This window comes from Polaromonas aquatica, from assembly GCF_042659145.1.
GTDB lineage: Bacteria > Pseudomonadota > Gammaproteobacteria > Burkholderiales > Burkholderiaceae_C > Polaromonas > Polaromonas aquatica.
Genome location: NZ_JBHSRS010000079.1, coordinates 113649 through 160612 on the forward strand (window position 1 = coordinate 113649; position 46964 = coordinate 160612).

Annotated in this window: 42 protein-coding genes (1 of these 42 only partly in view); 19 read left to right on the top strand and 23 right to left on the bottom strand. The window is 60.7% G+C overall.

The genetic code is table 11. From position 1 onward, the window contains the following. The 4 genes in view from ACFQND_RS15685 to ACFQND_RS15700 are tightly spaced (at most 28 nt apart) and all read right to left on the bottom strand, a layout consistent with a single transcriptional unit that may run on beyond the window. Positions 1–413: the 5' portion of a sulfatase gene (locus ACFQND_RS15685; RefSeq protein WP_371434828.1), read on the bottom strand. Its footprint begins 1252 nt before the window's first position; 413 of the gene's 1665 nt are visible here — the first part of the coding sequence; its start codon is at positions 411–413; the stop codon falls past the left edge of the window. A gap of 23 nt (positions 414–436) precedes the next feature. Then, positions 437–1261, bottom strand: coding sequence for a type 1 glutamine amidotransferase domain-containing protein (locus ACFQND_RS15690; protein ID WP_371434827.1), 825 nt, complete (start codon positions 1259–1261; stop codon positions 437–439). Between the two features lie 28 nt (positions 1262–1289). After that, a complete protein-coding gene (locus tag ACFQND_RS15695) occupies positions 1290–2114 on the bottom strand; it encodes a metal-dependent hydrolase (protein ID WP_371434826.1) in 825 nt (274 codons plus the stop codon). Between the two features lie 11 nt (positions 2115–2125). After that, positions 2126–3796: an AMP-binding protein gene (locus ACFQND_RS15700; RefSeq protein ID WP_371434825.1), complete on the bottom strand. Its 1671-nt coding sequence runs from the start codon at positions 3794–3796 to the stop codon at positions 2126–2128. A gap of 317 nt (positions 3797–4113) precedes the next feature. Here ACFQND_RS15700 and ACFQND_RS15705 point away from each other — a divergent pair, with 317 nt between their 5' ends. Beyond that, positions 4114–4965: a sterol desaturase family protein gene (locus tag ACFQND_RS15705; RefSeq protein WP_371434824.1), complete on the top strand. Its 852-nt coding sequence runs from the start codon at positions 4114–4116 to the stop codon at positions 4963–4965. Positions 4966–4987: 22 nt separating this feature from the next. Then, complete coding sequence (locus ACFQND_RS15710; protein ID WP_371434823.1) at positions 4988–5854, top strand: SDR family NAD(P)-dependent oxidoreductase; 867 nt, start codon at positions 4988–4990, stop codon at positions 5852–5854. A 236-nt stretch (positions 5855–6090) separates the two neighbouring features. Here the strand turns inward: ACFQND_RS15710 and ACFQND_RS15715 are convergent, their stop codons facing one another. After that, positions 6091–6771 carry a TetR/AcrR family transcriptional regulator gene (locus tag ACFQND_RS15715; protein ID WP_371434822.1) on the bottom strand — a complete coding sequence of 227 codons (681 nt, stop codon included), beginning with the start codon at positions 6769–6771 and terminating at the stop codon, positions 6091–6093. Between the two features lie 171 nt (positions 6772–6942). Here ACFQND_RS15715 and ACFQND_RS15720 point away from each other — a divergent pair, with 171 nt between their 5' ends. The 6 genes from ACFQND_RS15720 to ACFQND_RS15745 are packed head-to-tail and all read left to right on the top strand — an operon-like array spanning position 6943 to position 13840. Next, complete coding sequence (locus ACFQND_RS15720) at positions 6943–8265, top strand: DsbA family protein (RefSeq protein ID WP_371434821.1); 1323 nt, start codon at positions 6943–6945, stop codon at positions 8263–8265. Then, positions 8250–8522 carry a hypothetical protein gene (locus tag ACFQND_RS15725; RefSeq protein ID WP_371434820.1) on the top strand — a complete coding sequence of 91 codons (273 nt, stop codon included), beginning with the start codon at positions 8250–8252 and terminating at the stop codon, positions 8520–8522. Before ACFQND_RS15720 ends, ACFQND_RS15725 begins: the two co-directional genes overlap by 16 nt. A 4-nt stretch (positions 8523–8526) precedes the next feature. Continuing rightward, positions 8527–10329, top strand: coding sequence for an arylsulfatase (locus tag ACFQND_RS15730; protein ID WP_371434819.1), 1803 nt, complete (start codon positions 8527–8529; stop codon positions 10327–10329). Between the two features lie 17 nt (positions 10330–10346). Further along, positions 10347–11807: a flavin-containing monooxygenase gene (locus tag ACFQND_RS15735; RefSeq protein ID WP_371434818.1), complete on the top strand. Its 1461-nt coding sequence runs from the start codon at positions 10347–10349 to the stop codon at positions 11805–11807. 1 nt (position 11808) lies between these two features. Beyond that, positions 11809–12879, top strand: coding sequence for an MBL fold metallo-hydrolase (locus tag ACFQND_RS15740; protein WP_371434817.1), 1071 nt, complete (start codon positions 11809–11811; stop codon positions 12877–12879). Between the two features lies 1 nt (position 12880). Then, a complete protein-coding gene (locus ACFQND_RS15745) occupies positions 12881–13840 on the top strand; it encodes a haloalkane dehalogenase (protein ID WP_371434816.1) in 960 nt (319 codons plus the stop codon). Here the strand turns inward: ACFQND_RS15745 and ACFQND_RS15750 are convergent. After that, on the bottom strand, positions 13801–14877 hold the full coding sequence (locus ACFQND_RS15750) for an amidohydrolase family protein (protein ID WP_371434815.1): 1077 nt from the start codon (positions 14875–14877) through the stop codon (positions 13801–13803). The genes ACFQND_RS15745 and ACFQND_RS15750 overlap by 40 nt on opposite strands. 201 nt (positions 14878–15078) lie before the next feature. Between ACFQND_RS15750 and ACFQND_RS15755 the strand changes: the two genes are divergently transcribed. From ACFQND_RS15755 to ACFQND_RS15800, 10 genes are all read left to right on the top strand, one after another. Next, positions 15079–16326, top strand: a complete 1248-nt coding sequence (locus ACFQND_RS15755) for an acyl-CoA dehydrogenase family protein (RefSeq protein ID WP_371434814.1) — start codon at positions 15079–15081, stop codon at positions 16324–16326. Positions 16327–16611: 285 nt separating this feature from the next. Then, complete coding sequence (locus ACFQND_RS15760) at positions 16612–17385, top strand: enoyl-CoA hydratase/isomerase family protein (RefSeq protein WP_371434813.1); 774 nt, start codon at positions 16612–16614, stop codon at positions 17383–17385. A gap of 107 nt (positions 17386–17492) precedes the next feature. Then, positions 17493–18134 (top strand): TetR/AcrR family transcriptional regulator, encoded by a 642-nt coding sequence (locus tag ACFQND_RS15765; RefSeq protein WP_371434812.1) that lies wholly within the window; start codon positions 17493–17495, stop codon positions 18132–18134. A 370-nt stretch (positions 18135–18504) separates the two neighbouring features. After that, positions 18505–19479 (top strand): Bug family tripartite tricarboxylate transporter substrate binding protein, encoded by a 975-nt coding sequence (locus tag ACFQND_RS15770; protein ID WP_371434811.1) that lies wholly within the window; start codon positions 18505–18507, stop codon positions 19477–19479. A gap of 66 nt (positions 19480–19545) precedes the next feature. Then, positions 19546–20316 (top strand): SDR family NAD(P)-dependent oxidoreductase, encoded by a 771-nt coding sequence (locus ACFQND_RS15775; RefSeq protein ID WP_371434810.1) that lies wholly within the window; start codon positions 19546–19548, stop codon positions 20314–20316. Between the two features lie 19 nt (positions 20317–20335). After that, a complete protein-coding gene (locus tag ACFQND_RS15780) occupies positions 20336–21565 on the top strand; it encodes an acyl-CoA dehydrogenase family protein (protein WP_371434809.1) in 1230 nt (409 codons plus the stop codon). A 5-nt stretch (positions 21566–21570) separates the two neighbouring features. Further along, the gene (locus tag ACFQND_RS15785) at positions 21571–22692 is read left to right on the top strand and encodes an acyl-CoA dehydrogenase family protein (protein ID WP_371434808.1); all 1122 of its coding nucleotides are present in this window, start codon (positions 21571–21573) and stop codon (positions 22690–22692) included. Positions 22693–22715: 23 nt separating this feature from the next. After that, a complete protein-coding gene (locus ACFQND_RS15790) occupies positions 22716–24794 on the top strand; it encodes an acetate--CoA ligase family protein (RefSeq protein ID WP_371434807.1) in 2079 nt (692 codons plus the stop codon). 32 nt (positions 24795–24826) lie between these two features. Beyond that, entirely contained in the window at positions 24827–25372 is a 546-nt protein-coding gene (locus ACFQND_RS15795; RefSeq protein ID WP_371434806.1) for a nuclear transport factor 2 family protein, read from the top strand. A 94-nt stretch (positions 25373–25466) separates the two neighbouring features. After that, positions 25467–26009 (top strand): nuclear transport factor 2 family protein, encoded by a 543-nt coding sequence (locus ACFQND_RS15800; RefSeq protein WP_371434805.1) that lies wholly within the window; start codon positions 25467–25469, stop codon positions 26007–26009. Positions 26010–26074: 65 nt separating this feature from the next. Here the strand turns inward: ACFQND_RS15800 and ACFQND_RS15805 are convergent, their stop codons facing one another. The 17 genes from ACFQND_RS15805 to ACFQND_RS15885 all read right to left on the bottom strand — a co-directional run bounded on the left by ACFQND_RS15805 (position 26075) and on the right by ACFQND_RS15885 (position 45809). Further along, the gene (locus ACFQND_RS15805; RefSeq protein ID WP_371434804.1) at positions 26075–26854 is read right to left on the bottom strand and encodes an SDR family NAD(P)-dependent oxidoreductase; all 780 of its coding nucleotides are present in this window, start codon (positions 26852–26854) and stop codon (positions 26075–26077) included. Positions 26855–26947: 93 nt separating this feature from the next. Next, entirely contained in the window at positions 26948–28600 is a 1653-nt protein-coding gene (locus ACFQND_RS15810) for a flavin-containing monooxygenase (RefSeq protein WP_371434803.1), read from the bottom strand. Between the two features lie 31 nt (positions 28601–28631). Next, positions 28632–29429 (bottom strand): SDR family NAD(P)-dependent oxidoreductase, encoded by a 798-nt coding sequence (locus tag ACFQND_RS15815; RefSeq protein ID WP_371434802.1) that lies wholly within the window; start codon positions 29427–29429, stop codon positions 28632–28634. A 3-nt stretch (positions 29430–29432) separates the two neighbouring features. After that, on the bottom strand, positions 29433–30410 hold the full coding sequence (locus ACFQND_RS15820) for a branched-chain amino acid ABC transporter permease (protein ID WP_371434801.1): 978 nt from the start codon (positions 30408–30410) through the stop codon (positions 29433–29435). After that, positions 30407–31291, bottom strand: a complete 885-nt coding sequence (locus ACFQND_RS15825; protein ID WP_371434800.1) for a branched-chain amino acid ABC transporter permease — start codon at positions 31289–31291, stop codon at positions 30407–30409. Before ACFQND_RS15825 ends, ACFQND_RS15820 begins: the two co-directional genes overlap by 4 nt. 57 nt (positions 31292–31348) lie before the next feature. Next, positions 31349–32062: an ABC transporter ATP-binding protein gene (locus ACFQND_RS15830; RefSeq protein ID WP_377414108.1), complete on the bottom strand. Its 714-nt coding sequence runs from the start codon at positions 32060–32062 to the stop codon at positions 31349–31351. Between the two features lie 10 nt (positions 32063–32072). Next, on the bottom strand, positions 32073–32828 hold the full coding sequence (locus tag ACFQND_RS15835; RefSeq protein ID WP_371434798.1) for an ABC transporter ATP-binding protein: 756 nt from the start codon (positions 32826–32828) through the stop codon (positions 32073–32075). Between the two features lie 91 nt (positions 32829–32919). After that, positions 32920–33681 (bottom strand): SDR family NAD(P)-dependent oxidoreductase, encoded by a 762-nt coding sequence (locus ACFQND_RS15840; RefSeq protein ID WP_371434797.1) that lies wholly within the window; start codon positions 33679–33681, stop codon positions 32920–32922. A gap of 27 nt (positions 33682–33708) precedes the next feature. Beyond that, a complete protein-coding gene (locus tag ACFQND_RS15845; protein WP_371434796.1) occupies positions 33709–34587 on the bottom strand; it encodes an SMP-30/gluconolactonase/LRE family protein in 879 nt (292 codons plus the stop codon). After that, on the bottom strand, positions 34584–35816 hold the full coding sequence (locus tag ACFQND_RS15850; protein ID WP_371434795.1) for an NADH:flavin oxidoreductase/NADH oxidase: 1233 nt from the start codon (positions 35814–35816) through the stop codon (positions 34584–34586). The genes ACFQND_RS15845 and ACFQND_RS15850 overlap by 4 nt, the downstream gene beginning before the upstream one ends. Before the next feature lie 10 nt (positions 35817–35826). Beyond that, complete coding sequence (locus ACFQND_RS15855) at positions 35827–37065, bottom strand: ABC transporter substrate-binding protein (protein ID WP_371434794.1); 1239 nt, start codon at positions 37063–37065, stop codon at positions 35827–35829. Between the two features lie 103 nt (positions 37066–37168). Further along, positions 37169–38821 (bottom strand): long-chain-fatty-acid--CoA ligase, encoded by a 1653-nt coding sequence (locus ACFQND_RS15860; RefSeq protein WP_371434793.1) that lies wholly within the window; start codon positions 38819–38821, stop codon positions 37169–37171. A 359-nt stretch (positions 38822–39180) separates the two neighbouring features. Continuing rightward, positions 39181–40316, bottom strand: a protein-coding gene (locus tag ACFQND_RS15865) for an IS3 family transposase (protein ID WP_371434792.1) whose coding sequence is annotated in 2 segments (ribosomal slippage) — positions 39181–40073 and positions 40073–40316 — 1137 coding nt in all. Because the reading frame shifts where the segments join, the coding sequence is not laid out codon by codon here. Positions 40317–40475: 159 nt separating this feature from the next. Further along, the gene (locus tag ACFQND_RS15870; RefSeq protein ID WP_371434791.1) at positions 40476–43040 is read right to left on the bottom strand and encodes a beta strand repeat-containing protein; all 2565 of its coding nucleotides are present in this window, start codon (positions 43038–43040) and stop codon (positions 40476–40478) included. Further along, the gene (locus ACFQND_RS15875; RefSeq protein WP_371434790.1) at positions 43037–43720 is read right to left on the bottom strand and encodes a 4-hydroxythreonine-4-phosphate dehydrogenase; all 684 of its coding nucleotides are present in this window, start codon (positions 43718–43720) and stop codon (positions 43037–43039) included. Before ACFQND_RS15875 ends, ACFQND_RS15870 begins: the two co-directional genes overlap by 4 nt. Positions 43721–43742: 22 nt before the next feature. Next, positions 43743–44729 carry a 4-hydroxythreonine-4-phosphate dehydrogenase PdxA gene (pdxA, locus tag ACFQND_RS15880; RefSeq protein ID WP_371434789.1) on the bottom strand — a complete coding sequence of 329 codons (987 nt, stop codon included), beginning with the start codon at positions 44727–44729 and terminating at the stop codon, positions 43743–43745. 18 nt (positions 44730–44747) lie between these two features. Next, positions 44748–45809 carry a four-carbon acid sugar kinase family protein gene (locus ACFQND_RS15885; protein ID WP_371434788.1) on the bottom strand — a complete coding sequence of 354 codons (1062 nt, stop codon included), beginning with the start codon at positions 45807–45809 and terminating at the stop codon, positions 44748–44750. A 75-nt stretch (positions 45810–45884) separates the two neighbouring features. On the opposite strand from ACFQND_RS15885, the gene ACFQND_RS15890 reads away from it, so the two are divergent. Beyond that, positions 45885–46772, top strand: a complete 888-nt coding sequence (locus tag ACFQND_RS15890; protein ID WP_371434787.1) for a LysR family transcriptional regulator — start codon at positions 45885–45887, stop codon at positions 46770–46772. The last annotated feature ends 192 nt before the right edge of the window (positions 46773–46964 follow it).

Here is a 46964-nt window from a genome sequence, read left to right on the forward strand (position 1 = left end):
TCCACACCGAAACGCCATGGATAACGCCCGGTCATCAGCGCTGCGCGCGACACAGTGCACACAGCGGCGCCCGCGTAGCCCTGGTCGAAGCGCACACCGTCGCGGGCAATGGAGTCTATGTTCGGTGTGGGCACGCCCTGCTGGGCATAACCGCCGCCGTAGGTCGTGACATCGTTAAAACCCATGTCATCGGCGAGGATCACGATGATGTTGGGCGGGCGCTGTGCCACGGGCTTGTCCGCTGTTGCAGGCCCCGTCGCCCAGGGCACCGGATGGTTGGCATCACGCGGATGCATGATGTCGGTGTACCAGCCCAGTGAATATTGCAGGAGGTAGATCCGGTTGGCATAGGCCAGGGCTGTCAGGCCCGCGACAACCACTGCAGTGGTGATCAGGGCGGTGCGAATTTTCATTGATTTTTCTCACGTCTATGGATTCAGGGCCTGGGCTTGCCACCTGCGGCACGCAGCATCTTCTGGGCGGTTTCAACGCCGGCATTCTGGTTCTGCCCCGTCACAAGACGGCCATCCACAACGGTGAGGTTGGCAAAAGGCTCCAGGGCGGCACTGGCGCTTTCGAACAGGGCGCCCGCTGCCCTGAGCTCACGCTCGGGGTGCTGCGGCGTGATGGTGATGCCCAGCTGCTTGACCTGCCGATTGGTGACCGCCGTCAGGCGCTTGCCCTTGACCAGGGGTTCACCATTCGTTTCCGTGGCCAGCAGCAGGCCCAGCGGCCCGTGACAAACGCCACCAATCACCTTGCCTGCGGCCCAGGCCTGCGTGATCTTCTGGCCCAACACAGAGGAAGTGCCGAGGTCATAGGCGGCGCCCCAACCGCCCGCCAGGAAGATGATGTCGTACTGGCTGAAGTCCAGCGCGTCTATCCTGCTGGAAGCCTTGACCTTGGCCTGGAAGGTTTCATCCTTGAGGTAGCGCTTGTCGGAAGGCGCCGCGAGAAACCAGCGGAAAGAGTCCGGCTCGATCGGTATTTCCCCGCCACGGATGCTGGCCAGGTCCACCTGCATGCCGGCATCCAGGAAGGCGTAATAAGGCGCCGTCATTTCCGAGCCAAAAACGCCGGTGGCCTTGCCGCCCTCCCCCAGCGTCGCATGGCTGGTCGTGATGACCAATGCGCGGCCGCCCGGCAAGGTGTAGAGCTGGCCAGGGTATGCCGGATGAAGCCCGAACGCCCGGAGCAAGGCCGGCAAGCCAAGCCAGAGAAACAGCACAAGCACTACCGCGATGGTCAAAACCACGTACATAAAACGTCCCTGAGAAAAAAAGTTGCGTTCAGCCCGCCTGCCCAAGCACGGTGTATTGCGCCGCGTTGTCGCGCAGCCACTGCCCCGACAGGCCCGCATCATGCTGGCGCGGATGAAAGTCGGGCGAGAAGTAATCGCGCCACAGGCCGTAATTGCCGCGCACCATGCCGTCCCTGGCAAACAGCAGCCTGGCACCACTGCGCCAGGTGCCCCAGCTGAACAGGCTGCCGTCGTGCCAAAGGTTGCGCACCGTCTGGCGCAGCACATCGGTCAGGAACACGACGGTGATGTAGCGGAAGATACGGATGCGCCACTCGTGGTTGCCGCTCATCGCCTGGTAGATGTCAAAGGCAGTGCTGCGGTGCTCGGACTCTTCGGCGCTGTGCCAGAGCCACAAGGTCTGCAGGCGCGGCTCAGCACCTTCAAGTGCCTCGGGGTGGCGCAGCATCCAGTCGGCAAAGATGGCCGTGAAATGTTCGGTCGCGGCCGTGGCGGCAACATGCATGCGGGGGTCGCGATGGGCATTGGCTTCCAGACGCTTGCGGGCCCGGCGTTCTATTTCATTGCGGTAGCCAAGTTTTTCCAGGTGGCCGTTGAACAAAAAATGAATACGCCTGTGCGTGGCTTCCTGGCCGACAAAACCCTGTACCTCGGTGGCGTACTTTTCCTGCACGGATTCAGGCAGGGTTTTCAGGCCGTCGCGCACCGAGTCGATAAAGTACTGCTCGCCCACCGGGAAACTCATGGACAAGGCGCTGAAAAAAGCGGAGCGAAACGCATCGCCGCCGTTCCAGCGCCCCGGAATGGGCGTCGTCAGGTCGATCAGGAGGCGTCTTACAACAAGGTCTGTCATGTTTTCTCCTGTCAGGCGCGCTCGCGCAGTTCGCGCCGCAAGATCTTGCCGACATTGCTTTTCGGCAGCTCCGCCAAAAAGTCAATCTCGCGCGGCATCTTGTAGGCCGTAAGGTTCTCACGGCAGTGTTTGAGAATAATTTCTTCTGTCAACGTTGGCGTCTTCTTGACCACATACAGCTTGACCAGCTCACCGCTGCCCTGGCTGGGCTTGCCGACGGCCGCAACCTCAAGCACATCGGGATGCATCATCACCACCTCCTCGATTTCGTTCGGGTAGACGTTAAAGCCCGAGACCAGGATCATGTCCTTCAGGCGGTCCACCAGCTTGAAGAAGCCATTGTGATCCATCACTGCCACATCGCCAGTGCGCAGAAAGCCGTCTTCGGTCATCACGGCAGCGGTTTCGCCGGGCCGGTTCCAGTAGCCCTGCATCACTTGCGGGCCGCGCACACACAATTCGCCGGCTTCGCCAGGGGCAAGCTCACGGCCTTCGGCATCACGAATGGAAACCTCCGTCGACGGCAGCGGCAGGCCAATGCTGCCGTTGAACGCCTTGACATCAAGGGGGTTGACGGTCACGGTGGGCGAGCACTCTGTGAGGCCATAACCCTCCACAAGCGGCGCACCGGTAATCTGCTGCCAGCGTTCCGCAACCGGGCGCTGCACGGCTGCACCGCCGCCAATGGCAAAACGCAGTTTGCTGAAATCAATCTTTGCGAAATCCGGGTCGTTAACCAGCCCGTTGAAAAGCGTGTTCACTGCGGGCAGGGAAACAAAGCGGTGCTGGCTTAACACCTTTACAAAGGCCGGGATATTGCGCGGGTCGGCCACCAGCACATTGGTGCCGCCCATCCCCACAAAACCCAGGCACGAACCAAGCGCGAAGACGTGGTACAGCGGAATGGCTGTGATGCTGACCAGCGTTTCGCTTTTGTCCAGGAAAGGATCGCTCCAGGCCTGCCCCTGCCTGGCATTGGCAAGGACGTTGAGATGCGTCAGCATCGCCCCCTTGGAAACCCCCGTCGTGCCGCCGGTGTACTGTAAAAAGGCCAGGTCCTGCGGCTTGATGTCGACGGGTGTGAAAACGGCGCAAGCGCCGCGCGACAGCATGTCGGAATAGCTGACGCTGCCGGGCAGTTCGTAGGGAGGCACCAGCCTTTTCACCTTGCGGACAAGGAAGTTGCCCAGCACCCGTTTGGGCCAGGGCATCATGTCCGCCAGGCCGGTGACGACAACATGCCGGACCGCCGTCCTGTCAATGACTTTGGCCAGCGTGTGCGCAAACATGTCAACGATGACCATGGCCTCGGCACCCGAATCCCTGAGCTGATGCTCCAGCTCGCGCGGGGTGTACATGGGATTGACGTTAACCACCACATAACCCGCACGCAGCAGGCCGAACAGGCAGACCGGGTATTGCAGCAGGTTGGGCATCATCAGCGCGACCCGGGTGCCCTTGGGCAGGCGCAGGACAGACTGAAAGTAGGCCGCCACCCGCCGGCTCAGGCCGTCGAGCTCGGCATAGGTGATGGCCACACCGGTGGACCCGCTGACAAACGCGTCACGATCAGCGTACAGCGCTACCGCTTCGTCCAGATACGAGGCAATGGATCGCAGCGCACTGACATCAATTTCGGCAGGCACGCCGGCTGAATAGCTTTTAAGCCAGATTTTTTCCATGGTCTTGCGGGTAGGGATATGGCTTGCTGTCCGGCCTGTTCACGGCATCCATCGGCAGCAGCGAAAAGCATCAATACACAAGTGTACTGTATTGATGTAACGGCCGGCTGTCAAATGCCGCAGGCTGCAGAGCCGATGACAGCCATGTGGCCGCCTGGCCGCTGTTCTTGACAGTGGATTACGCACTCAATACACTTATGTATTGAAAATTTCCAAACAGGACTGCCAGGCAAAAGAAGCTCCTTTCTGCGAGGCGATGAGCCGGGACACGCCACTTTCAATACGCCGGGCTGAGCCCAATGAACAAGGTCGAACTTATGCAACCCCAAACCGTGCAGGCGCTGGCCATCGTTGCCGTCCTGTGCGCCTTCGGCCTGGCCGAGCTGGCGCAGCGCCGCTTTTTCCCCAGCGAAGCAACACGGGAAGACAACCGGCTCGACATTGCCGTCACACTGCTGTTCCCGCTGATATCCGGCGCGGTGCTTGCTGCCTCCACGGCCCTGTGCGCCTGGTTGATCCCGGCGCAACGCGACGCGCTGGCCCACTGGCCGGTGTGGCAAATGCTGCTGGTGTTGTTGCTGGCCGATGACCTGACACAGTATTTCTGGCACCGCCTGAGCCACACCTCCGTCATGTGGCCGCTGCACCGCGCGCACCATTCGGCTGCCTACATGAGCGTGCGCATCGTCTACCGCAACAACGCTTTTTATTACGCGCTGATGCCCGGGCTGTGGCTGTCGGGCGTGCTGCTTTACATGGGTTTCGGCTGGGTTTATGTCGGCTACACCATCGTCAAGCTGACGGTCATCATTGGCGCACATTCCGCCGTACGCTGGGACCAGTGGCTTTACCGCTACCGCGTGCTGCGCCCCGTCGCCTGGGTGGTTGAGCGCCTGATCTCGACGCCGGCCACACATTTCGCCCACCACGCCCTGGTACAGGATGACGGCGTTGGACACTACACCGGCAACTACGGCAACCTGCTGTTCCTGTGGGATGTGCTTTTTGGCACCGCCCACATCACGCGGCGCTACCCGCCGGCTTACGGCCTGACCGACGATCGTGCACACGGGCCGGAGCCCTGGCTGGCGCAGTTTGTGTACCCGCTCAAGCGCTCACGCCGCGCGGAGACGGTGCTGGGCAGCAGCTCGCACGCGCCGCCCAAATAGTCCCCCTTTCCAGGACATCCACATGACATCGCTGACGGGCAAGACGGTGGTGATCACCGGCGCCGCTTCGGGCATAGGGGAGGCGCTTGCCCATGCCATGGCCGCCCAGGGCGCGCGCCTGTTATTGGCCGATGTGGATGCCGCACGGCTGGCATCGCTTGCAGAAGTCTTGCAACAGCAAGGGATCACCTGCCTCGCACAAGCCTGCGACGTGTCACAGGCATCGGCATTGGATGCACTGGCCGAACGCGCATTGCGCGAACTGGGCGGGGCCGACATCCTCATCAACAACGCCGGCGTGGCACTGGTCGCGCCGGCGCAAAGCCTTGCCTTGCATGACGCGCACTGGCTGATGAACATCAACTTCTGGGGCGTGGTGTACGGCTGCCGCGCCTTCACACCGCAGTTGCAGGCCCGCCCCGGCAGCGTGATCGTCAACCTCTCCAGCGTTTTTGCGATGGTGTCGCTACCCACACAATCGATTTACAACGCCAGCAAGGCGGCGGTGCGCGCCTTCTCGGATGCGCTGCGCGAGGAACTGCGCGAAGAAAACGGCAAAGCCGGCGTGCGGGTGCTGTGTGTGCACCCGGGCGGGATACGCACGCGCCTTGTCGAGCAGGCGCGCCTGGGAGACATCACGGCCATCGCCGACAGCCCACAGGCCCTGCATACGCAATTCCGGCAGCTGGCGCGCACCAGCCCGGACGAGGCCGCAACCGCCATCGTGCGGGCCATACGCGGCAGGCAAACGCGGCTGCTGATAGGTGCAGATGCCCGGCTGGGGGACTGGCTGTTCCGGATGACACCGGCATACGCCTCGGCCTGGTTTTCCGCGCTGGCCCGCTGGGGGCAGCAACGCATTGCTCGCCCTGGCGCCGGTGAAGGCTGATTGGCGCTACGGTTTTAATAGCTGGCCGCGCGCATAAACAGGCGGCCGTGAGCATAAATGATGCTTAAAAATGGGGTATTCAGTGCCTGAAAGGCCTGCTCAGGCTGTTTTTTTGCCAAAACCCGGCCTTGTAGCTGCCGTTTATGCCATTTTAACGATGTTTTATGGCCGGGGCCGCCTGTTTATGCGCGCAGTAAGCTATCAAATAAATAGCACTCCCCGGGCTTTTCAGCCCATCAGGCAGCCTTGGGGCCGGAGCGCCGCCGCGCGGGTGATGCCGGTGCCGGCGCCTGCTGGTGAATCAGGTAAGTCGAAATAATGCCCATCAGGTACTCGCTCACCTGCGGCGGGTTGACAGGCCGGCTCAGCGCCTGGTTGCTGCCGACGATGGCCAGGTAAAACAGGGCGGCCAGCTCGGACGCCTTTTTCGGATCGCCTGTCAGGCGCTGGAACTTCTGTGCGAACAGGCCCATGCGCGCCTCGTCCACTTCCACCAGCATTTGCGCGACCGTCGGATCGCGCCGGCCAAGGCCGCGCAAGGCCAGCTCAAAACGTATGTTCTCCAGATCCGGGCCGCCGTGGGCAAGCGCAGCCTCCAGCAGGCGCTCCAGGTCCGCCCGGGGATCGGACGTGGCTTCGGCACGCAACTGTTTGTCCAGCGCAAGCTCCCGCGCCACCCATCGAGCGAGCAGCGCGGAAATCAGCTCGGCGTGGTCGGTGAAGTGCCAGTAAAAACTCCCGCGCGTGACACCCAGCGCATCCGCAATCATCAGTACACGCGCCTTGTCAAAGCCGCCCTCGACCACCGCCCGGAAAGCCGCATCCAGCCAGTCATCCCGCGTCAGCCTGGAGGCCTCGACCGGCCCGGCCCGCTTGCCCGGCTTCCCCGACTTGGCTGCTTGTTTTTTTGCATTCATGATGTTCCCGATTATCGATTGGATGCAGCTCCAGTTTCTGTCCGGCGGTACCCACAAGCCCCTTGATTCGTGACAAATTCAGCTCGACCCACACAATACACATATGTATTGAAATGGTATATTAGAGAAATCAATACACAAGTGTACTGAAGCATAGGAAGAAACCGTGTCATGTCGCTCAAAAGCCTGTTAATGCCTGCGATCAGCCAGAGGGTTCTCGCCAGGGACCGCCTGCTGGAGCGGCGCGCGCGTGCAGAACGCGCACGGGCCGCGCGGGGCGAGCCACACCGGGTTCATTACTTTCACCAGGCGGACGACCCCTACAGCGCCCTGGCCGCAGCCTGCCTGCCGCAGCTGCTTGCGCGTTATGACATCACGATTGCAGCGCATGTGGTCGGGCCGCCGCCGGACAACGCCGCGCCAGAACGCGAAAGGCTGGTGGCCTACAGCCGCAGGGACGCACAGTTGCTGGCCAGCCACTACCGCCTGAATGGCCTGGAGTTTCACGATGGCGGGGCGCAGCCGGCAAGTCAGGATGTGGAGCTGGCCACCCGCTTGCTCGTCACGGCCATACGGGACGGCAGGTTCGTTGAGGCGGCGGGGGGAATCACGTCCAGCCTCTGGCAAAACCCGCAGGCACTTGCAGATAGCACCCAACAACAGGCGACGGTCACGCCTGCCGAGGCCTGCGCGCACCTGACGGCATCCAGTGCACTGCGGCGAAAGCTGGGCCACTACCTGGGCGCGACCTTCTTTTATGGCGGCGAATGGTATTGGGGCGTCGACCGCCTGCACCACCTTGAGCAACGCCTGCAGGCGCTTGGAGTCCAGCGCTTCGACGGCAAGGACCTGCTGTTTCCGCCCGCCGACGACCTGCAGACCACCGTGCGCACCACAGCACCTGCTGCGATCGATTTTTTTGTTTCATTGCGCAGCCCCTATTCGGCCATCGTTGCGCCGCGCGTATTTGAACTGGGCCGGCGCACGGGTGCGCAGGTCCGACTGCGTTTCGTACTGCCCATGGTCATGCGTGGCCTGCCGGTGCCGCGCGAAAAGCGCAACTACATCAGCCAGGACGCGGCAAGGGAAGCCTTTGTGCGGGGCATTCCCTTTGGCCGGCTGAACGATCCCGTGGGCCGCCCCACGGAACGCGGGCTGGCCCTGATGCCACTTGCAGAGCGTGCGGGTAAAGGCGAAAGCTACCTCTTGTCCTTCATGCACGGCGTATGGGCCGAAGGTCTGGACGCAGGAAGCGATCGCGGCTTGCGGCAGATCGCTGAACGCGCAGGTCTGGACTGGGACGAGGCCCGCCTCGCCCTGAAGGACGAGGGCTGGCGCAAGACGGCAGAACAAAACCGCGCAGAATTGTTCAGCCTGGGCCTGTGGGGCGTGCCTTCGTTTCGCGTGGGCGACACTGCGGTGTGGGGCCAGGACCGGTTGTGGGCCGTGGAAGACGAATTACTGAAAGGAATGCAGTCATGTTCTTTATCCTGAAAGCGGTCTGCCTGGCCATTTATGCCCTGGCGCTCGCTGGCCTGGCGGGCTTGCTGCCGGACGGTGTTGCGCACACCATGCGCAACATCGCAGCCGTGATGCTGCTGGTCCATGCACTGGAGCTTCTTGTCATGTTCAAACATGTGCGTCTTTATCGCGGCCCATTGGCCACAAGCGTGTTGCTGACTATGCTGTTTGGCCTGCTGCACTGGAAACCCCTGGCGGATGGACACGCCAGGATGCAAAAAGGGAACTGAGGCCATGACCAGACTGCTGAAAACAAAACTTCTTGTAGCTGCGCTCGGCCTGGGTATCTGCGCCGCCGCCATGGCCGCCGACAAGGCACGGCCCAACATCGTCCTGTTGCTGGCCGACGACTGGGGGTTCAGTGATGTCGGCTCCTTTGGCAGCGAGATCGCCACACCCAACCTGGATGAGCTGGCGCAGCGCGGCATGCGTTTTTCCAATTTTCACGTCAGCGCATCGTGCTCGCCTACACGCGCCATGCTGCTGACCGGCGTGGACAACCACCGCAACGGCGTAGGCAATATGCGCGAGACCATTCCACAGTCGCATGTGGGCAAGCCGGGCTACCTGAGCGTGCTCGACACCAATGTGGTCACCGTCGCCAGCCTGCTCAGGGACAGCGGCTACCGTACCTATGTCGCGGGCAAGTGGCATATCGGCAAGGAGCCGCACAACCTGCCGCCTGCGCGCGGTTTTGACCGCTCCATCGTGCAGGGCGACAGCGGCTCGGACAACTGGGAAACCGCCAAACGTTACCTGGACCTGGCCGACAAGGTCAGTTGGTTCGAAGACGGCAAGGAAGCCGTCATGCCCGCGGACTACTACTCGTCCCAGTATTTTGTGGACAGGACCATCGATTACCTCAAGTCCGGTGCAAAAGACAGCAAGCCCTTCTTTGCCTATGTCGCCTTCCAGGCCAACCACATCCCGGTTCAGGCGCCTAGGGAATTCATAGACAAGTACAAAGGCAAATACGACAAGGGCTGGACCGCGCTGCGCCAGGCGCGGCGCGACAAGGCCATCGCGCTGGGGATCATCCCCAAGGACACGCCCATGGTCACCATGAGCACCACCGCCGACTGGGACGCCTTGAGCGAGCAAGACAAGAAATACCAGGCCAGGCGCATGGAGGTTTATGCGGCCATGGCCGATGCGATGGACTACCACGTGGGCCGCCTGGTGTCCTACCTGAAGGAAACCGGCCAGTACGACAACACCGTGTTTGTCTTCATGTCGGACAACGGCGCCGAAGCGTCTGACCCTTACACCGTCCTGAGCGGGCGCCTGTGGCTGGACTGGAAATACAACAAGGGCATAGACCAGCTGGGCGCCAAGGGCGCTTACAGCATCATCGGGCCAAGCTGGGCCAGCGCAGCGGCATCGCCGCTCAGCACCTACAAGTTTTATTCCGGCGAAGGAGGCATACGCGTGCCCCTGATCATCTCGGGGGCCACCGGCATACAGCACAACCAGACCTTTAACGGCCTGGCGCATGTCAACGACATCGCGCCCACCCTGCTCGAACTGGCGCAGGTTCCGCGCCCGGGAAACAGCTACAAGGGCAAGGCCGTCGAGGCCATGACGGGCACCAGCCTGCTGCCCGTGCTCACGGGGCAGGCGCAGCGGGTACACGCGCCGGACGAGGCCATCGGTTATGAGTTGTCCGGCAACCAGGCGGTTTTCAAGGGCGACCTCAAGCTGATCAGGAACATACCGCCTGTGGGCGACGGGCAGTGGCACCTCTACGACATACGCAAGGACCCGGGCGAAACCAAAGATCTGCAAAGCCAGATGCCCGACGTGTTCACGGCCATGCAGGCCGACTATGCGGCTTATGCAAAAGCCAATGGCGTGTTGCCCATGCCAGAGGGCTACGACCCGATACGGCAGGTGCAGACCAATGCGCTGATCAACGTCTACATCCCAAGATTCAAACGCACCGGCCTGCCCATCCTGGCCGGCCTGGTTTTGCTGACGGTCATTTTTGTCTTTGTGCGCAGGCGCAAAAAGATGAGGATGAAGGCTCGGGCCCTCTGAAGATTCGATTGGAAAAAATGACCCCGGAACACTTTGACATCCTGATCGTGGGCGCGGGCCTGTCAGGCATAGGCGCTGCCGTGCAGCTCAAACAGAACTGTCCAGGGCGCGGCTTTGCCATCCTCGAAGGGCGCGAAGCGCTTGGCGGCACCTGGGACCTGTTCCGTTATCCGGGCATACGCTCGGATTCGGACATGTACACCCTGGGTTACGCCTTCAGGCCCTGGACAGAAAAGAAATCCATTGCCGACGGCGCGACCATCCTCAAGTACATCGCAGATACGGCCCGTGACCACGACATAGACCGCCACATCCGCTATTCGCACCGGGTAAAACAGGCATCGTGGTCAAGCGCCGATACGCGCTGGACCATAGACATCGACAAGGGTCCGCAACGCGAACCGGTCCAGATCACCTGCAATTTCCTTTACGTCTGCAGCGGTTACTACAACTACGAGCATGGCTACACACCGGACTTTCCCGGCACCGGGCGTTTTTCCGGGCGCATCGTGCACCCGCAGAAGTGGACCGCAGACGTTGATTACGCCGGCAAGCGTGTGGTGGTGATAGGCAGCGGCGCCACAGCCGTCACGCTGGTGCCATCGATGGCGGACAAGGCCGCGCATGTAACCATGCTGCAACGCTCACCCACCTACGTGGTGTCACGCCCCGCCGAGGACAAGCTCGCCGGCTGGCTGAACCGGCACCTGCCATCCGGGCTGGCCTATGGCATCACACGCTGGAAGAACGTACTCCTCGGCATGGCTTTCTTCAGGCTCTCCAAACGCCAGCCCGAGCGTGTCAGGAAGATGATTATTGAAGGCGTGAAAAAGGCCGTGGGGCCTGATTGTGATGTGGACAAACACTTCACGCCCAGCTACAAACCCTGGGACCAGCGCCTTTGCCTGGTACCCAATGCCGACCTGTTCAAGGCCATCCGGAAAGGCAAGGCCTCCGTCGTCACCGACCATATCGAAACTTTTACCGAAAAGGGCATCAGGCTGCGCTCGGGCCAGGAACTGGAGGCCGACGTGATCGTGACGGCGACCGGCCTGGACCTGCTGGCGCTGGGCGGCATTGATATCGTGGTCGATGGCAAGGCCGTCGTGATGAACAAGACCATGAGTTACAAGGGCATGATGCTGGCCGGCGTGCCGAACCTCGCTTATGTGATCGGCTACACCAACGCCTCCTGGACCCTGAAGGCTGATTTGACGGGCGACTACCTCTGCCGCCTGCTGAACAGCATGGCAAAACAGGGCTTCAGACAATGCACGCCAAGGCTCACCGACCCCAGCGTCACGGAAGAAAGCTGGATAGATTTCAGCTCCGGCTACATCCAGCGCTCGCTCGACAAATTCCCCACACAGGGCAACAAGAAACCCTGGCGACTGCATCAAAACTACGCGCTGGATCTCGTCACCCTGCGTTTTGGCCCTGTCAATGACGGCACCATGGTGTTCTCAAAAGGCTACTGAAATGAAAAGATTCCTTCTCTCCCTGCTGGCGGTCGTTGCCCTAGTCGCCTGCGCAGCCTTTTTCTTCAGGACACCGCTGAGCCTGATGCTTGCAAAAAAAGCCGCGGCCGAACGCCTCGCTTACGATGCAATGAATGAGCTGCCCGACGGCCTGCACGTGGGCCTGTGCGGCGCAGGCTCGCCTTTCCCCGATGACAAGCGCTCCGGTCCCTGCACGCTGGTGGTGGCCGGCAAGCGCCTGTTCATCATTGACACAGGCAGCGGCAGCGCGCGCAACATCGGCAAGATGGGTTTCCAGCATGGCCGTATCGAGGCCATTTTCCTGACCCACTTTCACTCCGACCACATCGACGGCATGGGTGAGTTGATGCTGCAGCGCTGGGGTACTGCAGCCAACACCTCACCCGTGCCCGTGTATGGTCCGCAGGGCGTCGACATGGTGGTGAATGGCTTTATGCAGGCCTACCGCCAGGACAGCCAATACCGGGTGGCGCACCATGGCGAAGCCGCAGTACCCTCAAGCGGCTTTGGCGGCAAGCCCATGCCCTTCACGCCCGGCGCCGACGGCCGCGTCGTGGTGCTAAAAGACGGCGGCCTGGAAATCACCGCCTTCACGGTGGACCATGGCCCGGCGCACCCAGCGGTGGGATACCGGTTTGCCTACAAGGGCCGCAGCCTGGTGATCAGCGGCGACACCAAAAAATCAGCCGCCGTGCAGCGCGAAGCTGCGGGCGTGGATGTGCTGGTGCATGAGGCACTGTCGACCCCCATGGTGGGCATTTTGAAAGACGGCGCAGTCAAGGCCGGGCGCATGAACCTCGCCAAAATATTCGACGACATACTGAACTACCATGCCTCGCCCGAAGAAGCCGCCGAGACCGCACGCGACGCAAAAGTGGGCTACCTGCTGCTCAACCACATCGTCCCGCCGCTGCCGCTGCCTGGCATGGAAAAAGCGTTTCTGGGGAAAGCACCCGAGATCTACAACGGCCCCATACGTGTCGGTATAGATGGCGACTTCCTGAGCCTGCCCGCAGGATCAACTGAAATCAAAGTTGGCAGGCGTTTCTGATATGCAAAAACTACCTGTTGTGACCCAGGCGCTGCGTACCCCGGAAGCGCGCTTCGCCGACCTGCCAGACTTTGCCTACACACCGCATTACACCGAAATCGGCGGACTGCGTGTGGCCCACATTGACGAAGGGCCGCGTGATGCGCCCATCGTGCTGCTGATGCATGGGGAGCCGACCTGGTCCTTCCTGTACCGCAAGATGATTCCGGTGCTGGTGGGGGCCGGCTACCGCGTGCTCGCGCCGGACCTGGTAGGTTTTGGGCGTTCCGACAAACCTGCCAAAAAATCGGATTACTCCTACCTGAACCATGTGCTGTGGATGAAAGAGTGGATGCAGGCCAACGACCTGCGCGGCATCACCCTGTTTTGCCAGGACTGGGGCTCGCTTGTCGGCCTGCGCATGGTGGCCGAAGCACCAGACCGCTTTGACCGCATTGTGCTGGCCAACGGCGGCCTGCCCACCGGCAGCGAAGAGGTGCCCCGTGCTTTCAAAATCTGGCGCGCCTTTGCCCGCTTCAGCCCCTGGTTTCCGATAGGGCGCATCGTCAAGACCGGTTGCGTGGGAGGCCTGAGCCCGCAGGAGGTCGCGGCTTACGACGCGCCCTTCCCGTCCGGTCGCTACGCGGTAGCGGCCCGCACCTTCCCCGGTTTTGTACCGACCAGCCCCAAAGACCCCGAACACCAGAACAACCAGCGCGCCTGGGAGTTGTTCAAACGCTGGGACAAACCCTTTCTGACCTTGTTCAGCAACCGCGACCCTGTCACGCGCGGCGGCTACAAGGCATGGCAAAAACTGGTGCCCGGCGCACAAGGCCAGCCGCATGCCATCACACGCAATGCAGGGCATTTCCTGCAGGAAGACAAGGGCGCTGAAGTGGCCCTTGCGATCGTGGCCTTCATGCGAGGTTCACCCGGGCCCCATCAGGCGCCGGCCGGGGAATCGGCAGGCAACAGCCTGTAGACCCTGGCTGCGGTACCGCTGAAAAGTGCTGTACGTTCAGTGTCTGAGTAACTCACCGTCAGTTGCTTGAATGCGTTCCAGAGTTCGCTGTAGCCGCAGGATTGTTTGTCGACAGGGAAGTTGCTTTCAAACATGCAGCGCTCCGTGCCGAAGATGTCCAGGCAGGTTTCCATATATGGGCGCCACGCCGTGGCCAGGTCTTGCGACGATGGCGGCAACTCACGCTCATGCAAGTCCATGCCCACAACAGGCATGCCCAGGCCGCCGAGCTTGACCGTGACGTTTTTGCACCCGGCCAGCTGGCGCATGTCGGCTGCCCAGCGCCTGAGCGATCCGGCCTGCTGGCCATCGTATGGGCCAACACCCAGCACGGTACCGATATGGTCAAGAACAATCTGCGTGTCTGGAAAATCATTGGCAAGCGCCAGCAAATCCGGCAATTGCGGGTGGTACAGCCACGCGTCAAAACTCAGGCCGAACTTTGCCAGCTGCGCAAAGCCTTCGCGAAACACCGGGTCCGACAGCCGGTGCGGGGGCACGGGCCTGGCCAGGAAACGCTTGAGTTCGCTGTCGTCGTCATAAGGCGCCGCATAACGGATACCGCGCAAACGCCCACCGGCAACCGCAGCTTGCGCCTCGAGCACCTCCTGCACGGCGCCGCCCAGCATCAGGTCGGCATGGCCGACGATGGCTTCGGCCACACGGCATTTGCCGTAAATGCCGCTGGCCGCCATGGCCGCATTGCCATTGGCAAACTCGACCTCGCCCACAGGCTTCATGTGCACCGGGCCAAACGCGCGGTACATGGCATGGGCTTCGACATACACCGTGGCGCAGATGTTGTGGCCCTGCGCAATGTCGGCGAGCAGGTCGTCCAGCAGGTAGCGGTTGGCCGCTGCCCTGACATCCCACAGGTGGTGGTGTGCGTCGATGATGGGCAGTTCCGGTTCCAGTGCCGGCTCGCGCGGCGTTAGTGCCAGCCAGCGTGTGATGGCCTCCGTATTGCGGACGATGTTGCCTGAAAAAGGTTTGCCCATGGCTGCTTTCAAGTAAATCAAATAGCGTGTTTTTATCGCATCCGCCATGTGATACGGTTTTTCGCTTCTTCAAACCCGCCGGCCGGGTCGTGAAACGGCTGGTCACGTCTGTGACTGCCTTTACGTGAAGTCAATGTTTGAATTGAGCCCTGCAAGACCGACAATCCGCCGATCCGACCCGACTCACACCAAGGAATAGACATGCTCTGGGAACACTCCGCCAAAACCACCGATCTGCTCAAGCGCATGAATGCCTTTTATGAAGAGCACATCTATCCCAACGAAGGCCGGCACCACGAAGAGATGAACGCCTTTCGCCGCGCAGGCGACCCGTGGCAGCCGGTGCCGCTGGTTGACGAGCTCAAGGTGATTGCCCGCAAGGCCGGCTTGTGGAACATGTTTTTACCCCACGCCCATGGTGACATTGAGGGCATCTCCAACCTCGACTACGCACCGCTGTGCGAAATCATGGGCCGGGTGTCCTGGTCCGGCGAAGTCTTCAATTGCTCGGCGCCCGATACCGGCAACATGGAGACTCTGGAACGCTACGCCACCAAGGCGCAGAAGGACCAGTGGCTGGAGCCGCTGCTGCGCGGCGAGATCCGCTCGGCCTTCCTGATGACGGAGCCTGCCGTGGCCTCGTCGGACGCGACCAACATCCAGTGCAGCATAGTCCGGGACGGCGACGAATACGTCATCAACGGCCGCAAGTGGTTCTCGTCGGGCGCGGGCAACCCGCGCTGCAAGATTTTTATCGTGATGGGCAAGACCGACGTGAACGCGCCGCGCCACGCGCAGCAGTCCATGGTGCTGGTGCCGCGCGACGCCAAAGGCGTGACAGTGTTGCGCCCGCTGACGGTGTTTGGTTATGACGATGCGCCGCATGGCCACATGGAGGTTTTGCTGGAAAACGTGCGTGTGCCTGTCAGCAGCATCCTGCTGGGTGAAGGCCGCGGCTTCGAGATCGCCCAGGGCCGCCTTGGCCCGGGACGCATTCACCATTGCATGCGCTCGATTGGCGCTGCCGAACGTGCTCTGGAGATGATGGTGGACCGCCTGCAGTCGCGCACCGCCTTTGGCAGCGCGCTGTCCACGCAGTCAGTCTGGCATGAACGCATTGCCGAGTCGCGCTGCATGATTGACCAGGCCCGCCTGCTCACCCTCAAGGCGGCGCAGATGATGGACGTGGCCGGCAACAAGGCGGCACGGGCCGAAATTGCCATGATCAAGGTGGTGGCGCCCAATATGTCATGCAAGGTAGTGGACTGGGCCATACAAGCGCATGGCGCAGCCGGTGTGAGCGGCGACTTCTCGCTGGCCGAGGCCTATGCGCACCAGCGCACGGTGCGCATCGTGGACGGCCCGGACGAAGTGCACCGCAATGCGATTGCAAAGATCGAGCTGGCCAAACGCTCCGCCATCACCGGTGTGGGCGCCAAGGCGAAGTGATTCGGCCGCGCTGACTATCAGATCAGCAGTCCCAAAATACCGATGCGGTGTCCGAAAGGGCACCGCATTTTGTTTTGTAGCGCCGATTTCCCGGCGGGCCAGGCACCCTGGGGAAAACACTTAGTACACCCGGGCCAGCCTCTGGCGAAGGTCACTTTTGTGACGCAACAGCCATGTTTTTCGCCTTGGAGAACTTGCAGACGTCCCAATGAGCGGTTAGCATTTGTCCATAACTTACCGTCCGGCAGGTAAATTAATTTGACTTAACACAAGGAGACTTTGAAAGTGGAACTCAACACCATCACCCTGACCGTTGACGCAGGCGTCGCCGTTGTCACCCTGAACCGCCCGCCCGTCAATGCGCAGAACATCGAACTGCGCGAGGAAATCACCCGCGTGTTTGACGTGCTGTCCGACCGCGCGGACGTGGCCTGCGTCATCTTGACGGGCGCGGGCAAGGCTTTTTCCGCTGGCGCCGACATTCGCGAACGCCCCAACCTGGCCGACACACCGGGCGCCTACGGCGCACACAACCGCCGCGTGCGCGAGTCCTACTACGCCGTGGTCGAGTGCTCCAAGCCCATCATTGCCGCCATCAACGGCCCTGCACTGGGCGCAGGCTTTGGCCTGGTCATGGGCTCGGACATCTGGGTCGCCTCTGAGGACGCCTATGTGTCCATGCCCGAAATCAACGTCGGCCTGGCCGGTGGCGTGACCTTTTTGCAGAAGGTGTTTGGCCGCTCACGCGCACGCCGCATGTTCTACACCGGCATGAAGGTCTCGGCACAGGAGCTGTACCGACTCGGCCTGGTGGAAGCATGCCTGCCTGCCGCCGAACTGATGCCCTACTGCATGGAGATCGCAAAAGAGATCGCCGCCAAGAGCCCCATCGCCATGCGCCTGGCAAAAGAAGCCGCACGCATGACCGAGGTGATGCCTACGCGCGATGCCTACCGCTATGAACAGGGCAACACGGTGGCCCTGTCCAAAACCGAAGACTCCAAGGAAGCACAGCGCGCCTTTCTCGAAAAACGCGCACCTGTTTACACTGGCCGATAGGCTGCAGGCCCCCGGCCAGCCGGGGGCCATTGACCCAGACAACGGAAACAGGCGGGCTGTGAAGTTCGCCTATACTTTTTCCTCCAATAGAAGAACATGGGTACACGATGGCAACTCGTCGTCCGACAGAAGACACAGCAGCAGCGACTGAGGGTTTCAGGCCGCGTGTCGACAATCGCCCGGAACAGATCATCGGCATAGCCTGCCGGCTGTTTGCCAAGCGTGGTTACGAAGGCACATCCCTGCGGGACATCGCGGAAGAAGCACAGATCACCAAGGCAGCGCTGTACTACCACTTTCCGAACAAGGAAGCGCTGTACCACCGCATCGTGCTGGACTCGTTGCGCGCCCTGATTGACTCTGTACGTGCTGCGGTTGACGCCGCGCCCACACCGCTGGAAAAAGTACGCCAGTACATGCTGGTCTCCGCCGACTTCATGGATGCCGACCGCGATTCCTGGATGGCCGGCTCCAATGCATTCTGGATGGGCGCCGAGAGCGAACCGCGCACGCTGGCGATCGCCTTGCGCAATGAATACGAGACCCTGCTGCGCAGTTGCATCGCCGATGCCATCAACGCCGGTGAATTCAGGCCCAGCAATATCGCCCTGACCGGCCGCTTTCTGCTTTCAACACTGAACCAGATCAGCCGCTGGCACAACCCCAAAGGCGCAATGTCTACCCGCGAAGTGGTTGAGCAATACCTGGACATGGCCCTGCACGGGCTACAGGCAACGGCCAGGGCCTGATCTGACCCGGCGACCCATCCATGCGCCTATGGATGTGGGACTCAAGGCGGCACATGCCGCCTTGAAAACGCTATCAAAACAATAGCTCGTTGCGCGCATATTTAGGCGGCCACGGGCACTTTTCATATAAAAAATAGCCTCGCTGACCGGGCGCAGACCATCCTCTGGCCGTTTTTCGGCCTTTCCTGCCACCTGCCGGCAACCTCTTTAAAGCAGGCCCATTCATCGGGTCCGCATCAAACTCTAGGGTTATCACCAATCTTTTACTTACCTGCCGAACGGTAAAATAAATTCATAATCAGGCATCCAGCCCTGCCTGGGCATCGTGGTGCATGCCATTGCATTTTTTGAAAGAAGGATTGCCGCAGCCATGTTCACTCGACGTTTCAGCATCGGTATCGCCGCCCTTTTTTGCGCAGCGGCAGCGTACGCCCAGCCGGCACAGAACTTTCCAACCAAACCCGTCCAGATCATCGTGCCCTATGCAGCCGGTGGCGTGACGGACATCCTGGCGCGCATCGTGGCACTGCGACTGACGGACAAATGGAAACAGCCTGTCATCGTTGACAACCGCCCCGGTGCCGGCACCGTCATAGGCACGGCAGCCGCCGCTCGCGCGCCCGGCGACGGCCACACCCTGCTGATCACCGCATTCGGCTACACGGCCAACCAGATCCTGGTGCCCAACCTGCCCTATAACCCGCAGGCCCTGGCGCCGCTGTCCATCCTGGCCGACTCCTACAGTTATCTCTATGTCAATTCGGCTGTGCCCGCCAACAACGTGCCGGAGCTGATTGCCTACGCCAAAGCCAACCCCGGCAAGCTCACATTTGCATCCTCCGGCAACGGCTCCAGCCCGCATATCGCCGCCGAACTGTTTGCCTGGCGCACCGGCATCGACATGATCCACGTGCCCTACAAGGGCAACGGCCCCGCCATCAACGACCTGGTGGGCGGCCAGGTAAGTGCGTTGTTCGACACGGTGGCCACCATGAGCTTTGTCAACAGCGGCAAGCTCAAGGTGCTGGGCATTGGCAGTCCCAAGCCCATTGCCCGTTCACCGAATGTGGTGCCGATTGCAAAATCCGGCGTGCCGGCGCTCGCGGACTTCACGGCCGGCGGCTGGTTTGGCATGTTTCTGCCGTCCTCAACCCCCGTCGAGCTGCAAAAGAAGATTTATGCCGACGTGCGCGCGGTGCTTGAAACCAAAGAGGTGCATGAAGCCATCCTCAAGGCAGGGCTGGAGCCCGCGCTGATGTCGCAGGCCGACTTTGCCGCCTACCTGAAAAAAGACCTGGAGACCTGGGGCCCCGTGATCCGCGAACGCAAGATCCGCCTCGACTGACCCGCCGGGTCGTGACCCCGACATCTTTCGCAAGGCAAAAAATCAATAAAGAAAGACCAGCAACAAATGGAACACAAGACAAGCTCCATCCCCGACATGCCACCACTCGGCCGCCTGAAGGGCAGGCGCATCGTGGTGACGGGCGCCGGCTCCGGCATAGGCGCATCCATTGCACAACTTTTCATCGCCGAAGGCGCACAGGTAGCAGCCATAGACCGCAATGAAGAGGGCATCGGGTCATGGTTCAAGGCGGGTCAAGGCATTGCACTGAAGGCCGACATTGCCGACGAGCAATCCGTCAATGATGCCGTCAAGCGTGCGGCTGAAGCACTGGGGGGCATTGATGGCCTCGTCAATGCGGCCGGTGTCTCGAACACAGACCTGCTGCGCGATGTGAGCCTGGAAGACTGGCGGCGCACCATAGACATCAACCTGACCGGCAGCTTTCTGGTGTGCCGTGCCTGCCTGCCCTGGCTGGAGAAGGTGCAGGACAGCACCATCGTCAATTTTTCCTCGGGCCAGGGCCTTCAGCCCTTTGTACGGCGCGGCGCCTACGCGGCCTCCAAGGCAGGCGTGATTTCGCTTTCAAAAACCCTGGCCATGGAATGGGCGCCAATACGCGTCAACACCATTTGCCCCGGCGCGGTCGACACCCCCATGGTGCGCGCCGGCTACAGCGAAGAAGCCCTGCGCACCCAGGTCGGCACACGCTACGCACTGGGCCGCGTGGCTGAATCCATCGAAATTGCACGGGCTGCCCTGTTCCTCACAGGCGGCGAATCATCCTTCGTCACCGGCATAGCGATGGCCGTTGACGGTGGTCGCAGCTACCACTGACCAATCCTCAACCGCATCCATGACACAGACCAACACCCTCCCCCCAACCTCTGCCGAGCTGGCCGGCACGACAGCAGACCCCTATGCAGGCTTCCGGCAGGAACTCGTGAAGTTCACCGAGGCACCCGAACTGGCGCAGCTCAAAGAAGTGGTACGCACCAACCAGAAACTGTCACGCGCGGAGTTCAGCGCCTGGCAAAAGGCACTCTTCAAAAAAGGCTGGGGCGCGCCCAACTGGCCCCTCGAGTACGGCGGCACCGGCTGGGACCTGCAGCAGCGCTACCTGTTTGAGGAAGTCACGGCAGCGGCGGACTGCCCGCCGCAATACCACCACGGCATAGGCCATATCGGGCCGGTCATCATGCATTTCGGCAGCGACGAGATCAAGAGCCGCTTCCTGCCGCGCATCCTCGATGGCACCGAACACTGGTGCCAGGGTTATTCGGAACCGGGCGCCGGCTCTGACCTTGCCTCGCTCAAATCCACTGCCGTACGCGACGGTGACGATTACGTGCTCAACGGCCAGAAGATATGGACCTCACACGCCCATGAAGCCGACATGATGTACACCCTGGTGCGCACCTCCAGCGAAGGCCGCAAGCAGGCCGGCATCTCGCTGCTGCTGGTCCCGCTCAACACGCCGGGCATAGAAATCAGGCCCATCCACACCGTGGACCAGTGGCACCATGTCAACGAGGTTTTCCTCAACAACGTGCGTGTGCCTGCAAAGTACCTGGTCGGCGAAGAAGGCGAAGGCTGGAAATGCGCCAAGTTCCTGCTGGACCGCGAACGCCTGTCGCCTGCGACCGTGCCACGCCTTGCGCGCCAGCTGGAGCAGGTGTCGGAACTGCTGGCACAGAAGATGAAAAACAATCCCGAGCTGCCCAGCATCCATTCGCTGCAGGAGCGGCTCTTTATCGCGCAAGCCTCTGCCAAGGGCTCGCGCCAGATGTTGCTGAGCGCCATCCAGGAAGAAATGCACGGCACGCTGGCATCGTCCAAGTCGTCTGCATTGAAACTCCACACATCGGAGCTTTCGCAGCAAATCGTAGGCATCGCCTTTGACATTGCCGGTCCTGAATACGCCGCACGCCTTGTGCCTGAAATTGAAGCGCCCGATGGTGCCGATGACATGGACATCGAACGCCAGCTGACCCACACCTATCTTTTCTACCGCTCACGCTCCATTGCCGGCGGCACCAGTGAAGTGCAGAAAAACGTGATTGCCCGCGACCTGTTTGGAGCCTGAGAAAAATGCCTTTTACCGTTACCCCGATGTTCCCCGGTGATTTGTACGACACCACGGATCGCATGGCCGCCACTGCCGCACCGGCATGGCCCGATGGCAAAAACCAGGGCAGTGCCAAATGGACACAAATACTAGAACTGGGCTGGCAAGGCGTTCTGGTCAGCGAAGAAGCCGGCGGTGTGGGCGCCACACTGGCCGAGTTTGCATCCATTGCCGAAGCAGCCGGCCGCCATGCGATGGCCCTGCCGCTGACCGCGCGCTGCGTTGTGGCGCCCATGCTGCTGGCAGCTGCCGGCTACACCGCCACAACGCTCAAGCTGCTTGAGCAGGTATCGGCCGGGCAGGCCTCGGTATGCCCGGTACTGCAATCGGGCCATGCGGACTCGCTGCAGGCCAGCCCCGCCAGCGGCGGCAGCCTAAGGCTCAAGGGCGTGCTTCGCGGCGCGGACCTGACGGAGCCCGCCAGCCACCTGTTGTTTAACGCCTTTTCCGGCGACGGCTCAACGCCGGTGCTGCTCCTGTTGCCGACCAGCGAGCTGACGCAGCATGTTCGTTATTTTGAAGGCCTGGATGGCCGCCGTACCGCGGACATCACGCTGGATGGCGTCACCGTCGAAGCCGACCAGGTGCTTTTGCAAGGTGATGCGGTCACCGCTGCGGTCAAGGCCGCGATGTCAACCGGGGCCGTGATGACCAGCGTGCAAACCGTAGGTGCGCTGGGCGCCATGATTGAACAGACGATTGAATACCTGTCAACGCGCACGCAGTTTGGCGTGGCGCTCTCCACCTTCCAGGCGCTGCGTCACCGCGTGGTCGAAATGTACGTTGCCTATGAAAGTGCGCGCGGCCTGGTCAAGGACGTGACTGAAGAACTTTCAGCCAGCCCCGCATCGGGTGGCCGCGATGCTGCGCTGACCAAGCTGTATCTGGCGACCGTGGGCCGTACCGTGGCGGAGTCCGCCATACAGCTGCACGGTGGCATGGGCATGACGGTGGAAATGCCTGCCGCGCGCCTGGCCATGCACACGCTGATGTGCAACCTGCAGTATGGTGATCGTTTTTACTACCTCGATTCGCTGTCATCGCAAATGGCGGCAGATGCAAAAACCGCCGCCCTGCCGGCCTGAAACTTACCTGCACGGCCTTCAACATGCACACACTTCACTCTCTTTTTTTCCCGGGGTCGGTCGCGCTGATAGGCGCCTCGTCCGACCCTGAGCGCATAGGCGGCCGCGTGCTGCGCTTCATGCTCGAAGGTGGTTACCAGGGCACCATCTACCCGATCAACAAGGGGGAAGCACTGGTGCAGGGCCTGAAAGCCTATAAAAACATCACGGACGTACCCGGCACGGTTGACCAGGCCGTGATCATCATCCCGGCAGCGGGTGTGGAAACCGCGCTGCGCGAAGCCGTGAGCAAGGGCATCAAGTCGGTACAGATCCTGACCGCGGGTTTCGCCGAAATCGATGAAGCCGGCAAGCAGCAGCAGCAAAAGCTGGTGGACATCTGCCGCGAAAACGGCGTGCGCATGCTGGGCCCCAATTCGCTTGGCCTGCTCAACCTGTCCAACAAATTTTCGGCTACCTTCTCGACTGCACTCAATGGCCTGCGGCCCGTCAAGGGCCATATCGCACTGGCCACCCAGAGCGGCGCCTTTGGCTCGGCAACCTATGGCATGGCATCGCTGCGCGGCCTGGGCTTTTCGAAGATCGTGGCGACGGGCAATGAGGCCGACGTTGATGTGGCCGAGTGCATCGATTACCTGGCCGAAGACGCTGAAACCAAAGTCATATGCGCCGCCGTCGAGTCCTGCAAGGACGGCAACCGCCTGCGGCTGGCTTTGCTGAAAGCAGCCAAAGCCGGTAAACCCGTTCTCATCATGAAGGCTGGCCGCACCGAAGTCGGTGCGACCGCCGCGGCCACACACACCGGCTCGCTGGCCGGCAATGACACGGTGTATGACACCGTTTTTGCGGAGTGCGGCGCATTCAGGCCACAGTCGATTGAAGAAATGCTGGACATCGCCTATGTCTGCGCAGTCACCGGTTCGCTGCCGGCCAACGCCGACGTCGCCATCCTGACCGGCTCGGGCGGCATTGGCATCCTGATGGCCGACCACGCCAGCGACCATGGCCTGGCACTGCCCAAACTGTCAGCAGAAGGCAGCGCGGCCGTGCTTGAAGTGCTGCCCTTTGCCGTTGCGGCCAATCCGCTGGACACCACGGCACAGGTAACGGCCGTCAAAAGCGGCGTGACACGCACGCTCGACGCGCTGCTGAGCCACTCGTCCTGCGCCACCATATTCGCCTACCTCGCGCACGTGGGCCTGTCGCCCAGCCGCTTCCAGTCCACAAGTGACGAGCTGATTGCGCTCAAGGCCAAATTCCCTGAGCGCGCCATCATCATGGTGATGCTGGCAACCAAAGAAGTTGCCGCAGTGCTTGATTCGCATGGCATCCCGACCTTTGCCGACCCCTCGCGCGCGGTGCTGGCGATGGCGGGCGCGTACCAGATGGCACGCCGGCGTGCGACGCTCTTTTCGCCACCTGGTGCCAGACCTTCGGCCAAGGCGCTGGGCGATGTGTCAACCGAAGCCGCCGCCAAAAAGGTGCTGGCCGATGCCGGACTGCCCATGCTGCCCGAGAGCGTCTGCAAAAGTGCCGAGGCAGCCGCTACAACAGCTACCACTTTCGGCTTCCCCGTGGTCGCAAAAATTTCCTCGCCAGACATCCCGCACAAGACCGAGGTTGGCGGTGTGATGCTGAACCTGCAGGATGCCGATGCAGTGCGCCTAGCCTATGACGAACTGATCAGACGTGCTAGGGCAGCCGTGCCCGATGCACACATAGACGGCGTGCTGGTCACTCCCATGCTCAAGGGCGGCGTGGAGACCATCATGGGCATACACATGGACCCCACCTTTGGGCCCATGGTGATGTTCGGCTCCGGCGGCACCGCCGTCGAGCTGTTCAAGGACGTGGCTTTTGCCTCGGCGCCTGTCACCGAAGCCCGTGCGCGCGAACTGATCGACTCGGTGAAGTCATCCCGGCTGCTGCGCAAATGGCGCGGCGGTCCGCAATACGACGAACAGGCACTGGTCAAGGCGATCTGCAAACTTTCGGAGTTTGGCGAAGCACATGCCGACGTGCTGGAGAGCATTGATGTCAACCCCCTGGTGGTGCGCGAGAACGGCGCGGTCTGCCTGGATGCGGTGATCACACTGCGTTGAACCCCGCACAAAAAGAAGGAGACAAAAGCAATATGGACAAATCAAAAGAAGACCTTTTGCAAGGCCTGCTGGACCGCGAAGCCATACGCGAGGCCATGTATGCCTATTGCCGCGGCATTGACCGCTGCGACGAAGCCGCCCTGCGCTCGGCCTACTGGGAGGATGCGACGGACCGGCACGGCGCCTACAACGGCAGCGCCAGCGGTTTTATCGCCCATGCCGTGAAGGCGCGCACCAACGGCCCGCGCATGATTCACCAGGTCAGCAACATCTCCATCGTCCTCAAGGGCAGGCACGCGGCCGTTGAAAGCTACTTCCAGGCTTTCCAGTACGACAACGATCCGCAAGGCAAGCTGCGCGAAACCTTTCTGTGCGGCCGTTATGCCGACCATTTTGAAAAACGCGGCGAAGAATGGCGGATTGCGGCGCGCACCGTGATTTACGACTGGATGAAGGAAGCCCCTGGACCGGAAGGTGACGAGGCCACACGCTTCGGTGCACGCAGCCCCAACGGCAAGATGAAACCGGACGATGCCTGGTACACCTTGCTGGGGCAAGCGCCCTTCTCGACGACCTGAGCTTGCCGCAAGCGCTGGCCTCAGGCATGCCTGGCGGCTCGGGGGCGCCACTGTGCAGTGACAATCCCGCGAACCTCGAACCAAAGGCTTCACAATGACTGAATCAGGCGAAGACTTGCTGCAGACCCTGCTGGACCGAGAAGCCATACGCGAGCTCATGTATGCCTATTGCCGCGGCATTGACCGCTGCGATGAAGCCGCCCTGCGTTCCGTCTACTGGCCGGATGCAACCCACCGCCAGGGTGCCTACAGCGAGAGCGGCAGCAGTTTTGTCGACTACGCCATGAAGGCTCGCAGCAACGGGCTGCGCATGAGCCACCATGTCAGCAATATTTCCATCGTTCTCAAAGGCAAGCAGGCTGCGGTCGAAGGTTATTTCCAGGCATTTCAGTACGACGGCACCCCACAGGGTGGGCTGCTTGAGACACTTTTAAATGGCCGCTATATCAACCGCGTTGAGAACCGTGGCGGGGAATGGCGTATCGCAGAACGCACCCTGATTTACGACTGGATCAAACAAACACCCGCAACGGACGGAAACGAATCCCAACGCTTTGGCGAACGCAGCCCCAACGGCAGGATGAAACCGGATGACGCCTGGTACAAGCTGCTGGGGCAAGCACCCTTTTCAAGCTGAACGTCACTGCAAAAAAACCGGCATCAAGCCGGTTTTTTTACTGAATGTGCAGGCACAGCTACCAGTTATTTCTTCCAGCCGTTCATATCCAGCGATGCCATCACGGTGTTGGACAAGCCACCATCCACCAGCAGGTCAACGCCATGAACATACGCGGCGTCCTTGCTTAAAAGGAACGCCACAACATTCGCCATGTCCTCGGCCTCGGCCATGCGGCGCAAGGGCACGCGGCCTTCACGCTGCGCGCGTGCATCGGGTGTCGAGTAAGCCGCAGCCGTACCCGGGGTGATGGTCAGGCCCGGCGAGAAGGCGTTGACCCGAATGCCGTCAGGTCCCCACTCATTGGCCAGTTGCCGCACCAGCATCAGCGCCGCGGCCTTGCTGGCGCTGTAGGGTCCCAGCGGCGTCTGCGCGTTGGTGCCGGAGATAGACGCAGTCACCACAATCGCACCTCGGCTTTCCTTAAGCGCAGGATAGGCAGCTTTCGCCAGCAGCCACGGCGCACGCACGTGCACGGCAAACACCTTGTCCCAGTTCTCCATCTCATAGCTGGCCAGCGGCCCGGGAATCGCAAAACCTGCATTGCTGACCAGCGCGTCCAGGCCGCCAAAAGCTTCAGAGGCCTTGACGATGGCGGCCGGCAGCGCCGGGTCCGACATATCGCCCGGTACTGCAACCGCCTGGCCGCCCAGGACGCGTATTTCGTCTACCAGGCTCTTGAGTTCATCGGCATGCTGGTCCGACAGCACCAGCTTCGCGCCACCCGAAGCCTGGGCGTCACGCGCCAGCCTCAGGCAAATGGCACGGCCGATGCCGCGGGCTGCCCCGGTCACAATCGCACGCATGATATGTCTCCTTGTCCAGAAATAAAAAACGGCCGCATGCCCCTTTCGGGGAAGCGCGGCCGCCTGTCCCGCCCTTGCCGGGCGGCGTGACCATCAGGCCTCGGCCCGTTCCTCTGCGTGCTGGAACACGAAGCCACCGTATTCATTGCTGGCGGCAGCCGCGCAAAGCTCACGGTACTTGGCAAAGCCGCCAATAAACATGGTGAGCCCCTGTGACTTGCCCGGGACGTTGGCGCCTACCCACCAGGTCTTTGCCTTGTTGATCAGCGAGCTCTGGGCCAGTCCCCGCACGACATCCATCCAGCCGTCTTCGGCCTTCGTCGTGGGCTCCATGGTCGCCAGGCCGTTTTTCTGCATATGCGTTATCGCGGCGGCAATCCAGTCCACGTCATGTTCGCTGATACGGATGATGTTGGCCAGCGCCGACGGACCATTCGGGCCGGTGGTCATGAAGAGGTTGGGGAAACCCTCCATCATGATGCCCAGGTGTGAACGTCCGCCTTCTTTCCACTTCTGGTTCACGGTGCGCCCGCCCTTGCCCACCACGTCGAAGGCGATCAGCGCGCCGGTCAGGCCGTCGTAGCCGGTGGCCAGGATCAGCATATCCAGTTCGGTCTCGCCGGAAGCATTGCGCACGCCGCGCTCGGTGACTTCGACGATCGGGTCCGTCAGGCAGTCCACCAGGTGCACGTTCGGCAGGTTGTAGGTCTCGTAGTAGCTCGAATCCAGGCACGGCCGGCGCGCAAAGATCGGGTAACCCTTGGGCTTGAGCGCCTCTGCCGTCTTCGGATCCTGCACGACTTCGGCGATCTTGCCGCGCACGAACTCGGCCACGTGCTCGTTGGCCTCCTGATTCACCATCAGGTCGCCGAAAGTTCCCAGCATGGCCAGGCCACCCTGCTTCCAGGCGTCCTCCAGCAAGGACTGGCGTTGCTCCGGCGTCACGCTGAAGAATGCGCGCGTGGACTGGGGCCGCGTGCCGCCGACGGTGCTGTTGCGTGCCGCCTCGCGGATGCCAGCGTAGTTGCGCTTGACTTCACTGACGTATTCCTGCGTCAGCGGCACATTGCGCATCGGCATCGTAAAACTTGGTGTGCGCTGGAACACAAACAACTCGCCGGCCTGCGGACCCACGTCCTGCACGATCTGGATGCCGGTCGAGCCCGTGCCGATCACGCCCACGCGCAAGCCGGCAAAAGACACTGGTTCATGCGGCCAACGCGCAGCATGCAGAAGGCGGCCCTTGAATTTTTCGACACCGGGGATGTCCGGCACCTTTGGCACCGACAGCGGGCCTGTGGCCATGATGCAGAACGGCGCTTCGTAACGTTCGCCGCGGTCGGTCTCCACGGTCCACAGCTGGCGCTCCTCGTCCCAGACGGCACTGGTCACGCGGGTCTTGAACTGGAAGTGTTTGCGAAGATCCAGTCGGGTTGCGACGAAATCGATATAACGCAGCAGTTCGGGCTGGGCTGCGAACTGCTCGGACCAGGTCCACTCCTGCTCGACTTCGGGCGAAAAAGAGTAGCTGTAGTCGATGCTGGGCAGGTCCACGCGGGCACCGGGGTAACGGTTCCAGTACCACACACCGCCCAGGTCACCGCCCGCCTCGAAGCTCTGGAGCTTGAGCCCCATTTCGCGGAATTTGTAAGTCGCGTACATGCCGCCAAAACCACCACCGACAATGATCACATCCAGCCGCTTGACCCCGCCGGTTCCTGATCGGCTTACATCCTTGTTGCTCATATCGTCTCCAGAAATTTGATTGCAAAAATGGCTATACGGCGAGAGTGCCGCCGTCCACCGGCAGCGTGACGCCATTGACGTAGGAAGCCAGCGGCGAGGCGAGGAACACAGCCGCACCCGCCAGTTCCTGCGGCTGGCCAACACGGCCCGTGGGAATGCGCACCATGAAGCGCGCCAGGCGCTCTGGGTTGGCGCGAGTCGCATCGGTCATCGGCGTTTCGATCACACCCGGCGCCAGCGCATTCACGCGGATGCCGTCGGCGCCCAGGTCTGCGGCCATGGACTGCGTGAGCATCTTCACAGCGCCCTTGGAGGCCGAGTAGCCCAGGCAGTTCGCCTGCGCAATGAAGGCCGCACCCGAAGCGACATTGATAATGCAACCACGTGTCTTGCGCAGTGCAGGCAGCCAGGCATGGATGGTATTGAAGGTGCCGAAGAGGTTGACGTCCATCACACGGTGAATGTTTTCCTGCGCCTTCGGGCTGTCGATGCCTTCACGGATGATGACACCCGCGTTGTTGACCAGTGTATCGACCAAGCCGATGTCTTTTTCAACCTGTGCGGCCAGCGCACGGGAGGCGTCCGCATCCGTCACGTCCAGGGCAAAGGCCCAGCCCTCGCCACCGGCTGCGCGCACCTGCTTCAGCGTTTCCTCGCACCGCTCGGCGCTCACATCGGTCACGATGACACGCGCGCCTGCCGAGGCAAAACCCACGGCAATCGCCTGGCCTATGCCACTGGCGGCGCCGGTGACCAGCGCAGTTTTTCCTTCAAGCCAGAGGCCGCCCTTGAGCGCGCCCATCACGGCGTCACGGGATGTTGCTGTCATGTTTTACTCCTTGCCAGAAGCCGGCGGTGTGGGCGACGCATTTCTCAGCGAACGCCTTTCGAGCCAGGCATAAAACTCGCCGACGAGGCCTTTTCGGAAGAGCAGCACGACGAGTACAAAAACAAGTCCCTGGATCATCAACACCCATTCGGCGTACGACGCGAGGTAGTGGGACATGGAGACGATCAGGATGGCGCCGGCGACAGGACCCACGAGGGTCTGCATGCCGCCCAGGATACAGATCAGCAGCGCCTCGCCGGAGGTCACCCAGGTCAGGTCTGTCAGGGTCACGACCTGGAAGGCCACAGCCTTGAGGGAACCCGCCAGGCCAGCCAATGATGCGGACAGGATAAACACGGCGAGCTTGTAGCGGTTGGTACGGTAACCCAGCGAGATCGCTCGCGGCTCGTTGTCGCGAATTGCCTTCAGCACCTGGCCAAAAGGCGAATTGACGATTCGGTGGATGGCAAAGAAGCCAAACGCCGTGAGGGCCAGAACCACAAAATACATGACATAGTTGTTGCCCATGTTGATGAGGCCAAACATGGCGCGCCGGGGCACGTCCTGCAGGCCGTCTTCACCGCCGGTAAACGGCAGGCGCAGCGCCATGAAATAAATCAGCTGCGCAAACGCCAGCGTGATCATTGAGAAGTAGATGCCCTGGCGGCGGATGGCGAGCGAACCCGTCAGTGCGCCTATCACCACGGCCACGCCAACACCGGCCAGGATGCCAAGGGCGGGGTCAAAGCCCCACACCTTGATGGCGTGCGCCGTCACATAACCAGCCGCACCAAAAAACATGGCGTGCCCGAAGGACAACAGGCCGCAGTAGCTGACCAGCAGGTTAAGGGCTGCAGCCAGCAGCGCAAAACAGAGGATCTCTATCAGGAACTGCGGATACAGCACAAACGGTGCGGCAATCAGCAAGGCAATCGAGATCGCCAGCAGGATACGCACGGTACCTTGGGAAAAATTTTTCATCTGGCCTCCTGGCCGAACAGGCCGTTGGGCCGGATGGCGAGCGTGATGATCATCACGACAAAAATAACAACGCCCGCGGCGTCCGGATAAATCAGCTTGGTCAGGCCTTCAACCACCCCCAGGCTGAAGCCGGTGATGATGGAGCCGATGATGGAGCCCATCCCGCCGATCACCACCACGGCAAACACCACCACGATCAGGCTGTTGCCCATCAGCGGATTCACCTGGTAGATGGGTGCAGCCATGGCCCCGCTGAAGCCGGCAAGGCCGACGCCCAGGCCGTAGGTGAGCATCAGCATGCGCGGCACGTTGATGCCAAAGGTACGCACCAGCGACGCATTTTCATTGGCCGCACGCAGGTAAGAGCCGAGCTTGGTGCGTTCGATCACAAACCAGGTTCCGATGCAGAGCATCAGCGAGGCGGCGATCACCCAGATGCGGTAGGCGGGAATGAAGCTGATGCCGATGTCCAGCCCGCCCGACATGGGGTTGGGGTAAGGCTGGCCGGTAGCCCCGAACTTCCAGCGGAAAGCGCCTTCCATCAGCATGGCCAGTCCAAAAGTCAGCAGCAATGCATAAACGTGGTCAACGCTGTACAGCCGCCTGAGCATCAAGCGCTCTATCACCAGCCCGACGGCGCCAACCACCACGGGGGTGATCAGCAACGCGTACCAGTAATTGATTCCAAAGTACTCCAGCAGGCCCCAGGCTACAAATGCGCCCAGCATGTACTGCGCGCCGTGGGCAAAATTGACCACATGCAGCAGGCCGAAGATGATGGCCAGGCCAAGGCTCATCAGCGCGTAGAACGAGCCATTGATCAGGCCGATGACAAGCTGGCCGACAAAGGCAGACATTGGGATGCCGAAAATATCATTCATGGCGTGCTCCCCTGCGGTATGCAGCACCGGAACATGCGGGTTGTTGTTTGTTGAGCTTCATAGTCCGAGCAGGCTTTCAATACGCGCCAGGTCCCCGGCGATGTCTTCACGGCGGAAGTGGTCAACCACGACACCTTCCTCAATCACGTAAAACCGGTCCGCCACCTTGGAGGCGAACCTGAAGTTCTGCTCCACCATCAGCACGGTGAAGCCGCGCTCCTTGAGCATGCGTATGGTCTGGCCTATCTTGGAAACAATCACAGGAGCCAGGCCTTCGGTGCATTCGTCCAGCAACAGGAAGTTCGCACCGGTGCGCAGGATGCGCGCGATGGCCAGCATCTGCTGCTCGCCGCCGGATAGCTTTGTGCCCTGGCTGTGCCGGCGCTCCTTGAGATTGGGAAACAGCGTGTAGATTTCATCGACAGTCAGGCCGCCCGGGCGCAGCACAGGCGGCAACAGCAGGTTCTCTTCGGTGCTCAGGCTGGAAAAAATACCGCGCTCTTCCGGGCAATAGGCAACGCCGAGTCTGGCAATCGCTTCCGGGAGCATGGACGTCGTCTGCTGGCCGTTGATCTCTATGTGTCCCGAGCGTTTTTCGAGCAAGCCCACCACCGCACGCAGTGTTGTGGTCTTGCCGGCTCCGTTACGCCCCAGCAGGCAAACGACTTCGCCTTTGCGCACTTCGAGGTTGATGTCATGCAGTGCCAGGTTCTCGCCATAGTGGCCTACCAGGCCCTTCACCGACAGGCAAAGCGGTTGGCCAGATGCCATGCTGTTTGCTTCAGTCATTGGCGCCTCCCACATAAGCTTCAATAACTGCCGGGTCGCGCGAGACTTCGTCGTACGTGCCTTCTGCCAGGATCTGCCCCGACTGCAGCACCGTGACACGGTCGCACAGTTCGGCAATGACCTTCATGTTGTGCTCAACCATCAGGATGGTGCGGCCTTTGGCCACATCGCGGATGATCTGCATCACAGGGCCTATGTCTTCATGGCCCAGGCCCGCCATGGGCTCGTCCAGCAGGATCATCTCCGGGTCAAGGGCGATGGTGGTAGCCAGCTCCAGCACGCGCTTGCGCCCGTAGGACAGCGACACCGCCGGCGTGTCAACATAACGCGTGAGGCCAACCATCTCTATCAACTCAAGCGCGCGGGTATCCAGCACCTTGAGCGATTTATCCCTGCGCCAGAAGGCCCAGGTCATGCCCGCCTTGCGCTGCAGCGCGACACGTACGTTCTCAAGCACCGTCATCTGGCCAAACACCGCAGAAATCTGGAAGGAGCGCACCAGCCCTTTGGAGGCCACTGTGGCTGGGTCGCTTCTGGAAATATCCCGGCCATTAAAAAGGATCGTGCCTGCCGTCGGCGTGAGAAAAGTCGTCAGCAGGTTGAAGCATGTCGTCTTTCCGGCGCCGTTTGGGCCAATCAAGGCATGGATGGTATTGCGGCGCACGCTGAGGTTCACGTCCTTCACGGCATAAAAGCCGCGGAACTGCTTGCTCAGGCCGGTTGCCTCAAGAATGAAGGGCTCATTCATGGCTAACTCCCGGTACAGCGGCCGGCCCTTTAAAAGCCTGGTCGTTCAATTCTTGTCTCCCGTTTTTCTTTGGTGTACTTGTCCCGGCGGATCAGAGCAGCGCATGTGTCACGCCGCCGTCCACAAGGATGGACGTGCCGGTGATCCAGCTGCTTTCGGATGATGCGAGGAACATGGCCGCGCTGGCAATGTCCTGCACCTCGCCAAGACGGCGCAGCGGTGTGCGTTGGGCGCGCACGGCGATCTTTTCTGGCGTGACATTGTTCTGCATACCCTCAGTGAGCACCGAACCGGGGCAGACGGCGTTAACGCGAATGCCGCGCGGGCCAAGGTCTACCGCCGAAGATCGGGTCAGGCCCAGCACACCGGCCTTGACGCCCCCGTACACCATGGCTTCAGGCACACCAAGAAAAGCTGCAGCAGAGGCTATATTGATGATGCTGCCGCCTTCTGTCATGGCTTCGGCCCCGACCTGTATGCCCCAGACCACCGAATTGAAACCAGTGCCGACCATGCGGTTGAGCATTTCAGGTGTGATGTCGGCGATGGGGCCGTAGCGGACCCAGATGGCGTTGTTGACGATGATGTCAAAGTGCCCGTGCGCCTGCTTCATGGCCGTGACGGCCTTGACGAAGGTGTCGCGTTCGGCGACATTGCCGCCAAAAGCCATGGCCTGGGCGCCTGTTGCCTTGATCTCGTCGGCAGCCGCCTGGGCCAGGTCTTCGCGCAGGTCCAGCACGCCGACCACCGCACCTTCGGCGGCCATGGCATCTGCAATGCTGCGGCCTATGCCGCGTGCGCCACCGGTAATCAGGGCAACTTTTCCTTCCAGGCGCTTTTTAGCTTCGTTCACTTCTGTTTCCTTGTCTGTTTGAATGTTTCAGGTCTTGTCGGCAAAGCGCACTTCGGGCAGGCCCTGCACGCCCATGCCGTGAATGGCAAACAGCGCGCCGGCATCGGGATGGTCATCCTTCAATACATTGCCGCTGTTGCTGATGCTGGTGACATAAAGAATGTCGAGATTCCGGCCACCAAAACAGGGGCAAGTGACGTAACGCACCGGCATGTCGATAAGGCGATCCAGCTTGCCCTCAGGTGTGAAGCGGCCCAGCTTGCCGATCTCGACCAGCGCAGTCCACAAATGGCCTTCGCGGTCTACCGTGGCACCGTCACCGGCAGAACCGAGCGGCTCCGTATCTATAAAAACCGTTGGCGTGCCCGCTTTTCCGCTCGCAATGTCGTAGCTGTAGCGCATGATCTTGCGCGTACGGCTGTCGGTGAAATACAGCCAGCGCCCGTCCGGGCTGAAACAGGTACCGTTTGAAATGGCAAAGCCCTTGTCGAGCACCTGAACCTTGCCGCCTGAATCCAGCTGGTAAAGTGCGCCCAGCTTTTCATTGCGGCCCATCACGAGGGAGCCGGCCACAAAACGCCCGGCCCGATCGGTACGGCCGTCATTCATGCGGATTTTTTCTTCGGCGTGCGTCACGCCGGCGATTTTCTGGAGCTGGCCGGTGGCAAGGTCGAGGTAGCTGAACTCGCTGGCCAGCGCGACCAGGAGGCGGCCGCTTTCACACAGGGCGATGGAGCCTATGGCCGATGGGAGCAGCCACTCGCGGTATTCGCCATTGGCCGGTGTCAGGCGCCGCACCAGGCGTGCATGTGAGTCAATCCAGAAAAGCGACTGCGTGCGCTCATCCCAAAGCGGGCATTCGCCCAGCTCGTCGCGTTTACCGGTAACGATGTCGATGCGGGTCATGCTGCAACTCGCGGGGTAGAGGAAAGCATGCGCGATGCGTCACGTTGCAGGACGGTGTTGCGCAGAGGATCGGCCAGGCCGGCGCGCTTGGCCAGATACGAGCTGTGCTGCCGTGGCCAGAGTTCGTAATCCTTATTGGCGCCCAGCGATATTTGCGCATGCACTGCCCAGTTCGGGTTGAACAGCGCCTCGCGGCCGATGGCGATCAGGTCCGCCTGGTCGGCGTTGAGTATGGCCTCGGCATGCTGCGGGTCGATGATCAGGCCCACGGCCATCACATCCATGCCGGTCATGGCCTTGATTTTCTGACCGTCTCCGGCACGGAACTCCAGGCCGCGCGGCACGCGTGGGCCATCGGTCGGGTAGTTTGAGATACCGCCGCCCGACGAACAGTCCACGACATCGACACCACGCAACTTCAGCGCCCTCAGCAGGCTGACCAGTTCGTCCATGCTCAATTCATGGTCCAGGTCTGCGAGAGAAATGCGCCAGAACAATGGCAGGTGCGCAGGCCACCTGGAACGCACCGCCTCTGCCACTTCCAGCGCAAAACGGTGGCGGTATTCCACACTGCCGCCGTACTCGTCGGTGCGCGCATTCGATATGGGCGACAGGAACTGGTGGATCAGGTAGCCGTGTGCGCCATGCACCTCCAGCATTTCAAAACCGGCCTGGGCCGCGCGATGGGCCGCGTCGCCCCAGGCCTGTACCAACGCCTTGACTTCGTCGGTGCCCAGAGCCGCAGGCACTTGCCAGCCTTCACCGACCGGCAGCGCACTGGGCCCCACCACCGGCCAGGCGCCTTCGCCGCGAGCGGCATCATCTTTATTCAGGTGGCTGTGCCCGCCCCAGGGCGGCTGCAGTGCGCCCTTGCGGCCGGTGTGGCCCAGCTGTATGGCAGGCACGGCACCGTTGTCCTTGAGCACCTTCGCCACCCGGCGAAGCGGCTCAATCTGGCTGTCTTTCCACAAGCCCGTGTCACCGTGCGCGTTGCGGCCACGCGCTTCCACGGCCGTCGATTCGACAAACACGATACCGGCGCCACCGAGCGCGAAACGGCCCAGGTGCACGACATGCCAGTCGGCCGCATGGCCGTCCACAGCAGAGTACTGCTGCATGGGCGCGATCACGACCCGGTTCCGCGCGACGACGCCGCGCACCTTGTAGGGCTGGAACAGCGCGGCGCCATGGGCATCCGCTTCCTGCAGGGGTACTCCGCTGACTGGCATGCCCGGGTCCTTATTTCTTCACGAAGTCGCAACCGCCGTCAGCCAGCGAACGGAACACCTGGTCGCCAGGAATTTCCGCGCCGACTTTATACAAATCGAACTTGCCCTTGGATTCTGCAGGCGTCTTGACCGTGATCGCATAGGTGGGGCGCATGACCTGGCCGTCTTCGCGGATTTTCACATTCTTCATTGAAAAGTCGTTGATGGGCGTTGCCTTCATTTTGGCCATGACTGCAACACCCTCGTCGGTGCCGGCTGCCTGCACAGCCTTCAGGTAGTGCATGGCAGCGCTGTAGGCACCGGCATGGATATAGGTCGGGATCACGCCGCCGTTTTTCTCCGTGAAGCGCTTGGCCCACGCACGCGAATCAGCGTCACGGTCCCAGTAAAACGGTGCCGTGATCTGCAGGCCTTGCGCAACATCCAGGCCCATGGCGGAGACGCTGTTGATAGTCATGCCGAACACGCCGACTTTCTGGCCGTTGCGGGCCAGCTTGTATTCAGCCGCCTGCTTGAGGGCATTGGTCAGGTCCAGGCCGGCATTCAATACCACGATGGCCTGGGCCTTGCTGGCTTGTGCCTGCAGCAGGTAGGACGAGTAGTCCGAGGCACCCAGCGGGTGGCGCACGGAACCCACCACCTTGCCGCCGCCGGCTTCGATGAACTTGGTGGCATCTGCCTGCAGAGCCGCGCCAAAAGCGTAGTCCACGGTGATGAAGAAGAATGACTTGACGCCCTGCTTCAACAGCGCCGTGACGCCGGCATTGGCCAACTGGTAGGTGTCAACGATGAACTGGACAGTCATCGGGGAGCACTGCTTGCCCGTCAGGTCGGACGACACCGTGCCGGCGATCAGGTAGGGCTTTTTCTTTTCCTTCATCATGCTCGATACGCCAAATGCGATTGACGAAGCCGAGCCACCCACGATGGCGTCGAACTTGTCGTTCTCTATCCACTGGCGGGCCATGTTGATGCCCACGTTGGGTTTGTTCTGGTCGTCTGCGGTGACGACTTCAATCGGCTTGCCCAGCACTTTTCCGCCGAAATCCTCAACCGCCATGCGCACCGCGACGGAAGAGCCCGGGCCGCCGTTGCCGGAATAGGTGCCGGTCTGGTCGGCCATCACGCCTATGCGCACCACATCGTCGCTGATCTGGGCCTGCGCAGGCATCGCAGCCAGCAGGACACTGCTTCCGGCAGCCGCGAGGGCCAGCCGGGACATCTTCTTCAATGATGGGAAAACTTTCATGCTTGTCTCCTGGTAATTGATTAACTTACTGACTTTCGATAAAACCCCAGGGACGCTTTCAGGGGCATTCGCCCGCCGAAAACGTCCGCCAAGACGCGCCCGGTCAGGCCCGGTCCGTGCTCAGGCGATGCCCCTTGAACTGTTCGCGCAGCTTGGTCTTGAGCAGCTTGCCGGTCGCCGTGTGCGGCAGGTCTTCAACAAAGACCACATCGTCCGGCAACCACCAGCGCACGACGCGGTCCTTCATGAAGTCGGTCATTTCTGCTGCGGTGATTTTTTCACCCGGCTTGGGCACGATGATGAGCAGCGGACGCTCCTGCCATTTGCTGTGCGCCACGCCTATGACCGCAGCCTCGCGCACCTTGGGGTGGCCAACAGCAACATTTTCAAGGTCGATGGACGAAATCCATTCGCCGCCGGATTTGATGACATCCTTGGTGCGGTCCGTGATCTGCACAAAGCCGTCCCTGTCTATCTGCGCGACGTCACCAGTGCCGAACCAGCCGTCCTCATTCGTTGCGGCGCCGGGCTTGTCGCCGTAGTAGGCGGACACCACCCAGGGGCCGCGGACCTTGATTTCACCAACGGAGGTGCCGTCATGCGGCAGGCGCTCGCCGTCAGGGCTGAAGATGTCCACTTCAACGCCGAAAATGGCACGGCCCTGTTTGGCCTGGATGTCAAAGCGGCTGGCCAGCGGCAGCGCATCGTGCGCGGGCAGCAGGTTACCGATGGTCGCCAGCGGGCTGGTTTCTGTCATGCCCCAGGCATGGATCAGGTAGGCGCCGAACAGGTCGTGGAACTTTTCGACAATGGCGCGCGGTGCGGCTGAGCCGCCGACCACAACACGCGCCAGCTTGATCTGCTTGAGGTCCAGCTTGTCCTTGTTGGTTTCAATGTAGTTGAAGAAGCCCAGCCAGACGGTCGGCACGCCCAGCGAGAAGGTGCAGCCTTCATCGCGCATGTGCGCGTAGAGCTTGTCGCCGCTCACGCCTGGCCCGGGCAAAACCAGCTTGGCACCGCACATGGCCGCAGCATAAGGAATGCCCCAGGCATTGACGTGGAACATGGGAACGGCGAGCAGCACGCTGTCGCGCGTCGAAAGGCCCAGGCCGTCAACAGTACAGGCAGTCCACGAATGCAGGACGGTTGAACGGTGGCTGTACAGCACACCCTTTGGATTGCCCGTGGTGCCCGAGGTGTAGCAGAGCGAGGAGGCGGTGTGCTCGTCCAGCCTGGGCCATTCGTAGTCGGGGGAGGCCTTGTCTATCAGGTCTTCATAACAAAGCAGATTGGCCAATGCCAGCTCCGGCATCTCGCTGCGTTCGCACAGCGCGACAAAACCCTTGACCAATGGAAGCTGATCGGCAATTGCCACCAGCTGGTCCGCAAACCCGAGATCAAAGAACACATATTCATCAGCCGCATGGTTGATGATGTAGCTGATCTGCTCGGCAAACAGCCTCGGATTGACGGTATGCGACACAGCGCCCATGCCGGACACCGCAAAGTACAACTCCAGGTGCCGGTGCGTATTCCATGCCAGTGTGGCAACACGCTGCCCCGGCTTGACGCCCAGGGCGGTCAGCGCGTTGGCCAGTTTTTTGGCCCGGTTACGCACATTGCCCCATGTCGACCGGTAAATGCTGTTGTCAGAAACGTGCGAGACGATCTCCACGCCGCCATGGTGCATGGCCGCGTGCTCTATCAACCCGGAAATAAGCAGCGGCTGCTGCTGCATCAAACCCAAAATTGTCATCTTCGTCTCTTCTTTCTTCGTATCCAACGCCAGGGCTAGCAGCCTGATGACCGCCTACCCAGCCTAAAAAGCACCGCCGGAAGCCTGTAAAACCATGGATTCTGCAAACTTACATGCCGACAGGTAAGTAAACAAAGCATATCAGTTTCAGATCTTTTGGAATCAAAAAAAAAGTGGAAAATGTAGGTGAAAATGAGCTTGCCAGTTAGCCATTTTTTGGGTAGCAATTTCCACTCTTATCAGGCTGGCGGCTGATTTTCTGCGCAACACTGGTCCTGACCAGCAGCCAGGCAGCACCTGAATGTAGATTTCCACGCACGCTTGTGGACTTCCCACGGAACGGTTGACAAATCCTGGCCTCAAACTGAGGCACGTTCAAATGCTTCAGGGCTGACGCCACCCAAGTGAGTGTGACGGCGGACTCGATTGTAGAAACCCTCAATGCAATCAAACACATCTGCACGGGCCAGGTCACGCGTTTTATAGATCCGTTTTCTAATTCGTTCCTTCTTCAAACTACTGAAGAAGGACTCGGCCACTGCGTTATCCCAGCAGTTGCCTCGCCGGCTCATGCTGGGTTCAAGGTTGTTGGCATCACAGAAACGTTTCCAGTCATCGCTACCGTACTGGCTGCCCTGGTCTGAATGAACGAGGACACTTTTCGTAGGCCGTCGCCTCCAAACCGCCATCATCAAAGCGTCCAGAACGATTTCTCGGGCAATGGTGGGCTTCATTGACCAGCCCACTACCTTGCGCGCGTACAAGTCCATGACCACTGCCAGGTAAAGCCACCCCTGCCAAGTACGGATGTAAGTGATGTCGGTCACCCATACCCGATCAGGTTCATCAACGGTGAATTCTCTGTTGAGCCTGTTGGGCGAGACAATCGAGGGGCGTCCAATGACAGTTCGGGGTGACTTGTACCCCCGCACCGCCTTGATCTTGTTGGCATGCATGATTCTGGCTACCCGGTGTTTGCCGCATGTTTGACCAGCTTCACGTAGGTCAGCAAAGACGCGTGGTGAGCCGTAAACACCACCACTGGCCACATAGGAGTCCCTGATCAGGCTCAGTAGACGTTGGTCCTCCATGGCTCGATCTGACAAGGGTTTGTGCAGCCACTCGTAAAAGCCGGCGCGAGCGACCTTTAAGACACGGCACATGGTCGCAACCCGATACTCATTGCGATGCTCATTGATAAAGCGGTACTTTACTCTTGCTCCATTGCAAAGTACCGAGCGGCCTTTTTTAGGATATCGCGCTCCTCTTCGGTGCGGTGAAGTTGCGCGCGAAGCCTGAGAATTTCACTTTTGGCGGCAATCAGCTCTGTCGCATGCTGCTCAGTCTTGTCTGGCTTGATCGCCTTCACCCACTTGTAAAGGCTATGGGCTGAAACTCCTAACCGGGCCGATACCTCGGCAACTGAGTAACCTCGCTCGACGATTTGGCGTACTGCTTCTTCCTTGAATTCCGGTGGAAAACGTTGAATGCTCATGGCTTGCTCCTATGAAAAAATCATAGGCCCGAACTGTCTACCAGACCGTGGGAAGTCCAATCCAGAGGTTGTCTTCCAAGCCCACACGCACATTGCCGCCCACAGACAACCGGTGCCGCTTATCCAGTCGTGAATTATCTCAGTTCATAGCGGTACATCTCAGGGTGGTTGCCCAGTGGCCGTTACGCCGCAACCGATCGAGAAGGTAAGCGATGAATTCGCAGGAAATGCATCGAGAACAATGCCTGCCCCCTGCAGATTGGCCATGTTTACATTCGAAGGAGATGGACATGCTGCTCCTCCGCTGGCCGCCACACAGGTAACTGCCGTGCATTGGAGGCCGGGCGACACGGGGTCCTGAAGCGAAACCCCCGACCCATCAGCGGGCCCGAAATTGCTCGCAGTGACGGTATAGGTCGTGCTTTGGCCAGCCACGACAGAAGTTGTGCCGTTTGTCTTCGTGATCTGTAAATTGGCAGTCCTCTGCAAACGAATATCATCGGCTGTGGCGGCAATGTTGTTCCCGTCGTAGTTGCTGCCTCCTACCGCCCCGCCGGTGCTGAAGGTTGTGTTGGCCGTGAGTCCACTAGCGGCTGGTGGCAGCGCGGCCGTCACCGTTCGGGCGCCGCTGCTGTCGGTGGGATCGAGGAAGTAGGCAACAGCGGAGTTCTGGTAGGTGCCACTAGGTATCGTCACCGGAAGGTTAACGGCAAAGGTATAGGTGAGGGCGCACCCGCCGGGCAGGCTGAAAGTGCCAATATTCAAAGCCGTTGATGTACCCACGGTCGGGTTCAAGACCGCCGTACGAGTGCTCAGCGCGCACACAGTGGGGTTTGTGCTGAAGCTCAATACAGGCGCTGGCAACGCAGCAAATGTCCCTGAGCCTCCCGGAAGTGTCGGGTCGTAGATTACCACCCCGCGTGCATCTCCCTCGCCAGCCGGGTTGGCCACCGCGATTGAGTAAGTTGTGGTTCCTGGCGTCAGTATCGGCGTGGTAGCGGCCGGCGTTGAGGTGGATTTGGTCGTGATCAGGCCGGGCAAACAGTTGGCCGGTAGCCCGCCAGCGGTAGCCGGCAACCCCGTGTTAGTCACTGTGGTTGAGGAGCCGACTGCACCGGCAGTCGCGCCGTAGTCCGTGGGCGTGCCGCCACTGTTGGCGAGGCCACCGATGCCCCCCGCGACAGTATTGGCGGTCAATCCAACTCCGCTGCTTCGCACAATCAGCCCACCACCGCCACCGCCTCCTGGCCCATGGGTGTTGCCATTGACATTACCGCCCTGTCCGCCCGCCGCCTGCGCTGAAGCAATCGTTCCTGAAGAGGCCAGCACGACGATCGCTCCTCCCGCTCCCCCGCCGCCGGCCCCGACGCAACCCGTATAAGTATTGGCCGGGCAGTTGCCGCCCAGTAAAGGAATCGAACGGCCAGCCTGCCCGTTGGCCACCAACGCACCTGTGCCGGCCACAGTGCCCGCCTTGATGAAGATCACTCCCCCGCCCGCGCCCCCGGACATGTCCAATGCGTACCCATTGTTCCCGGAGGCACTGCCACCGCCCCCACCCATGGTGAGTTTGTTGTTAATGCTGAGCGCAGCCGTATTCCCGCCACGGCCCCCTACATTCTGGGCGCTGAGGAAGCTAACCCCGCCCACGCCGCCAGCCCCGAAGTTGGCGCCCCCACCACCACCCGAGTTTTGCCCGTTAGTGCTTGGAAGTGCGTCATCACCTCCGCCCCCCGCATTTCCAGGCGAACCAGCCGCTCGCGAGCCGCCACTGTAACTGCGTGGTGATTGCGGGGACAGGTAGGTGTTGTTGGTCGCGATCGATTGGGAGCTCACCGTGGCATTGGTCACTGAACCGTTGGCCGAAGTGCTGCCCGAAGTGAGCAGGACACCCGGCGCGGAGAAAACTGCAAGTACTTGATCTGGTGTGCCAGCCGTTCCTTCGCCCTTGCCGCCATGAGCAGTGTAGTTGTCAGGTCTTACGCGGTCGTAGCTGCTGCTTGTAAGGGCGCTAGCACCCGAAACACCGCCGAGATTCACCCCAGCGTTGCCGCGAAAGCCGGCATAGGAAACATCCACACGACCGTTATTCGTGAAGGTGCCGGCCACATCAACCGCCACCACGCCGCCGGAAGTGCCATTCCACGCTACCGGTACGATCGACGCGCCGGAGTTGATCACCAAGTTTGAATACTGAGGCACCCTGATGACTTGATAGGTCTGGTTATTTGTACTTGACCTGTTCTGGGTGTAGGTATTGGTGAGATTGGATGTCAGGTTAAGCAGGTTGGTGCCCAGCGACCGCACTCGTGCAAACTCGTACTTGCCTGCCGCCGCCGCGGGAAATGAATAAGCGGCCGAGTTCGCATTGTTGCCGCCGGTGCCGTCCTGCATCTGCATCACCAGCACCAGATCACCTGCAGCAATGGATGGCCCGGCCCCTTGTGACACGTTGCTCTCATAGCCTACAGTGCTGCCGCTACCCCCGGAGCCAGTGCCGGAGTAGTAGCGGTTGAGTACGCTGACCGCAGTGACCGTGACAGCCCCCTCAGCGCCGGGTGCCGCGCACACCTGAGCCATCACATTTGGCATGCCGAGGGCAAGACTGATGACACAGAGTAACCGCCGAAGATCGCGTCCCCACGCACGCAAAGCTGCTGCGCGAATCACTTCAATTCTGGCTGATCTCACTGGACGCTGAAAAAGAGGCATGGCACTGCTCATTTGCATAACCTGCGGATATCTCGAAGAACTGCCGATAGTTGGCCGCGCGTATCCTTGCGTGTCGCTGGATACTTGCCGTCCAGCACCGCGGTGCCAATCGTGAACGCCGCCGCGCCCGAGCGCTGGACCACGCCTATCCGCTCGGGCGTGTCGATGGAACCAGCCACAATGACGGGCTTGTCCACTGCCTCGCAGACAGCTTTCATCAGAGTGGGGGCGTCTTCTCTGGACCGATAGGCAAGCAGATCCAGCCCGTGCACACCTTCAAATTTACAAAGGACCCGTGCACTGTCTACGATTTCTTCGATGCTGCCTTCCAGCACACTCGGGTGGCCCGTGATACGCCCCGGAAAGGGGTAGTAGCGGATGCCGGTCCCCTGCAGGATGGGAAGTACGTCACCGACTCGCGTGCCGCCAAGCAAGGCATCCACTCCGATTTTTGTGGCGGCCTTCGCAGATTCGATTTCCCATTCGCGATCCAACGACACAACTTCCAGATACGATGTTGCACCACCGGCATGGATGGCCTCGTTGAGGTCCTTGAGCTGTGCCGGCGGCAGTCCGATGTCCTTGAAACCTATGTCCTGGATACCCACAGCTTGGGCCGCTTTCAAGTAAACCATTGCATCCGGAACGGTGCGATCGTGGCGAGTGAGCATGAATACAAAGCGCAGCGTCATCGCAATGTTCCTTTCCTGACGGTCATGCCGGCTGCGCGGCTATGAGCCGCCTGGCGTACGCCAACGCGGTTTGAAAGCTTGTGTGGTCGGCAATGCCGTGGCCTGCGATGTCGAATGCGGTGCCGTGGTCAGGGCTGGTACGCACAAAAGGCAGTCCGAGCGTGATGTTTACGCCCTTCCTCAGTCCCAGATACTTCACGGGAATCAGACCTTGATCGTGGTACTGGGCGACGACGATGTCGAAGTGGCCCTTGCGCGCGTGCATATACACCGTGTCGCCTGGGTGAGGACCGCTGGCGTCAATACCCTCGGCGCGCGCGGCCTCGACCGCAGGCCGGATGATCCTGCCTTCCTCATCTCCAAACTTCCCCCCCTCGCCCGCGTGAGGATTGAGTCCAGCCACAGCGATACGAGGCCTGGCGAAACCCAAAGTCCTGCCGCCTTCATGAGCCAGTCGGATGGCTGACATCTGTGCCTCATAGTCAGCCTCTTGAATGGCCCTGCGCAGCGAGGTGTGCACCGTCACCAGCACGGTGCGAATATCTTCGTTCGCCAGCATCATGGCAACGCGCTTGGAACCCGTGTAGTGGGCGAGGATTTCGGTGTGACCTGGATAGGGGATGCCCGCGCTTCCCATCGCCTGCTTGTTGAGAGGCGCAGTGACGATGCCGCTGACAGTTCCACTCTTGGCCGCTTCAATGGCGGCGACAACGCCGTCGAAAGCGGCTCGACCGGCAACGGCGCTGATGCGGCCGAAAGCAGGATGAACGCTGATTCGTGTACACTCAATTAATTCAATCGTGCGGGGCTCGAAATGCGCTTGCGCAGGTGTTTCAATCTGTCGAACCTTCACATCCAGTCCCAGCAAACGCACGATGAATTCCATGACGGCATAACTGCCGAACACGACCGCCCGCTCTCCACCGTGGGCTAGGGTCTTAGCAATAACTTCCGGACCGATGCCAGAGGGATCGCCCATGGTGATTGCCAATGGAGGGGAGCTTTTCATATCGGTTTCTCTTGCTGGTTATGAGGAGTGGGCAACCGCCGAGGTCGCGCGCAGGCGCGTTACGGCGCGCACCAGGACTTGGTCATCGCCGAAGCCGCCTGCCTTCATGGCGATGAGCAATTCGCTTCCGTTATCAAGTAAGGCTCGGCCCAAGGGAAAGCCGGGAGCGATCTCGTGGAGGATTTCAAACTCACCGACTCCCAGCCGGTCCAGAATCGCCTCCATCGTGTCGCCGCCAGTTGCAATGACGACACCGATGCGCCGGGTGCGCAGCACTTCAATGGACTGTTCTGCGAGAGCCCACAGCAATACCTTCGGTTCGGCTCTACGCTCGCGCGGCGCGCACAACACAGTGACGTCGGGGTGTTGTGCCACGGCGTTGGCTTGACAGTGGCTGCGCTTGTTGGCACTGCCAACGACGATCAGAAAGCCGCCTTTGACCCTGGGCAAAGTGACCGGGACATCCGATGACAATGCAAATCGGCTCGCGAGCGCCATTGCCATGCCCGGCGATCCTGCCCACAAAATGTTTTGCGGTTCGGGCAGCGCAGCTACCTTGGCATCCAGCTCATCCTGGGTACTCGCATTGAGAATGATGACGTCTGTCGCGGAGTCAGGTACCAACTCAGCCAAGCTCGAATGCCGAGCCGGATGTACGGGGTCGCTGCCATAGGAACTTTCGGCGACCGGTATCCCATCAACCAATTGAATTCCAGCTACCGTCGTACGACCAGCTGCGGGAAAGGCGGGACCGAACACCAGAGTCTTTCGGCCGCTGACTTGCAGGCAGGCCGCTAGCTCAGCCTTAACATGACCACGCAGAGTGGAATCTACTGTCTTGTAAAGAATATGCTTTGACTTCAGCAGCAGCGTCGAATCAGAGACGCGCCGGACCGCTTCGGGCTCCCCCACAGCGCGTGAACCGCAATCGACAGCTACGATCAGAGCGTCCCTGCTTGGAGCCCTACCTCTGCAGATCCGAGCCACTTGACCGTAGGTAGCAAAGGCACCGGCGCCGTCAGCTGCGCTCGTTAAGTCATCCCCGATGATACCGAATTCGAAAACACGACTGGTGTTCATAGGTAAATTATGAAAGCCAGCCTCCTCTCTGAATAGCGATTGTTTTTGATCAATTTTGGTGACAAAATCTAACCAATGAATCGTCAAATCATTCCGTCGCTCGATGACCTGCGAGCTTTTGAAGCAGTCGCCCGAGCAGGCTCAGTCCGTGAAGCAGCGGATAGCCTTGCGCTTACGCATGGGGCAGTGAGTCGCCGCATCACGAACCTGGCGAATAACCTGGGCTTTCAACTCTTTGAAAGGGATGGGCGAGGACTGAAACTGACACCAGCCGGGCAGACACTCCATCTCACGGTGAGCAGGTTCATCAGTGAACTGGGCTCCACGGTGGAGAACTTGCGGGCAGCCAGTTCCGAACAAAGTACGTTGGTACTCTCATGTGAACCCTCCGTCGCGATGCGCTGGCTTATCCCTCGCCTCGCCGACTTCCAGAACATGCATCCAGACATCGCACTCCATCTGTCGGTGGGTGGTGGTCCGGTGGAGTTTCGACGCGATCGCATCAATTTGGCCATTCGAAGACTCGACTTTGCGCTACCCAGTGACTGGCAAGTTAGGCGCCTGTTCCCCGAGAAAGTTGGGCCTGTGATGATCCCCGATCTTCTACCCGCATTCAATCGCGGGGCGTACATCGCTTTGGGTTCAAAGACGAGACCTGTTGCATGGAAGCAGTGGCTTACAGCTACCCCCTCAGCACCCCGCCCTTCGGAAATTCGCTACCACGATCACCACTTTCTGGCGGTTGAAGCTGCAGCTGCAGGCCTTGGCGTGGCGATCGCTCCGCAAGTGCTGGTTGTCGATGACGTTGCAAGAGGACGGCTAATAGCGCCAGCAGGATTTCAGGCCGACGGCAGCGAGTATGGGCTTATTTGGCAAGGTAAACAGCCCCTGGAAGGGGCTAGGCAAAAGTTATCTAGCTGGATTGTGAAACGATGTGCCGTACTGAAAAGAGAATCTACTTAAATTTTTAGCGAACCCTAGTTCACAACGGTACCGCGATGGATGCGCCATTTAGAGTGTCATCATTAAAAGAAGTTGCCCGTAAAAGGCAGATTGCGAGCACTGTTGAATTGGGGATGCGGACAAAAACTTGGACTACCAGGAGGTAGTTCATGTATTCGTACAAAGACAGGATTCGAGCGGTTGAGCTTTACA

Coding starts and splice junctions, on each gene's coding strand:
- ACFQND_RS15690 (WP_371434827.1), bottom strand. CDS start 1,261: ATGTACGTGGTTTTGACCATCGCGGTAGTGCTTGTGCTGTTTCTCTGG.
- ACFQND_RS15695 (WP_371434826.1), bottom strand. CDS start 2,114: ATGACAGACCTTGTTGTAAGACGCCTCCTGATCGACCTGACGACGCCC.
- ACFQND_RS15700 (WP_371434825.1), bottom strand. CDS start 3,796: ATGGAAAAAATCTGGCTTAAAAGCTATTCAGCCGGCGTGCCTGCCGAA.
- ACFQND_RS15705 (WP_371434824.1), top strand. CDS start 4,114: ATGCAACCCCAAACCGTGCAGGCGCTGGCCATCGTTGCCGTCCTGTGC.
- ACFQND_RS15710 (WP_371434823.1), top strand. CDS start 4,988: ATGACATCGCTGACGGGCAAGACGGTGGTGATCACCGGCGCCGCTTCG.
- ACFQND_RS15715 (WP_371434822.1), bottom strand. CDS start 6,771: ATGAATGCAAAAAAACAAGCAGCCAAGTCGGGGAAGCCGGGCAAGCGG.
- ACFQND_RS15720 (WP_371434821.1), top strand. CDS start 6,943: ATGTCGCTCAAAAGCCTGTTAATGCCTGCGATCAGCCAGAGGGTTCTC.
- ACFQND_RS15725 (WP_371434820.1), top strand. CDS start 8,250: ATGTTCTTTATCCTGAAAGCGGTCTGCCTGGCCATTTATGCCCTGGCG.
- ACFQND_RS15730 (WP_371434819.1), top strand. CDS start 8,527: ATGACCAGACTGCTGAAAACAAAACTTCTTGTAGCTGCGCTCGGCCTG.
- ACFQND_RS15735 (WP_371434818.1), top strand. CDS start 10,347: ATGACCCCGGAACACTTTGACATCCTGATCGTGGGCGCGGGCCTGTCA.
- ACFQND_RS15740 (WP_371434817.1), top strand. CDS start 11,809: ATGAAAAGATTCCTTCTCTCCCTGCTGGCGGTCGTTGCCCTAGTCGCC.
- ACFQND_RS15745 (WP_371434816.1), top strand. CDS start 12,881: ATGCAAAAACTACCTGTTGTGACCCAGGCGCTGCGTACCCCGGAAGCG.
- ACFQND_RS15750 (WP_371434815.1), bottom strand. CDS start 14,877: ATGGGCAAACCTTTTTCAGGCAACATCGTCCGCAATACGGAGGCCATC.
- ACFQND_RS15755 (WP_371434814.1), top strand. CDS start 15,079: ATGCTCTGGGAACACTCCGCCAAAACCACCGATCTGCTCAAGCGCATG.
- ACFQND_RS15765 (WP_371434812.1), top strand. CDS start 17,493: ATGGCAACTCGTCGTCCGACAGAAGACACAGCAGCAGCGACTGAGGGT.
- ACFQND_RS15770 (WP_371434811.1), top strand. CDS start 18,505: ATGTTCACTCGACGTTTCAGCATCGGTATCGCCGCCCTTTTTTGCGCA.
- ACFQND_RS15775 (WP_371434810.1), top strand. CDS start 19,546: ATGGAACACAAGACAAGCTCCATCCCCGACATGCCACCACTCGGCCGC.
- ACFQND_RS15780 (WP_371434809.1), top strand. CDS start 20,336: ATGACACAGACCAACACCCTCCCCCCAACCTCTGCCGAGCTGGCCGGC.
- ACFQND_RS15785 (WP_371434808.1), top strand. CDS start 21,571: ATGCCTTTTACCGTTACCCCGATGTTCCCCGGTGATTTGTACGACACC.
- ACFQND_RS15790 (WP_371434807.1), top strand. CDS start 22,716: ATGCACACACTTCACTCTCTTTTTTTCCCGGGGTCGGTCGCGCTGATA.
- ACFQND_RS15795 (WP_371434806.1), top strand. CDS start 24,827: ATGGACAAATCAAAAGAAGACCTTTTGCAAGGCCTGCTGGACCGCGAA.
- ACFQND_RS15800 (WP_371434805.1), top strand. CDS start 25,467: ATGACTGAATCAGGCGAAGACTTGCTGCAGACCCTGCTGGACCGAGAA.
- ACFQND_RS15805 (WP_371434804.1), bottom strand. CDS start 26,854: ATGCGTGCGATTGTGACCGGGGCAGCCCGCGGCATCGGCCGTGCCATT.
- ACFQND_RS15810 (WP_371434803.1), bottom strand. CDS start 28,600: ATGAGCAACAAGGATGTAAGCCGATCAGGAACCGGCGGGGTCAAGCGG.
- ACFQND_RS15815 (WP_371434802.1), bottom strand. CDS start 29,429: ATGACAGCAACATCCCGTGACGCCGTGATGGGCGCGCTCAAGGGCGGC.
- ACFQND_RS15820 (WP_371434801.1), bottom strand. CDS start 30,410: ATGAAAAATTTTTCCCAAGGTACCGTGCGTATCCTGCTGGCGATCTCG.
- ACFQND_RS15825 (WP_371434800.1), bottom strand. CDS start 31,291: ATGAATGATATTTTCGGCATCCCAATGTCTGCCTTTGTCGGCCAGCTT.
- ACFQND_RS15830 (WP_377414108.1), bottom strand. CDS start 32,062: ATGGCATCTGGCCAACCGCTTTGCCTGTCGGTGAAGGGCCTGGTAGGC.
- ACFQND_RS15835 (WP_371434798.1), bottom strand. CDS start 32,828: ATGAATGAGCCCTTCATTCTTGAGGCAACCGGCCTGAGCAAGCAGTTC.
- ACFQND_RS15845 (WP_371434796.1), bottom strand. CDS start 34,587: ATGACCCGCATCGACATCGTTACCGGTAAACGCGACGAGCTGGGCGAA.
- ACFQND_RS15850 (WP_371434795.1), bottom strand. CDS start 35,816: ATGCCAGTCAGCGGAGTACCCCTGCAGGAAGCGGATGCCCATGGCGCC.
- ACFQND_RS15855 (WP_371434794.1), bottom strand. CDS start 37,065: ATGAAAGTTTTCCCATCATTGAAGAAGATGTCCCGGCTGGCCCTCGCG.
- ACFQND_RS15860 (WP_371434793.1), bottom strand. CDS start 38,821: ATGACAATTTTGGGTTTGATGCAGCAGCAGCCGCTGCTTATTTCCGGG.
- ACFQND_RS15870 (WP_371434791.1), bottom strand. CDS start 43,040: ATGAGCAGTGCCATGCCTCTTTTTCAGCGTCCAGTGAGATCAGCCAGA.
- ACFQND_RS15875 (WP_371434790.1), bottom strand. CDS start 43,720: ATGACGCTGCGCTTTGTATTCATGCTCACTCGCCACGATCGCACCGTT.
- pdxA (WP_371434789.1), bottom strand. CDS start 44,729: ATGAAAAGCTCCCCTCCATTGGCAATCACCATGGGCGATCCCTCTGGC.
- ACFQND_RS15885 (WP_371434788.1), bottom strand. CDS start 45,809: ATGAACACCAGTCGTGTTTTCGAATTCGGTATCATCGGGGATGACTTA.
- ACFQND_RS15890 (WP_371434787.1), top strand. CDS start 45,885: ATGAATCGTCAAATCATTCCGTCGCTCGATGACCTGCGAGCTTTTGAA.